The following is a 57,671-nucleotide window of genomic DNA, read 5'->3' on the forward strand; positions in this document are numbered from 1 at the left end:
CACGGGGGCCGACAAAATCAAGCTGACGATCAGTGCGGCGGGCCAGCCTTGGCGCTGTCCCTGCACAAGCGGATAGACGAGCATCAGCAAGCCGGCCGCGGCGAGCGCGGCTCCGAACCAATCCAGTCCAGCGCGGTCCGGCGAGCTGGATTCCGGAATAAACGGAATCATTATCAGGATGAGAGCCCCAAGGAGGAAGATGATCAGAAATACCGCTCTCCATTCCAGGTCCCACAGATCCATGCGCAGGAGCAGCCCGCCGATAATCTGTCCGGCCGTCGCCGCTATTCCTTGCGTAGCTCCGTACATGCCGAATATCGCGCCTCGGCGTTCCGAAGGATAATTGGCCTGAATCAAGGATAAAATTTGCGGCATAAACAGAGCGGCCCCGACGCCTTGCAAGACGCGCCAGGCAATGAGCACAGACACATGGGAAGCGATGCCGCATAACAGAGAGGCGATCGTAAATAAAGCCACGCCGATGAACAGCATTCTCCGGCGTCCGAACCGGTCGCCCAGCCGGGCGCCCATAATGAGCAGCACGGCGAAGGTGAGCGTATACCCGGTAAGCATGAATTGGATGTCCGCGAACCCGGCCCCGAGTCCCTTCTGAATGGAAGGCGTCGCCACGTTCACGATGAACACGTTCGACACGGCCATGAATACCGGCAGCAGCAGCGCCGGCAGCATCAGACGCGATCTGCGTTTTTTTCCTTCGGATGCAGGCTCGAAAGGCCGCACCGACGGGGCAGACGCGTCCAGCGCGTCCGCAAGTGTGTTAGGCATAGACAAGTTCCCCTTTCGCACAGCTCGCTTGATTGACAGAAGGCGAGAGGCGTACCTATAATGGATGAGACAGGTCTGTCTCTTCACGACGAAATGATACAGACAGATCTGTCTCATGTCAATGCATCTTTTTTGACGAATTTTAAGGAGGGGTCGCGGATGAAAAAAGAATCGGCCAGAGACCGTATTTTGCGGGTCGCCTCTGAATTATTTTACATGGAGGGCATTCGGGCGGTCGGCATCGATCGGATCATTAAGGAATCCGGCGTCGCCAAGGCAAGCTTCTATCGGAGCTTCGCGACGAAGGACGATCTGGCGGTTGCCTATCTCGACGCCAGAGACGAGCTCAAGCTGGATCGGTTGGAGAAGCTGAAGAAGCTGTACCCGGACTCCGCCCAGGAACAGCTCTATGCGCTTATACGAGATGTGAGCAAACGGATGAAATTACCGGATTACCGGGGGTGTCCGTGTTTGAACGCGGCAGTCGAATTCCCGGATCCGGATCACCCCGCCCACGTGAAATTGCTGGACATTCAGAGGCGCTTCTGGTCCCGGGTCCAGGAGATTGCGCGAGAAGGCGCGGCGCGACAGCCTGAGGAGCTGACTGCGCAGTTGAGGATGTTGTACGAAGGGTTCGTCATGAAGCGGTATGTGGATGAGTCGGAGCATGACGGCGAGTATTTCCGGAAGGCTGCCGAGCTGCTGCTGGATTTGCACTTCGCGCGGGACAGCCTTCGCGGATCATAAGCGATATGGCTCTTGCGGGTGGACATCTTGCGTGAGGATGAGGCAGACGGGCTTATGCCTGCCTCAGCATAAACGCTTTGCCGTATTCTCCGTGATCGTGCAGGATCGGGTGTTCGATCTGGATCGTCGAATGCGCGATGCCGTATTTGTTTTTCAAAATCTCGTTGATCGCCAAAATGGCGCAGAAGGGCTCGATCCCTTGCTTCACGAAAACATGCGCGGTTAGCGAATAGTGCTCCGTCGTCACCGCCCACAGATGAAGCTCGTGTACGTCCACGACGATGTCCAGGTCGTTAAGATCTTTGCGAATGGCGTCCAGATCGAACTTGTCGGGGACCGATTCCATTAGCACGAGATACGATTCGCGAATAATCTTGGACCCCCCCGCAAAAATAATCGCGCCCACGACCATGCTGATCAGCGGGTCCAACAGGAAGAAGCCGGTAAAGTGGATGACGATCGCGGATACGATAATGCCGATGGAGCTAAGCAGGTCTCCGATAAAATGCCAAAGCGCGCTTTTTACGTTCAGATTGTCTTCTTCCTTCATACTGCGGCTGAGTACGATCGTCAGAACGATGTTCACGACCAGGCCGATGGATGCGATCGTTAACATAATTGGCATATCGACAGTTTGAGGATGGACGATACGCTTGATCCCTTCCACGAAAATGCCGGCGGCAATGATGGCGAGCGCAAGACCGTTCAGAAACGAAGCAATAATCTCAAACCGGAGGAAGCCGAATGTGTACTTCCGATTGGGCTTGCGGGTGGCCATGTAGATGGCGACCATGCTGAGGCCAAGAGCCAGCACATCGGAGATCATATGCGCCGAATCGGAGAGCAGGGCGAGGGAGTTGGACACAAGTCCGCCCACGATTTCTACGATGGTGAAAAACAAAGTCAAAGTCAGCGTAATCCAAAGCGTCTTTTTGGAGGTGTTTTGCTCTTTGACGTGGTCAAGGTGATGGAAATCGTATTGGTTCATGCCCATCTTCCTTTCGTTCTACATTAGAATAATTATTATATAATAATTAATTAAAACTTATCACGATTCGTTCCCGCGCGCAAATGAACATTTTATGGATCCTACAAAAGATTTTCATTCTCAACGTAGGCGCTTCTCTTGGCCAGGCCGACAAAGTTAATTGAAGAAACGGTATCTTTTCGCGTTAAAAGCAAAGAGCCGCCCTCGGTCATTTTCATGACTTTGGACAGCTCGTTTTTTGCATTTTATGCCCGATTAACGCCATACGACAGACTTGCGTCAGGAAAGAGGTATATAGTAGGGACACCGCCTACGCCTGCGCTCTCAGGAATTACAGCGCTACATTACGGGGCCGAGAGGTCACCCGTGGCAAAGAGACGCTGTACAGTGCTACATGGCGGGGCCGAAAGGTCACGCGGGGCAAAGAGACGCTGTATAGCGCTACATGGCGGGGCCGAGAGGTCACGCGGGGCAAAGAGACGCTGTACAGCGCTACATGGCGGGGCCGGCATCCTGTTTTCGCTGCATGCGCACGCTATAAAGTATGGCCTTCCAACATAGGCTCATACAGCTTCGCCCAATTCCGCTCGATATCCGCGATCAGCTCGTCCGGATCCTCGATGCCAATATACATGCGCACGCTTGCCAGCGCGCCGCCGACTTCGGTATCTTTGGCGGGGGCTGCGCCGACGGTGACAAGACTCTCGTAGCCGCCCCAGCTGACGCCGATGCGGAAGTAGTCGAGGTCGGTCGCCCATTGCTTCATTTTCTCCACGCTGTGGCGCGTCACGAACGAGAACAGGCCGCCGTAACCGCTCAGCAGGCGGTCGGCCAGCTCTTTCTGCGGGTAGCCTGCCAGCCCCGGATGGTTGATGCGCACGACGTCCGGCTTGGATGCCAGATGCGCCGCGATCTTGAGCGCGCTGGCCTGGTGGCGCTCGAGCCGCAGGGGCAGCGTGCGAAGGCCGCGCGTAATCAGGGACGCGGTCTGCGGCGCCATCGCGGCGCCGAGATTCAGGTAACTGCGGTGGCCGATCAGGCCGATCAGCTCGCGGCTGCCGACGACGACGCCGCCGAGGCTGTCGCTATGGCCCGAGAAGTATTTGGTGAGCGAGTGCATGACCAGATCGATGCCCATGGCGAGCGGCTTCTGGAAATACGGCGTCGCCCAGGAATTGTCGATAGCCGTGATGATGCCGTGTTCCTTTGCCAGGCTGGCGAGCGCGGGGAGGTCCTGCATTTCGAACAGGCCCGACGTCGGGCTCTCCAGGTAGAACAGCTTAGTATTCGGACGGATCGCAGCCGCGAAGCCTTCCGTATCTTTGCCGTCGATGAAGGTGACTTCGACGCCGAAGCGCGCCGATAGGTCGACGAGCAGCTCGCGGGTCGGTCCGTAAGCCTGGTCGACGCAGACGATATGCTCGCCCGAACCGACCAGCGCGAAGATGACGGCGGAGATGGCGCCCATGCCCGAAGCGAAGCAGCGCGCGCTTTCTCCGCCTTCGAGCCGCGCGATTTTTTCCTCCAGGTACATGACCGTCGGGTTATTGCCTCGCGAGTAAACGGAGGCGGCCAGCACGTCCTGCATCGCCTCATCGAACTTCTGGTGCGTCTCGAATGCGAACAGACTGCTCTGGTAGACCGGCATCGTGATGGCGCCTTGGTGGCGGCTGTCTACCGAATCGTGCGATACTTGCGTATAAAAATGATTTTTGTCTCTCTCGCTTGTTGTCATATATACCTGCTCCTATCCCGCAAGAAACTTGCTCAGCCCTTCTCTGCCCCTTGCGTCAAGCCCTCGACGATATAGCGCTGGGCGAAGGCGAACATGATGATCGTAGGGATAACAGAGATGACGGTTCCGGCTGACATGGATCCCCAATCGATATCGAACTTCAGCACGAATGAATTCATCCCGACCGGCAGCGTCTTCAGCGAATTCGTATCGATGAACATGACGGCCTGGAACAATTCGTTCCAGTTCTGAACGAAGGCGAATATAAACGTTGAAGCGATCCCCGGCAGCATGACCGGGATAATGATGCGGAACAGCGACGTAATCCGCGAGCAGCCGTCGATCATCGCCGCTTCCTCGAGACTGGCCGGGATGCGCTGGAAGAAGCCTCTGAGCATAATGGTCGAGAAGGCGATGGAGCCCGTCGTGTACAGCAGGATGAGCGACATCCGCGTGTTCGTCAGCCCCATGTCCGACATCATCAGGTACAGCGGCGCCAGCGATACGAAGCCAGGCAGCATCTGCGTGAGGAAAAACGCGAGCATGATCTGCTTGTGGCCGCGGAACGAGAAGCGCGCCATGACGTAAGCGCACAAAATCGAGATGACGATGACGGCGACGGCGGACACGATCGACACGATCAAGCTGTTCATGATATACACATGAAACTTGGAAACCGTAAAAATGCGGTCGAAGTTACTGAGAGAAAAATGCGTCGGCCAATACGAGATCGGCAGCTTGAAGATGTCGCCTTTGGGCTTGAAGGCCGTGATGACGATCCAGTACAGCGGGAATACGACCACGGCCAGGTGCAGCGCCAGATAGAAGATCTTTAATCCCTTGAGGGTCGCTTTGACGGCCATCAGAAGTCACCCACTTTCTCGGACTTCGTCACGAACAGGTAGAAAATCGTGTACAGCATCAGAATCGCGAGCATGATGACGCCGATCGCGGACGCCATGCCGTAATTGCCGGCGAGCAGCTTTTCCATGAGGAGGGAGGACAGCACATGCGTGCTCCCGGCGGGACCGCCGTTGGTCATCCCGTAGATGAGCGTCGGGTCGTTGAAAATCCAGATCACGCGCAGCAGCGTCGTGGCGATGATCGTCGGCATAATATAGGGCAGGGTCACGTTAAAAAACTGGCGGAACGCGTTGGCGCCGTCGATATCGGCCGCTTCGTACAATTCGCCGGGCACGGACTGGAGGGCGGCAAGCAGCATGATGGCGAAGAAGGCGATGCCGTACCATACGTTCGCGACGATGACCGAGAACATGGCCCAATGCGGGTCCGATAAGAAGCCGATCCGCTCGTGGATGATGCCGGTCTTAAGCAGCAGGTCGTTGATGACGCCGTATTGGGAATTGAACAGCCACTTCCAGATCAGGCCGATCAGGAACCCGGACAGCGCCCAGGAGTAGAATACGAAGCCCTGATAGACGCCGCGTCCGCGGAATTGCTTCTTGAGCATAAGCGCGAGCGCAAGTCCGATAAAGAACTGAAAGACGAGCGAGAAGAAGACCCAATATACGCTGTTCTGAAGCGCGGTGAGAAACTTGCTGTCGCGGAAAGCCGTCTCGAAATTCTGGAGTCCGACGAAATCGACGTTGTTGAGGTTGAACAATTCGTAATTCTGAAAGGCCATGATCACGCCGCGCAGGAACGGATAAAACGTGAAGACGGCGAGCAGCAGAAATGCGGGAAATAGGCTGAGCCAAATAAAAGTACGCTGTTTCATTCGAAGTCACCGCCTTATAATGCAGGGAATATGGCACGCAGCGCAAGCGCCCGCCATATTCCCTTTGTGGTTAACAGTCGCTCTGCAGCTTATTTCGCGCCAAGTTCCGCTTTCGCATCGACCCAGAACTTGTCCCACTTGGCCAGCGTTTCTTCTACGGTCGCCTTGCCGAGCAGCATTTGTTGACCGGTCTCCATGGACACCGTGCCGAACTTGCTGTTCGCCGGGTAGTTGAACGGAGGCTTGTAGTTGACGAACGTCTTGGGATCGGCCGTCATATCCAGCAGCGTCTTGTAAGGACCGTCATTGAAGTAGGCGTCTTCGGTCGCGGTGCTGTGAATCGGAATCGTGCCGTAGCTCTTGGACCATTCGACGTTCTGCTCGTTGGAGCTCAGGAATTCGATCAGCTTCCAAGCCGCTTCCTTCTTGGTGGAGAAGGACGTAATGCCCCATCCTGCGCCGCCGGCGCTGATCAGCGCGACGCCGCTCGGGCCGGTCGGCATCGGCGCGGTCGCCCAGGTTCCTTCTTCCATGCCTTCCTTCAGCGTGTTGATGACGTCGGGATCCTGAAGCAGGAAGGCCGTCACGCCGGAAGTGAACGCTTGTACTTGCTCGGAGAAGCCCCAGCCGACGGAGTCTGCAGGCGAGCCTTCCTTGAAGAGCTTCACGTACAGGTCGAGCGCTTGCTTCGCTTCGGGGGAAGAATAGATCGACTTGCCGTCGTTCAGGAACATCGCGTCGCTCGTGTTGACGTTAGCGCCGTTGTAAGCCAGAACCATCGTGTCCGGCACGGAGTTCGCGCCAGGGCCGCCGCGGAACGAGAAGCCGTAACGGTTCTTGGACTTGTCGGTCAGCTTGATCGAGGCATCGACCAGCTCCTGGTAGGTCTTCGGTACGGCGATTCCCGCATCTTTCAGCCAATCGGCGCGGTAGAACATTTGACGCTGATAGAGGCCGTTGGAGATGAAGTACAGCTTGTCGCCGATGCTGCCGACGTCAAGAGCCGTTTTCGTTACCGTGGAGAACTCGCTCCAGTTTTTCGTATATTCGTTAAGCGGTTCAAGATATCCGTTGTTGACGAATTCCGCTACGTTGAGGTCACGGGCTTCGACGATATCGATATCTTCCTTGGCGGAGAGCATCGTACGGATCTTGTTGTCTGCTTGGTCGAAAGGAGGCGAGATCAATTCAACATCGATATTGGAATTGGCTTTCTTAAAAGCGTCGATCATCTTTTGGAGCTCGGCAGTCCGGGTGTCGGAAGTCAAGCTTTCGATCATGCGGAGTTTAACTTTCTCTCCGCCGGCAGAATTGCCCGCAGAGGCGCCAGCCGAAGCGCCCGACGAATTCTTGTTGTCATTGCCGCCGCATGCGGACAGGACGAGAGCCAACGCTACAGAAGATACCGCCAATTTTGAAATCGTTTTCATTCCACTTTGTGTGAACATTCGATTCCCCTCCTCTATGGATATCATACCGGCAGACTGTCTAACTATCAACCTGTATGATAGGTATAATCGTAATCTCTGGCCCTATTTTTTGTCAACAGTTTTGTTACCTGGGTGTTAATATTTCTTACAAGAAAATTACTTGCATCGTAAACGCTTATTTTACGCGATTAAATTTCATAGGTTTTAATGATTTCTTCGAGGGAGTTCATCAACTTGTCGAACTCGGACAGCGCCGCCCGCACATCGTGTGCCGCGATCGCTTCGAACATCGTGAAATGGAAAGGGTAGGTCGCATCGAATAATCCCGCGTTGCCTAGCGGCTTGTCGAAAAACTTGTTATAAAGGACGGAAAATGAATCTAAAACGCTTTCTAAAATGGGATTAGCGGCCGCCTTGTTGACGAGTTGATGAAAGGTAAAATCGATCCTGGACGTGCTTTGGCCGTTTTCCTTGAGCCTGCGGTATTCGTTCAGGCACGCTTGGATTTCTTTGATTTGCTTGGGGGTTATTCGCTGCGCGGCCAATTCGATCGCCTTGCCTTCAAGCGCGCGGCGGACGTCGAGGGTCGCGAGGAGCGAGCTGCGCTCAACCTCGATCTTCACCTTGCCGGAGAAGCGGAAGGTGTCCATGTCTCTCACGAAAACGCCTTTGCCGTTTTCGATACGGACCACTTCGTTGGCTTCCAGGTAACGCAGCGCTTCGCGAAGCGAAGAGCGGCCGACGCCGAACATTTCCGTCAATCGATCGACCGAAGGGAGCTTGTCGCCTTCCTTCAGTTCTTTCTCCTGAATATAGTTCTGAAGCTCCTCGGAAACCTGCTCATAGAGATGAATTTTCTGTATCTTCTTCATGAACCTTTCCTTCTTCCCTATTCACCTATCAGACAGGTCAATCATAGTGAAAATGCCCATTAATGTCAATGGAAAATTGGACTACGAACCTCCGGATCGTATCGATAGAGTCGGGCGCAGATTCGGCGGACAGGCGATCCTTTATCTTTATAAAATCGCATGTTTTCGCCGTTCCGCGGACACAGCTTCCGCTATTCATCGCTTCAGGTAACCCGTAGATCCTTTTTTTCAAAAATAGCGGCTTCTCGGTCCGGAACCTCGGCTTCAAGCACGCAAACCCCTCAAATAGCGGCCGCTGAGTACGTCGCTGTATGGGGCGATAGTTGTTAAAAGGCAGTTATTTCGACGGTTAATCGCGGTATAGAGTCGATAGTAGTTAAAAGGCAGTTATTTCGGTGAATTTCTTGCGCGCGGAGTCTTTTTTCCAGAATTAACTGCCTTTTGACCCTTATGTGGAAATTTTAATCATGGATTAAAGAAATAAATGTCTTTTAACACTTATTTGAAATGTTGCCGACTGCGGATACTTGAAAAGCTCCTAGGCCCCCTAATCGAATTGGAGTCCCCCCCTACAATGATTTAAACTAGGGATAAGGGAGATGAGCGGGATGGGAAAAAGGTTAAAGGAAGAAACACGGCTTAGAATTGTTAAGGAAGCATTGGCTGGGGTTAAGGTGGGGGTGCTTGCTCGCATGTACGACATTCACCCCGAAACCATTCGTTTGTGGATACGCGAGCATCGTGACTTTATTCCACCGGAGGACATTCCCTCGGCAGACGAGCATTTGCAAGAAATCCAGCGGTTGCAGGAAGTCGAGCAGCGGTATGACAGAGCGGTTAAAGCGCTTGGTGAAAAAGAACTCGAAATTGAAATTCTGCGTGAACTGCTAAAAAAAACAACCCCCGTTTATCCGAAAAATTCGAAGTAGCAGAACCATTTATTAAACGGGGGGAGCCTGTAGCACGGGTTCTGCGCATTCTCGAGTTGAATGAGTCCACCTATTATGAGCGGCGTAAGCGTGCCGCTCAGCCTGACGCAGAACGCGTCGAGCCGGTCCGCAGGGGACGCCCTGTGCCCGGATACGCCTACAACGAATCGGGCGAGAAAGTCTGCGACGAGCAAATCCAGGAATGGCTGTTGCTACTGCTGGAGGGCGAAGAGCACGTCTATGGCTATAAGCTGTTAGCGCGCTGTATTCGCAAGCAGTACGGGGTGAAGCTGAACAAGAAAAAGGCTTATCGCATGTGCAAGGCACTCGGCATTCTTCAAAAAAAGCGGCAACGCCTACAGACGCATCCTCGGCGATTGCCGAGAAATCACACCATCACCGCATCGAATCAACTTTGGCAAATGGATATCAAATATGGCTATGCCTTGGGTCAGGAGCGTTTCTTTTTCGTACTCAGCATCATCGACGTGTTCGACCGCGTCGTCGTAGGGCAATACCGCGGCCCTGTTTGCGAGGCCAAGCACGCGGTGCAGACCCTGGGGATCGCGCTGCAGCAGCGCCTTCAGCCGGGTGAAGCACTGCCTATCATCCGCACGGACAACGGCCCCCAGTTCGTCAGCAAGCTGTTTCAAGACATGTGCGAGTGCTGGGACATGGTCCATGAACGGATTCCGCCGCGGACACCGAATATGAATGCCTACATCGAGTCTTTCCACAGCATCCTTGAGCGTTGTTTGTTTAGCAATCGTACATTCATGACGCTGGAGGAAGCTTATGAAGCGCTCGACCAATTCATGGATTTTTATAACAACCGTAAGATGCACGGCAGCCTAAAAAACATGGCTCCAACAGCGTTCGCAGCGTGGGTTAAGACATTGGACGATGCTTCAGCCTTTTACAGATCGGTGTAATCGCTTGAAATAACGAGCTGCGCTATGAAATTGGAATCATTGTAGGGTATGACTCCAGTTTTAGGGGGCCTAGCCGAAAGGACCGCGATCTGCGGGGTTACTTGGCCACTTGAGGTCACTCGAGGTCACTCGAGGTCACTCGAGGTCACTCGAGGTCACTCGGAGTAACGCGGCTTTACTCGGTCGTTGTACGCACCGGATTCCCGCAGTGCAGTCAATGAACGCAGGGGGCCACGACCGGCCGACCGATATCAAAATCATAAAAATGCCCTTATTAATCCTATAAAATGTACCTTTGACGAAACGGAAAGGGTCTTGTATATTGGCGTGTAAACGCATTCAAGCTAGTGTGCTTGAACTTGCAAGATTAAAGGGATGATTGAAGGGATGATTGAAGGATGAGAAGCATCGGTTGGATAAGCGGCGTTGCCTCCATAATAAAAAACATGAAGCTGCAGAACAAATTAATGGCAAGCTTCCTGCTCGCCTGCGTCGTTCCGCTGATTGTCGTCAGCGTCCTAATTTTTCGCCAGTCGGCTGCGGGGCTTGAAGAATCTTCGGAGGAATTCGCAGCCTTATATACGTCTCAAATCAGGACCTCGCTTAACGAATTCCTCAAGGAATACGACAAGGTGACGAAGTCGGTTTTGGTGGACAACGAGCTGATCTACAGCCTCGGTGACAAGCAAAACAAGTCCATCGACGAGCAGATCATCCAGAGCGTTGCGGTGCAGCGGCTGCTGATGCGGGTTGCCTTGCTGAAGCCGGAGATCGGCGCCGCGATGCTGATCAGCAGGGACAACGCCGTGTATCAATATACGAACACGACAAGCAAGGTGAACGAAAAATTGCTTTTATCCCAAGCCTGGTTTAAAAAGCTAAGCAACTCGGAGGACACCTTTTTTATTACCGGGCTGCATGACCGCGCTTACTATGAGGATAAAGGAGCCGGCGCCATCGTCACGGTAGGGAGACTGCTGTACCGCTCCGACGGGGCTTATGCGGGCATCCTCCTGATCGATCTGGATCCCTTTTCGCTGCTGCCGCTCGATAACGACTTCGTGCAAGCCCGAAAAAAGTACGGGATGAGCGTCATTATCAGCAATCGGAAGCAGCAGATCGTCTATCATTCCGATGCGGCCAGCGGCCGGTTGTCCTGGGAGCAGGTGCTGGCGTCCGGCGCTGACGAAGTCGGGGGCAACGGGACCAAGGACCGGATCGTCTTGACGGGAAGCACCGCGCAAGGCGAGCTGTCGATCAAGACCGAGATTCCACGCGACAAGTTGCTGCAGAAGATCAACCGGATCAAGGGGACGACCCTGATCCTCATTCTGGCGAGCTGCCTGATCGTCACCTTGATCTCGCTGGGCCTAAGCTATACGATCACGAAGCCGGTCAAGGCGCTGCGCCGAAGCATGAAGCAGGCCGAGGTCGGACAGTACATGCCGATCGAGAAAAAGCAGGCGAACGACGAGATCGGCAGTCTCGTGAACAGCTACAACAAAATGATCGTCACGATTCGCACGCTCATCGAGGACGTGTACATGGCGGAGATCAAGCAGCGCCAAGCCAAATTCCTCGCGCTGCAGAATCAGATCAACCCGCATATGCTCTACAACACGCTCGAGTCCATTCGCATGAAGGCGCTCATGAAGGACGACGACGAGACCGCCGACATGATCAAGATTCTGGCCCGCATGTTCCGGATCGCGCTGGGCAAGGAGGGGCATTCGCATTCGATTCGGACCGAGCTCGAGTATACGGTCTATTATTTGCAGCTGCAAAATATCCGGTTCGACAACATGTTCAAGCTCGACATCGACATCCCGGACGACATGCTGGACAGCCGCCTGATCCCGCTCATTTTCCAGCCGATCGTCGAGAACAGCATCAATCACGGCTTCGAAGGCTACAGCCGGACGATCCATATCGGGATTCGAGGAAGCTGGACGGCGAATGGCGATATTCGGATCCGCATCGCGGACGACGGGAGCGGCATGACGCCGGACAAGCTGGCGGAGCTGCGGGCGCTCGTTGAAGGCGCTGGAACGGAAAAACCGAGGCTTGAATCCACGGACGAGCCGTCGAGCAAAGGGCTCGGCCTGAAAAATATCGCGGAGCGGATCAAGCTTCAATACGGCGAGCCTTATGGCTTGAAGCTGGATTCCGATCCCAAGAGCGGGACCTCCGTCGAGATTTTAATTCCGAAGAACTGATTGTCGGAGATGACGAAGCGAAACGAAAGGAGCGATAGCGCGTGAACATCGTGCTGGTAGACGACGAAAAGGGTATCGTGGCGGGACTAAAGAAAATGATCGGCCGACATATTCCGGAATGCGAAGTGATCGATGTCGCCTACAACGGCATGGAAGGCTACGAGCTTATTCATCGGCTGCGCCCGGATATCGCGATTACGGACATTCGCATGCCGCAGTCCGACGGACTGGATATGATTAAAAGGCTGATCGATGCGGGCAGTCCGACCAAGTTCATCCTGCTGAGCGGCTATGCCGACTTTGAATATGCGCGCCAGGCGATGCAGCTGGGCGTGCGATTTTATATCAACAAGCCCGTCGAGGAGGAGGAGCTGCGGGATTGCGTACGTCAGGTCCTGGCGTCGATTCGCGCGGACCGGGACAAGCTGCTGGAAGTGGACGCGCTCAAGCAGGAGGTGCACAATCGCAATCAGGAAAGCGCATTGAGGGACATTTTCGAGATAGGCGCCGACCACGGAGAGCTCGCGGAGGAGCTCCTTCGCCTCGCCGGGCTGCCCGCGGACCACTCCCGGTTCGTATGCGTCCTCATGGAGTTCGACGGAAGTGTCGAGCGCGTGAAGGAAACCGGGCTGGAGCCCGTTTACCGGCACATCGAGCAGGCCTTGGCGAAGTATAAAGGCTTGTATCGCTTCCGCTATTCGGGCGCGCAGTTCGCAGTTCTGGCGGCCCACGACCAGGATATCGGTTATGACGATTTGGTCGGATCCGTCCGGCAGCTGAAGGAAGCGCTCGGTCGCGAATTGAAGCTGAATTTTGCCGCCGGCATCGGCACGGTGCACCGACGCGCGTCGGGCATCAGCGAGTCCTTCGAGGAGGCACGGCATGCCCTGGGCTACAAGGTAATCAAAGGGACGGATGCCGTCATTCCGTACCCCGATATCCGTATGGACGAAAAGCGTCTGCCAATCGGCGCAGAACGAATGGCGGAGCTGGAAGCTGGCATCGAAAACTTGGACGAAGCGGGATGCGCGGATGTGATCCGCGGGATATTCAGCGAGATGGAGACCGCGCCCGGCATGAGTCCGGCAGATCTAAGGCTGCAGTGCGTCAATATCCTGCTGTCGAGCGCGCGGACGATGTCGGTCGAACAGCTCCGGCAATCCGATTTTTTGGGACGGCATCTTTTGTCGCTGGAGGCGGTCTCGAAGTTCAAGACGATCGCATGCTTCGAGGAATGGACGGTCCAGGCGATCGGGGCGCTTATCGCGTTCAAGCGGGAGCATCAAATGCCGAAGAAAAAGGACCTGATCGCCGAGATCAAGGCTTACGTGACGGAGAACTTCGATCAGCCGATCAGCCTTGCCGACCTTTCTTCGCGTTTCTACATCAGCCCGATCTATTTGAGCCAGATTTTTAAGCAGAAAACAGGGGAGACCTACGTGAGCTTTCTGGCGAAGGTCCGGATCGGCAAGGCGAAGGAGCTACTGGAGCGGACCGATCTGAAGGTGTATGAAATATGCCAGCGCGTCGGATATTCGGACACCCAATATTTTGCGCGGCTGTTCGAGAAATGGACCGGCCTCAAGCCCACGGAGTACCGCAAGCGGCAGCCTAATATGTGATCTTATCTACCACGCCAACCACGCCATTCGGGGTGGTTTTCTTTAGCCTGCCGGCCCGCCGCGCCAATCTAGCTCTATCTGGAGCTACATGGCTCATGCCCCCGGCTCGCCGCGCCGATGTAGCTCTATCTGGAGCTACATCACGCATCCGGTCCGCCCGCCGCGCCAATCTAGCTCTATCTGGAGCTACATGGCCCATGCCCCCGGCTCGCCGCGCCGATGTAGCTCTATCCGGAGCTACATCGCCCGCATCGCCCATTTTTTAATCCTAAAAATGCCCCTGCTTAACCTTGATTCTGTCCGATTGAGGCAAATCGACGCCGCGGATATCATTGAGTTGTAAGCGAATTCAAGTCAGGAGCAAGGAGGGGCAAGGTTGAGAACAGCTGCACTGCATCGGATGAAAGTGTATTGGCCGTTGTACGCGATGGCGATACCCGGAATCGTTTTTCTGATCCTATTCAAATACATTCCGCTGGCCGGCGCTGTAATCGCATTCAAGGATTACTCCGTTTTCAAAGGATTCGTCGACAGTCCCTGGGTGGGCTTCAAGCATTTCGAAACGCTGATCCACCATCCCGACTTCGCCCGCGTCTTCGGCAACACGTTAATGCTGGGACTGCTCAAAATCGTACTCGTGTTCCCGGTGCCGGTGCTGCTCGCGCTGATGATCAACGAGATCCGCAAGTCGGCGCTGAAAAAGGGCGTGCAAACCGCGCTCTACATTCCGCACTTTCTGTCCTGGGTCATCGTATCCGGCATTGTCTTCGATTTCTTCTCGCTCAGCGGATTGTTCAACGTCGTCCTCGGCTGGTTCGGGCATGAGCCCGTGCTGGCGATGCAAGAGAGCGGGTACTTCCGGATCATCTACGTCATTACCTCCATCTGGCGGGACGCGGGTTGGGGAACGGTCGTCTACATGGCCGCGATCAGCGCGATCGACCCCCAGCTGTACGAATCCGCGATGATCGACGGCGCCTCCAAGGTGCGGCAGATTCGCCACATTACGTTTCCGCTCCTCCTGCCGACCGTCCTGGTGCTGTTTCTCCTCGAGATCGGCAACTTCCTGGACCTGGGCTTCGATCAGGTGTTCAACCTGCTCACGCCGATGACCTACAGCGCCGGCGACATTTTGGACACGTACGTATTCCGGACGGGCATCCAGCAGGCGCAGTACAGCTTCGCCACCGCCGTCGGCTTGTTCCAGTCGGTGGTCGGATTTATCCTCGTGTTCGTCTTTAACCGGTTGTCGAGAAAAGTATCTGATGGGGGGCTCTGGTAGACGTGTCTGAAACGAGAAGCGAAAAAGTATTCGTATCCGCCGTCACCGTGCTGCTCATCCTGTTGTCGGCGCTCGCGCTCATCCCGCTCCTGTCCGTCGTCGCCACGTCGCTAAGCTCCAAAAGCGTCGTCGACATGAACCTGGTTACCATCTGGCCCAAGCAACTGACGCTGGATTCCTGGCGCTACATCATCGATCGGCCGGACCTGTGGCGGTCGTTCGCCCTGACGCTCGGCTCGACGTTAATCGGCACCGTGCTGGCGCTGCTGATGACGGCGCTGCTCGCCTACCCGCTGTCGAAGCCGGAGTTCCGCTGGGGAGGCGTCGTGATGATCGGCGTCGTCGTCGCGATGATTTTCAAGGCGCCGATCGTCCCGTATTTTCTCACCTTGCGTGGGCTCGGCCTCTACAACAACCCGCTGGTGCTGATCGTCCCGCATGTGCTGAATCCGTTTAACCTCATTATCATGCGAACGTTTTTCAAGCAGTTTTCCAAGGAACTGGAGGAAGCGGCTTTCCTGGAGGGCTGCGGGTACTTCCGGATGCTGTTCCAATTCGTGCTTCCGCTGTCCAAGGCCGTACTCGCAACGCTCGCGCTATTTTACGGCGTCGTGCTGTGGAATCAGTTCCAGCATCCGCTCCTGTTCCTGCAAAATCCGGATTGGTTCCCGCTTCAGATCAAGATCCGGCAGTTCATCACCGACGATAACGTCATCATGTCGGGGGCGGTGTCGTCGGCCGATCTGAACTATAATGAACGGACGCTAAGGGCCGTCACCGTCATTTTCGCCATCATCCCGATCGTCGCGGCGTATCCGTTTTTGCAGAAGTACTTTGTCAAAGGGGCCATGATCGGCTCGGTAAAAGGGTAAAATATGCCTTCAGGTTTAGCGGCTAATCGCCTAAACATATTATTTCCGCATCCATTTTAAGGGGGAGCAACGCATGAAGATGAAAAAGATGGGGCTGCTGTCGGCGGCCGCGCTGCTGGCGGTCGTCACTGCAACCGGTTGCAGCGGAAGCTCGAATTCCGCCGAGGGAACTTCTTCTCCAGCCGCGCAGAGTCAAGCCGGCAGCGACGCGGAGATCGTCGATATCGAAGTATGGGGGACGAACATCGGCTACAAGCCGGTCGACAAAGGCAGCAAGCTGTACGAGCTGTATAAGGAGAAGCTTGGCGTAGGCGTCATCAACCCGTATGTGGAATGGAACGGCGGCACCAACTACCTGAACCAGCTGAACCTGAAGATCGCCGCGAACGAGATGCCGGACCTGTTCACGCCGCAGCAGGGCATCGAAGACAGCCTGGCAAAAAACGGCGCGATCGCCGATCTGACCGACCTGCTGCCGAAGTACGCGCCGAACGTCCTCGCGGTCATCCCGGAGGAAATGTGGGATATCGTCAAGGCGAACGATCCGACCGGCCAGGGACGGATCTACTACATTCCCGGCTCGGTCGATTACGGCAGGTACGCCGGCATGATCCGCCAGGATTGGCTCGACAAGGTGGGCCTCGCGATGCCGACGACCCAGGACGAATACGTGAAGGTGCTCGAGGCGTTCAGGGACAAGGACCCGAACGGCAACGGGCAGAAGGACGAGCTGCCGACGGGCGGCCGTCAGGAAGCGCGGTGGATGGACCATCTGTTCGCGATGTACGGCGTCGCGATGTTCGAAGGCTATCCGGACTGGGATCTGTACGACGGCCAGCTGACGTACGCCGCGGTGACGCCGAACATGAAGGCCGCGCTGGCGTTCATCGCCAAGCTGTACAAGGACGGCCTGATGGATCCGGAAACGCTGCTGAACGACAAAGCCAAGTGGGACGGCAAGATTACGTCGAACAAGGCCGGTAACTACTTCCACTGGGTCGAGCAGTTGAATCTCAACCTGGAAAATCTGCAGAAGAACACGGGCGTGAAGGCGCAATTTTCCGTACTCCCAGTTCCTAAGGTTGAAGGCTACGACGGCTTCTACACGTGGAAGCGCGTCGGTCCGCCGCAATGGGTCGTCAAAAACAACAAAGACGAGAAGAAGCTGATGGCGACCTTGAAGCTGCTGAACAACATGTACGACAAGAACAACTGGAAGGACCTGTACCTCGGCGTGGAAGGCATGCATTATTCGATGAAGGACGGCAAAGCCGTCAAGCTGCCGGACGACAAGAGCACCCAGGAAAATCAAATCCTGAACCCGTACTCCAGCTCGGCTACGCTTGCGTTCACGACCGATCTGTTCAACAGCACCGCGTCCGCAGACAGCAAGTGGATCGCCGATCAGGTAACGGCAAACATGCAGGAAGCGCAAAAATACGCCAAGGTCATCGCCGGAGACGGCATGCCGGCCAGCGTCTACGAGGGCTACGCGGATATCAACAACCGCACGCTGTTCATCGAATACGCCAGCAAGATCATTCTCGGCAAATACCCGATCGACAAGTTCGACGAGTTCGTGGAAAAGTGGAACAAGTCGGGCGGCGAAGAAGTGACGAAGCGCGCCAGGGCTTGGTACGAGAAAGTGAAAAAGTAATCGAAGAAGGAATTCGTTTGCAGGTGATGCAGATCCTGATCCGCCCGGCTCGAAGACGGGCGGATTTTTTAATGAGGCGAAGCAGGGGGTTACAAAATGAATGATCGACTTCAGGAAGTGCTTGAAGGCAAAGGGCAAAATTACATTCTTCCGTTTCTGTGGCAGCACGGGGAGGAGGAGCGGGCGATCCGGGAAGAGCTGGCCCGCGTGCATGAAGCCGGCATCGGGGCGGTCTGCATCGAGTCGCGTCCGCATCCCGATTTTCTCGGTCCGAAGTGGTGGGCGGACATGGACATCGTGATGGACGAAGCCCGCAAGCGCGGCATGAAGGTATGGCTGCTCGACGACGATCACTTTCCGACGGGCCATGCGGTGGGGAAGGTCAAGGCCGCACCGGAAGCGCTGCATCGCGTATTCTTGGGCGAGCGCCATATCGATGTCGTCGGCCCAGCCCGCGGCGCGTCCTTGCTGCTGGATACGCTGCTGCTGAGCGGGCTCCGGCCGACCGTCTCGACGCCGGGGAGCGCGAGCGGTAAAAACAAGCTGATCTCCGTCGTCGCGGTACGCCGGGATTCGTCGGGAGGCTCTTTGCTCGCCGACTGCGTTGACATCACGGACCTGGTGCAAGACGGGGTCCTGTACTGGGACATTCCCGAGGGCTACTGGCGCGTTTTTATCGTATCGGAAAACAAGGACGGCGGCAGCCAAGCGCAGGCGGATTATATAAACCCGCTGCATCCGGATTCCGTGCGGGTACTGATCGATACGGTATACGAGGCGGTTTATTCTCGATACAAAGCGGATTTCGGGAAGACGTTCGCCGGATTTTTCTCGGACGAGCCTGGATTCTACAACGACAAGACGACATTCGACTTCGACTCGAAGCCCGGCAAGCAAGGGATCGTACTCCCCTGGAGCGCCGAGCTGCCGGCGCTGCTGGCGCAGGCGCTGGGCGACGACTACCGCGAGCGGCTGCATCTCCTCTGGCATGATGCGGGAGAACGATCGCATGCCGTGCGGTACGCCTATATGAACATCGTCAGCAAGCTTTACGGGGAAAACTTCTGCAATCAGATCGGCGCGTGGTGCAGCGAACGCGGCGTCGAATATATCGGGCATGTGCTGGAGGACAACAACGTGCACGCGAGGCTGGGCTCCGGGGCCGGACACTTTTTCCGCGCGCTCGCGGGACAGCATATGTCGGGCATCGACGTCGTGCTATGGCAAATCGTTCCAGGCTTCGACGAAGTGCCTTTCCGCTGGCCGGCGGGGGAGACCGACAGCGAGTTTTTCCACTATGGCCTGGCCAAGCTCGGCGTCTCGCTCGCGCATATCGATCCGAAAAAACAGGGGCGGACAATGTGCGAAGTGTTCGGCGCCTACGGCTGGGCGGAAGGGCTCAAACTGATGAAGTGGCTCACGGACCACATGCTCGTGCGCGGCGTGAACTACTTTGTGCCCCATGCCTTTTCCCAAAAGGCGTTCCCGGATCCGGACTGCCCGCCGCATCTGTACGCGGACGGGAAAAATCCGCAGTACCGCTACTACAAAATTTTAAACGACTATACCAACCGCATCAGCCATCTCCTGTCCGGCGGCAGGCATGCGGCAACCGCGGCAGTCCTGTACCATGCCGAAGCCGAGTGGTCGGGGCCGGCGATGTATTTTCACAAGCCCGTAAAAGTGCTGATGCAGCGGCAAATCGATTGTGATGTCATTCCGGCCGATGTGCTACTTAAGGGTTCGAGCGTACGCGAAGGCAGACTGCGCGTGCATCTGGAGGATTACGCATGCCTGATCGTACCGTATGCGGAGGCGCTGCCGGCGGCCTTGATCCGGCGTGTCGTTCAACTAGCCGGGCAGGGCGTAGCCGTTCGTTTCGTCGAAGGGCTGCCGGCCCGGTCCAGCGAGGGCGATGAGGTGAGTGCCGAGCTGTCGCTGCTTGCCGGACATCCGAACGTGAGTGTAGTCGCTCTGGACAAGCTGGCGCCGGGGTTAATCGAAGACGGACATTACGATATCCGCGCCGACGCCTACGAGCCGTATCTTCGGAGCTATCGTTATGTGCATGACGGATTGGAGACGTTCATGTTTTTTAACGAGCATCCGAACCGGACTGTTCGCACCAAGGTTGCGCTGCCCGTCGAAGGCGACGTGTATGCCTACGATGCATTCATAAACCGGTTAACCAGATTAAACGTCGAAGACATTAACATTAACGGCGTTAACGCGTGGAAAGGGACTTCGATCTCGCTTGTTCTCGAGCCGTACGAATCCGTTATCGTGCTTCAGGGTTCCGGTCTTACGGCGTATTCGGCAATTCCGCGACCTTCCGCAGGTGAGGCAAGTTCGGCAAGTTCAGCAAATTCTTCGGCAGGTTCGGTAGGCTCGACGATCCAGCTGCGCGGCGAATGGACCGTATCCATCGCAGATGCCGAGCGATACCCTCAGTTTACGGCATGGGGCAAGCTGACCGGGCTGACGGATATGAGCGGGCCGGAAGCGTTGCCGCGATTCTCGGGAACGATCCGTTACGAGGTCGATTTCGAGTGGGACGAAGACCGATCCGAGCGGGGCGAGTTCGAGTTGGACGAATCCGGCGCCGGCGAGGTTTTGCTCGATTTGGGCGAGGCGTACGAGACGGCGGAGGCGTGGCTCAACGGCGAGCGAGCGGGCGTACGAATCTGTCCCCCGTACCGGATGGAGGCAACAGGCCTGCTCAGGAAAGGCAAAAACCGTCTGGTCGTGGAAGTCACGAATACGCTGGCGAAGGAGCAGCGGGACTTCCTGTCCGCCTATGCGCAGCAGGAGCCGAGCGGGCTGCTCGGGCCCGTTCGGCTCATAAAGATGCGGAAGGGGTGACCGGCGGCGCGCAGCAAGACCGTTAATCGGCACCGGTCAGATGCAGATTCCGAAACTGGAGCGGGGTCATGCCCTCCGTACGCCGGAAGCACGAGCTGAAATAACTCGCCTGCGAGAAGCCGGTCTCCAGCGCGATTTGCTTGACGGACAGCTGCGTGGAGGCCAGCAGGCGCTTCGCGTGGATTAGCCTGGATTCCAAAAGGAAGTCCGGAAACGATTTTCCGAACGTCGCGCTGAACTTGCGGCTGAAATGGTGCGCGCTGTAGCCGGCCAGCGCCGCCGCCTGTTCAATCGTAAACGGCTCGCGGCTGCGGGCGCGCACGTAATTGGCTGCCGTACGGATCCGGTCTGCGGCGGAGCTGGCGGGAACGTTCAATCGCGACGACGTTTCCTGCAATCTGGCCAGCAGCTCATAAAGCGTCCCGGCCAGGCTGTATTCGTCGTCGATCTGGTAGTACCGTCCCAGCCCCAGCAATCGATCGAGCAGCGCTTCGACAGGGGGCAGGTCCGACAGGGCGAACAGCCACGGTCCGTCGAGCCCCTTCCCGTCGAGCAGCTCCTCGAGGCGTTCGCCGAAGAAATGCACCCACCTGATATGCCACGGTTCGCCGGCATCGGAGCGGTACACCTGCCTGAGGCCGGGGCCGTACAGGAACCCTTGTCCCCGCGTCAACTCGTAGCGCTGTCCGTCCGTCTCAAGATATCCTTTCCCGTCCAGCACGATATGCAAATTGTATAGGCGGTCCATACGGCTCTCCTTGGTCCGGTATTCGCGGCTCACGGCATGCTCCGGAAAATGGCTGTAGCCTCCGATAAAATCCGGAAAGCAAACATGCCTGGGAAACAAGGGCTTCGGCAGGAAGATATGCTCGCGCATGGCACGCACCTCAATCCACGGAATTTTAAAGGGTGAAGGTAAGATTGCGGCAACATCGGTCAGTTGTCGTTGTCCCGATAACAACATTTTAATAGAAGTCGCACGTATTTGTCATTTAAACGCGGCAGTGACTCCTCTAAAATGTAGGTATCGATAAGCGAGGGGAGCCGAACAAAGCGATGGCAAAATCGATCCGAATGGATGAACTGCGGCTGGGCGTCTGCTACTACCCGGAGCATTGGCCGGAGGATCTGTGGGAAGACGACTTCCGCCGCATGCGGGAGATGAACATTACGGTCGTGCGCATGGCGGAGTTCGCCTGGGCGATGCTGGAGCCGGAGGAGGGACGCTTCGACTTCTCCTTCTTCGTTCGGGCCTTGGACCTGGCGCACGCGAATGGCATCCAGGTTATTCTGGGCACGCCGACCGCGACGCCGCCCGCCTGGCTGACGCACAAGTATCCCGAGGTGCTGAACGCAAGCGTGGACGGCGTTATATATCGGCATGGCATGCGGCGCCACTACAACTATAGCAGCCCGCTCTACCGGCAATTTTGCGAGCGCATCGTACGCAATATGGTGGAGGCGTACAAGGATCATCCGGCGGTCATCGGCTGGCAGATCGACAATGAGCTGAACTGCGAAACGAACGTTTTCTACGCAGAAGCCGATCATGTCGCGTTCCGCGAGTGGCTGAAGGAGCGTTACGCCTCGCTCTCCGCCTTGAACAAAGCGTGGGGCACCGTCTTTTGGAGCCAGACTTATACCGATTGGGAGCAGGTCCATCTCACGCGGCCGATGGTCAATCCATCGCCGAATCCGCATCTGGCGCTGGACGAAAAGCGGTTCATCTCCGACAATACGATCTCGTTCGCGAAGCTGCAGGCCGACATCATCCGCGAGCTTGCGCCGCAGCACTGGGTGACGACGAACGGCACGTTCGGCCATCTGGACAATCATGAACTGACGGACCGGCTGCTCGATTTCTTTTCGTACGATTCGTATCCGCAATTCTCGACGATCTTCCCGGGGGACGACGACAATCCGCTTCGGGACCGCGGCTGGAGCATGAGCCTGTCCAATGTCCGATCGATGTCGCCCAACTTCTGCGTCATGGAGCAGCAATCCGGGCCGGGCGGCTGGGTGAACCGAATCGGCATGAGCGCGCCCCGGCCGGGTCAGATCCGGCTGTGGTCGTATCAGTCCGTTCTGCACGGCACCGACCTGCTCGTCTACTTCCGCTGGCGGACGGCCACGTTCGGCACCGAGATCTATTGGCACGGGATCAACGACTACCATAACCAGCCCAATCGCAGAGTGCGCGAGGTTGCGCAGGTCGGCGACGAGTTCCGGAAAATAGGCGCAGCGGTGGCCGGAACGGTGTACCAGGCAGACGTCGCGATTATGCAGGATTACGACAACCTATGGGACGGAGAGTTTGACGAGTGGCACGGACCGCTGCGCTGGCGGAGCATGGGGGCGTGGTACAAGCAGCTGCAATACCGTCATATTCCCGCGGACGTGATCACGCTGCGCCCGGCGACGACGCTTGCGGATCTGGCCAAGTACAAGGCGATCGTATATCCGCATCCGGCGATCATGAGCGACGAGACCGCGAAGCTGCTTACGCAGTACGTCGATCAAGGCGGACAGCTCTTTTTCGGCGCGCGCACCGGGTACAAAAATCTCGACGGCCACTGTTACATGCGGCCCCTTCCCGGCCCGGTGGCCGAGCTTTGCGGGATTAACGTAGAAGACTTCACGTTAATTAAGGGCACGGTATCGGCTGCGCAAGTGCAATGGAAGGACGGCCGCTTGCCAGCCGGCACGAAGGCGGAAGGCTTCAATGAAGTGCTGCGTGTCGAAGATCCGGACACCGAGGTTGTAGCAGAGTACGCGAGCGAATACTACGCAGGAGCGCCTGCGCTGACGAAGCGCGCGGCGGGCAAGGGGCAAGCCTGGTATTACGGGGCTGCTTACAGCGAACCGGTCGTCGATGCGCTGATCGATGCGCTGGGGCTCGCGTCTCCGGCTTCCGATCTGCTGGATGCGCCGGCCGAGGTCGAGCTTGGCATTCGGTCTGATGGGGCGCGGAGCTACCTCTTCCTGCTGAACTACGCCGACCGGCCCGCGGCGATCCGCTTCAAGCAGGCCGCGCGCGAGCTGCTGACGGATGAGCTGATGGCGGGCGAGCGGGAGCTGCCGGCGTATGGCGTCATGGTACTGGAGCTTGAGGCTTGATCTGTGGTAAGGATTGAACATAATTGAACGTAAAAAGATCGCCGATTCACCTAAGCCTATGGCTTGGGGAACGGCGGTCTTTTTAGGGCTAGCGATTGGGAATGGTAAGCGCGCTTTCCGCGTGTCGAAGCTGTTCGGACGTTTGCCGGGTCGAATTAACTGCATTTGTACATGTATTTTCTGCCGGCCAATGGTACCTGATGAAATGCGCAAATGTGCAGGTAAATTACAGGCTGAAGTCGGAAATGGGGCGGATGGAGGGAAATACATGCACTTTGCAGCTATCCTGCTCAAAAGGATCGAGAACATCGAAATTAGATGTATATTTGCAGGCGTTGCGGCGAAGGAGCGACGCGCCGGCGATAGGCGGGGACCCATCTGACGGCTGGCGTGACGACTGGTGTGTCGGCTGTCGGATGAGCCATCGATAAGCGTACCCCGCAAAACAAATTAAGATTGACGGATGAGGTCGGCTATTCGGCTTACGAATGACGAATCCGTCGTCTCGCGAGGAATTGCTTGTATTGAAAGTAAACCGTGCAGCCGATGCAGTACCCGAGCAGGGCAGCCCCGGCGGCGGCCAGCAGCATGACGGCGAACGCATACCCGGCGACGGTCCAGCCCAGCGAGAAGCTGAGGACGGCCAAGCTCAGGAAGATGACCGCGAGCGAATTGTTGAAGCGGGCCAGCTCCAGCGCTTGCGTTTCTTTGCCTGCCGTCTTCAGCCAAGGCTTCGCGATTCTTACAAATAAGTTGTACTTGCCGCCCGTCGCGAGGCCGACGACTTCGATCAGCCACAGAACGGCCAGTATCCACAGCGGGGCGAAGAAAAAAGACAAAACGGCGAACAAAACGATGCCGGTCTGGTTGGACTTGATATAAGGCATAGGGACTTCCTTCATCGGAGCGCCTCCCGTGTGTCATATTAATTCCAAGTTAGACTATCGGAAAGGATAAGTCAATGCGGGCTTTTACAAGGAGATGAGTAGCTGCGCAAGCGCCTGGCGTTCCCTCGGTTGTCGGGCACCCTGGGTCGCATTCCTCGTTCGATCGTTTCTTGGAATCATGGAGCCAAATACAACTGGGCGGTTGAGGCCTTCTGTCCGATCCCGAGCTCATCGCAAGTCGGAGCTGTGAAGATTGGTTTCTGGAATGACGCCCTCTAACGGAAGGCGTGAAGCTGGCGATAGGCTGCCGGCGTCACGCCTTCTTTTTCCCTAAATCGTTTGATGAAATAGCTAATGCTCGGATAGCCGCACAAGCTCGCGATCTCGCCGACCGGACGCTCCAGGTCGTCCATCAGCTGCTGCTTGGCATGTCGTATGCGGCATTGCGTGACGAAGTCCATCGGCGACATCTGGGTGAATTTGCGAAACAGCTTGCAGAAGTAATGGGGAGTAACGCCGGCTTTGGCCGCCCACGACTCCAGCGAAAACGGCTCGCAAGCGGCGTCCTGCATGGCGGGAAGCAAATCCCTGATGAGCCCCTGCGCGTCTCGGCTTCTACGGAAACGATAGGGCACCGCCTGTACCGTAAATTCGGCGAGCACGCCGTAGGCTGCCGTAGAGAGGGCCGAAGGGTGGAGCAGCTTGGGGTTGTCGACCTCGCGGATGAGATGCGCCAATTGCGCTTCGAGCGCGTCTCCTTGGCGCGTGGACCAGATGACGGATCTTCGAAAGCCCTGTTCCGTCAGAATCTCGGGCAGGCGATCGCCGTAAAAATGCATCCAAAAAACGTCCCAAGGATGCTCCTCGCCGGTTCGGTACCTTTGGGGCTGATTGGGAAAATAGAGAAATGCATCGCCGGGATAAACGGGTTGCCAGCGCCCGTCCGTTTCCACGAACCCTTCGCCCGCTTTGACGTAGTGCAGGTTGAAATAGGGGAACGAATCGGCCGGGCGCTCCGCCCGGTGATCCGGTTCGTTCAGGTATCGTCCCGCGGATTCAGGGAATATGAGAAACGGATTGGGATCCATCAGCGGGAGCGTCAAGTGGGTTCTCATCGAAATCCTCCGGAGCAATATCGTTATATCGCATACAAAATAATGTCATATACAGTGCTTGGTAGCGATCCTATAATGACAATATTACAGCATTAGTAAAGAGGTGGCTAGCTATGAAAAGGAAGCTGCGCTGGGGAATCGCCGGGTGCGCGGGAATTGCGGTCAACGCCGTGATGCCGGCCATTCAGTCTTCAGAAACGGGCGTAATTGCGGCCGTCGCCAGCCGGGACATAAGCAAAGCGAAGGCCGCGGCGGACAAATTTGGAATCGACCGGGCATACGGCAGTTACGAGGAGCTGATGGAGGATCCGGATATCGATGCCGTCTACATACCGCTGCCGAATCATCTTCACCGGGAGTGGACGATCCGCGCCGCGGAAGCGGGCAAGCACGTGCTATGCGAGAAGCCGCTGGCATTGACGGCACGGGAAGCGGCAGAGATGGCCGAGGCCTGCGCACGATCGGGCGTCCATCTGGCGGAGGCGTTCATGTACCGTCATCATCCGCGAATCGGACAGATCCGGCATATCGTCGGCTCGGGGGAAATCGGGTCGCTGCGCGCCCTGAACGGAGCGTTCACGTTCAACAATGCGAGCGACGCGGCGAACATTCGTTATCGCAGCGATTGGGGCGGAGGATCGCTGTACGACGTAGGCTGCTATCCGCTCAGCGCCGCGCGGCTAATCGTCGGCAGGGAGCCGGAGGCGGTCACCGTCCACGCGATGTTTTCCCCGGAGCACGACAACGTCGACATGATGGCCTCGGGTCTGGTCGAATTTTCGGACGGCATCGCGCTGACGTTCGACTGCGGCATGTGGGCGGCATTTCGCCAGACGCTCGAAATCGTCGGCACGGACGGGCGTATATTCGTGCCGCACGCGTTCTTGACCGGGGCGGATAATGCCGGCTTCGAGGTCCATGGAACCGGCGGCTCCCGCATCGTTCAAGCGGACGGCGTCAACGCTTATCGGCTCGAAGTCGACGACTTCGCAAGCGTCGTCGCCGGCGAGAAGGAGCCGGCGTTCCCTGCCGATGATGCGCTCCGCAATATGCGCCTGCTCGAAGCCTGCCTGCAGTCGGCCCGGAGACGCGAAAGGATAACGCTCGTATAAACGGCGCGCCGTCGCAGGCCGCCGAAGGAGAAGGGGAACAGGCAGATGACAACGAAAAAAATGGAAGCGATCTCCATCGCGGGATTGGATAAACCCGTCTCGAAGCTGATCCTCGGCTCGATGCTGCTGAACGACGAGCGGATGGACGTATCCGCCGAGCTGCTCGACGCCTATGCCGCGATCGGCGGCAATGCGATGGATACCGCGCAAGTGTATGGACCGCGCGGCATGGGCGCGATCGGAAAATGGTCGGCGGAGAGGGGCAATCGTTCCGGGCTCGTGCTGATCGTGAAGGGCGCGCATCACGACGAAAAAGGGCCGCGGGTGACCCGTGCCGCCGTCGAAGCGGATTTGGCTTATTCGCTCGGCTTGTTGAAGACGGATTACGCCGATATTTTCATGCTGCACCGGGACGATCCGGACAAGCCGGTCGGCGAGATCGTCGAGATGCTGCAGGAGCCGCTTCAAGCGGGACTTTGCAAAGCGCTGGGCGCCTCCAATTGGACGACGGCGCGGCTGGATGCGGCCAACGCCTATGCCGAGGCGCACGGGCTGACCGGATTCGCCTGCAACAGCCCCAACCTGAGCCTGGCCAGGGCCAACGAACCGAGATGGCCGGGATGCGTGAGCACGGACGCGGACGACCTCGCTTGGCACGAACGCACGCAGCTGCCGTTGCTGTCCTGGTCGTCGCAGGCGGCAGGCTTTTTCACCGGACGATATGCGCCGGAGCGGCGGGACAACGAGGAGATCGTACGCGTTTATTACAGCGACGACAACTGGGAGCGCTATCGAAGGGCGACTTTGCTGGGCGAAGCGAAGGGCGCGGACGCCAACCAAATCGCGCTCGCTTATGTGCTGCACCAGTCGTTTCCGACTTGTGCGCTGATCGGGCCGGCCAACGCGGAGGAGCTGCGCTCCAGCGCCAAAGCGCTGGACGTGGCACTAACGCCTGAGGAGATTCGCTGGTTGGATCTGAAGGACGATTCGTTAAAGCGCTGAACGTTAAGGGGCTGTCCCAAAAAAAAACGGTCGCGCCAAATGGGATGAAGCAGGGGGGCCTGCCTCATCCCGTTTGGCGCCTTGGTCCATGGCGGTTCGCTTGCCGCTATAGATGGCTGGTGCACAAAATAGGTGCACCATGGCGCAGATTGGGCAGAGCGCCGCCGCTCTTGCCGCGTTGGTGCACCAAATAGGTGCACCATGGCGTAGATTGAGCAGAGCGGCAGCGCTCTTGCCGCGCTGGTGCACAAAATAGGTGCACCATGGCGCAGATTGGGCAGTGCGGCAGCGCTCTTGCCGCGCTGGTGCACAAAATAGGTGCACCATAGCGTATATGGGGCAGAGCGCCGCCGCTCTTGCCGCGCTGGTGCACAAAATAGGTGCACCATGGCGCAGATGGGACAGAGCGCTCGCGCTCTTGCCGCGCTGGTGCACAAAATAGGCACTAGCCTTGCATAAACCCTGACATCCAACCAGCTCAAGTTGTAAAATGTATGAAAAATACGAATGATGTATATTTTTACATTCGCGATTTTGCTCGACAATGCGAAAAGATTGAGCTCTACTTAGATGTAGACGTGAGTATCCATTTTCAGGAATTTATGTCTTCTTTCGCGGCTTCCGTTTTCTTGGATTCGAATTTCTTTCTTTAATCCATCCAACGCGGCTTTCAGGGGGCGAGTCGCGCGTAGTTGGTTTGCTCGCTCGCTGTCGTCCCCGAGAATGACGGCTTGCTTCACGGTTCATCTCTTCACATAGCTCAGTCCATGCCCGCATCAAGTATGCGTTTACAGCCTGCAGCACTTTCCAAGTTCGCTGACGCCAACCTTGCTCTTCTTGAAGCTTTAGGAGGAGCAAGCTGCAGATCAAGGCGAGAAACAACTGGTTCCAAATCCCCTGCGCCTTGGTGCTGTACAGCTTCGTCAACTTCAGATGTTGCTTCATCCATTTGAAGTACAACTCGATCCACCAGCGACGGCGGTAAATATCCGCGATCTCCTCGGCCGTCAGATCGAAACGCGTGGTGGCCAGACGATAACGGCGCGCTTTGTCGTCGAGAAACTCAACCACCCGCAAAGCACCTTTCATACGCTTGGACCCGCGGCCGAGCCGAACGATGGCGTCTAGAAGGATCGGTGATGCATGAGGCACTTCCCTTTGTTCCAGCAGGGTTATGCTCATGTTATGGTTGATGCGCATCACGAAACGTACGTTGTCATGGACCCATTGGTCCATCGTCTCATACTTCACGTAGCCACGATCCATGACGTAGGTGAGATCGGGATCGGTGACCATCGATACGGCCACTTCCCGGTCGTCATAATTGCGCGTCGATGGAATCATATGATCCGGATAGACCTCGTCGGGCGAAGCCGCTACGATTCGCAGGTGCATTTTTACACTGCTGTCGAACACGGAAAGCTTGGCGAAATCGTGTACCGAGTAAGGAACGTGAATCGACGTCGAATCAATGATGCCGAGCTTCCCAATCTTCTTGGAAATACCGCTTTTAGGCTCGACCGGACACTGGCGCTCCACGACCAACTGCGCGAAAAGTGTCTGAAAGAATTCCGTCGGAATCTCATTAAACTTACGACTGAGTTGAGAAGCGCTAATTTGCTTTAAATCCAGCGCCTGCTGCAAATAAGGGTTGGCACGCACTTGCATGGAAATCGCGTCGTAAGAGGGCCATTTGGCCATAACCGCAATCGCGAGCAGCCCCATCGTCTTAGCGACAGTAAGCTTTTTAGCACCGTGGTCGAAAAAGGAACACTTATGATCCATATCAAATGGAAGCAAAGAAAACAATTGCGATATGACGGTATTTTGAGTTATGATATCCACGCTGGTCTCCTAAGCTAAAGGGATGTGTGGATACACGTCGACCCCTTTAGATTAGGAGATTTTTCTATGTTTGTCCTTGAAGATAAGTAGAATACTTCAAAATATAGTAAGTTTAGTAGAGCAAATTATACATGTGAGGTTTAATGCAAGGCTAGTGCAAAATAGGTGCACCATGACGCAGATGGGGCAGAGCGGCAGCGCTCTTGCCGCGCTGGTGCACCAAATAGGTGCACCATGACGCAGATGGGGCAGAGCGGCAGCGCTCTTGCCGCGCTGGTGCACCAAATAGGTGCACCATGGCGTAGATGGGGCAGAGCGGCAGCGCTCTTGCCGCGCTGGTGCACAAAATAGGTGCACCATGGCGTAGATGGGGCAGAGCGGCAGCGCTCTTGCCGCGCTGGTGGCAAAATAGGTGCAACATGGCGTAGATGGGGCAGAGCGCCGCCGCTCTTGCCGCGTTGGTGCACAAAATAGGTGCACGATGGCGCAGATTGGGCAGAGCGCCGCCGCTCTTGCCGCGATTTCGATCGGCCTGCCGGTGTCATTGCCGTCTCGCGCTAAAAGATCATCTCAAACAAACTTTGACGGTGGGACGTGATAGTGTTTTCTGAACGCCTTGGAGAAGGTGAAAGGATCGGGATAACCTAGAAATCCGGCGATTTGCTGAACGGTGTATTTCCTTTGATAGATATAGTCTCTGGCTCTGTTCATCTTCACTTGAAATAGATATTGCCCCGGCGTGATGCCAAGCGATTTTTTGAAATAGGAGATAAAATATTTCTCGGAGATGCCGGCCAGCGCCGCAAGCTCGGACATCTTGATCGGCTGGTGGAGATGGTCGTCTATATATTGGAAGATCGGCTGCAGCGTGTCCAGATTGCGTTCGGACCTGCGCGGCGCGCTCCCGCTCAGGAAAGCGCCGGTATACCGGTCCTGACCGTGAAGCTCGATGATTCTGGCGATAGCCGCGGTCAAGCTTGCCTTCAGATACAACCTGCCGCCGGGAACGCCGCCGGTCGCCCGTCCGAAGGACGCGGCGAATAAGAGCGCTTCGTCCCGGATGAGCGCATGCGGGATAATGCCCGATAGCGGAAAGTCGTTCAGAATGGCTTGCTGCGCGCCGATGCCATACTCGAAATGGATGTAGATAAAACGGCAGCCATCCGCCGGTGCGGCGGCCCGATAAGGAATCCGCGGGTAAAAGAACACGACGTCGCCCGCGCGCGCCGTATACTCGGTTCCTTCGATTCGTATTTGCGCCTGTCCGGATTGAACGAACCAAAGGTCGTAGTCGTTGTGCGTCTTGTGCTCAACCCAATCCCGTCCGTGATCCTCCTCCTTGAAGGAGCTGATCCGAATCGCGATCATCTCGGCCAGCTCGTTGAAGATGGTCATGTCCCCCATATCGATTGCCCCCTATTAGACATGGATTGCTGAATCCCATTATATCACTGACTGTATTCGCGTCTTGTTATCTTACTAATTAACATGAATATCAAACCATCGCATATTCTCCTTTTTCCCCGTTCTTTTATAATGAAACCGTAACCAAATGGCGTGATCACCAAATGGGAGGGCTTGGTCTTGAGCGATTCAATCTTACGGCATCCGAAGGTCGTCGTTATCGGCGCGGGCAGTTTGTTTTTCGGACGTCAATCGATATGGCAAATGGTTCATTCTCCTTATTTGAACGGCGGGACGCTTGCCTTGGTGGATACGAACGAAGAGCGGCTGTCCAAGATGGTCCGGCTAGCCCGGATGGTGGCGCAGGAGAACGGCGTGCCATTAAAGGTGGAGGGATCGACGGACCGTCGGGAGGTATTGGAGGGGGCGGACTTCGTCGTTCTCAGTTTTGCGGAAGACACGGTGAAGTACCGCGGCATCGACTGCGAGGTATCGCTAAAGTACGGGATTCGGATGTGCTCGGGGGATACGATCGGGCCGGGCGGTATTTTTCGGGCGATGCGAGAGCTGCCCGTCATTATGGCCTGCGCCAAGGACATCGAAGAGCTGTGTCCTGATGCTTGGGTGATCAACTACATTAACCCGTCCACCGTGCACGGCATCGCGCTCAGCCGTTACGCTCCGAAGCTAAAGAGCTTCGCGCTGTGCGACAGCCATCATATGCCGCACAAAAAAGCATATTACGCGGTTCGGGCGGGGATCATTCGGGACCCCGGCGAATTCACCGACGAGATCGACAGGCAGTTCGACTTCCGCGTGGCCGGGGTCAATCACTTCACCTGGCTGCTAAAGGCGGAATACGAGGGTAAGGACGTCATGGCACCGATCGCCGAGTCGCTCCGGGCGTCTGCCGGCACGGAGAACGATGGCGGGGACAAGGGCGCCAAGGCGCTTTTTAACGACGCCATTACTTACGAGCTTTACGATATTTTCGGCTCTATCCCGACATGTACGGCCCATACCAAAGAGTACGTCCGGTTCTGGCAAGGGCTCGGCAAAACGAAGGACGCGATCCCGCCGCTATCGATCTGGGAGACGGAGGACCGGTATTTGCGTCATGAAGAGATGTGGCTGCAGGTGGACGGCTTCCTGTCCGGCCGCTTGCCGATCGCCGACTACATGAAGTCGTTCGGACCCGACCATGCCACGGATATCATCGAAAACATGGTGGGGAATTTGGGCAAGCGCTTTTTCCTGAATACGTTGAACCGCGGAGCCGTCAGCAACATGAACGACGATGCTTTTCTGGAGCTGCTCTGCGAAGTCGGTCCGGACGGGATCAAGCCGCTCCCGGTAGGCGAGATGCCCCGAGGAATCCGCGGCTTGCAGGAGCAGGTGCTCGACACGCACGAGCTGACCGCTGAAGCCGTCGTCGAACGCAGCTACGCGAAGTTGCGCCGGGCGATGATGACCGACCCGCTGGTCAGCTCGATTCACGACGCGGATATGATCATCAGCGAGCTGTTGGAGCGGGAGCGGGAGATGATCCCGAAGGAATGGTACGAGTGACAGAATGTTGAGCGGACGAAGGCAAAACAGCCCGCGGTCATGAAAATGACTGCGGGCTGCACGTTTATTGGTCAGTTGTTAAGCTTTTCTACCTCTTCGGTGAAAGCTTCGCTGTACTGTTTGTACAAGCCGGTATCAAATGAATAACTAGCGTCGTTGGCAGCGGGCGCTTTTTCCTTCAATTGATTGTACAAGCGGTCGATCTCCGGAGACAGCTTCAGCCAAGTCTGCTTCGCTGCGGCGTATTTGCTGTCGTCGAGGCCTTGCACATACGAGTCGTACGCAGCCTTTTTGGACACGGCCTGGCCGAGTCGCTCAATCGTAAAATCGATGTCCATCGTGTCGCCTGTGCTGCTGGTACCGCTGCTGATATACCAGCTTACATCGACGAATCCATCATTCCATAATTCCGAGGTTAAGTAAGAATCGATCTCGTTTAGTTTGCCCTCGGGCGTGTTGGCCATCGCGCTGGCCGAGGCCTCGGCTGCTGCAAACGCGGAGCTAAACCCTTCCGCGATCGCTTTTCGAGCTTGTTCTTCTTTGCTTTCTCCGCAACCGGCCAGCACTGCTGCTGACAATAAGCCAACCCCGAGCAAGTTCCATTTCCTATACTTCATTTTCAAACCCCTCTCTGTTGGTCCAGATTAAGGTATTTATTCCAATTGTACAAGGTGTTTTGTTGCTACTTTTTGTAACTCAGCAAGGCTGCGGAAATAAAAAGAGCCGACCTCCTATGGTCGGCACGTCTTGTAGTCTCGGGCTTTTCGAGGCGATGGAGAAGGATGCTCTCATTGTTTCGGCGCTGCGAAAACGGAATAATATTTAAAGCTTCCCGGTCAGGAGGATTTATTCCGGTAATCCTGCGGCGTCAGCCCGTAATGCTCCTTGAACAGCTTGATGAAATACTGCGGTTTGTGGTAGCCGATCGCCGCTGCGACGTCGCTGACCTTGCGCTCGGGCTGTTCGAGCAGCAGCTCGCGTGCCCGCTGCATGCGCGCGCGGTACAGATAATCGCTTATGTTTTCGCTCATCTTGCTCTTGAACAGCGACGACAGATACGCCGGATGCAGGCCGACATGATCCGCCGCCGATTGGAGCGTGGCATCGGCGAGCCGTTCCGCGACGAAATGCTGCACCTTGCGGATGAGCGCGGCCTGCTCGTTGTTCCATTCGCTTTTGGTCATCTCCTGCAGCTGCTCGAGCGTATGCGCGACCCAGTCCTGGAGCTGGCGCATCTGACGGAAGCGGCTGGCGTCGCCCGGCTTGTCGGGCTCGGACGGGAAGACGTCGTGGAGACTGAGTCCGTTTTTGTGGGCGAAAAAGCTGAAGGCGCCCATGGCGTGATAATAAAGCTCGAGCAGCGTCTCCCGCGATTCCATCCCCTTGTCGGCGACTTCCTGGAAGACGGTATCCCACTTCGAGCGGATCGCTTCCCACTGGCCGATCTCGGACAGCTGAATGAACGTCGGCGACTCGTACAGGCTGTGAATGCGGTAGGGCATCTCGGGCGAGGCGGCATCCTGCAGGCGGATGAGCAGATCGGTCCCGCCGCCAAGCTGACGGGCGAAGACGGCCAGCGAATCCCGGTACATGCCGCGGAGGCCTTGCGACATGATCTGCCAATCGCTCAGAACGACCGAGATGCTGCTCTTCAGAAATTGCCTGACATGCTGCTGCAGCCGCGACGCCAAATGCTCGAACGATTGCTGCCGGGCGCGTTCGGGCTCGGGGTCCTCCGCCAGCCAAGTCTCTTCACGGACCTTGAGAATGAACACCTCGTAATCATAGGCATCGCGGCCGTGCCAGACGTGGAACAGGTCCGAGAACGTCTCCTCAGCGATGTTGGCGACGGCGGAGGCGAGCAAGGACTGGTCCCGCCAGTTCAGCTCCTCCGCGGACGACTCGATGCGCAGCAGGCACATCGCCGTCCGATCTCCCGGGAGGAAGGGAAGCTGGTAGTAGGCCAGCTTCTCCTCGAGCAGTTCCGGCGGCAGCTTCCGCCCCTGCAGCAGATCCGTCAGCAGCTTCTCCCTGAACAGCGGCATATGCTCGCGAACCATATCCATGGCCTTCTGCTGCCTGCCGCGTTCGTCCCACTCGAGACGCAGCGCCTCCGTCAGCCGGCGCACCGTGCCGGCCAGCTCCTCGTGATCCACCGGCTTCAGCAGGTAGCCGTCAACCTGCTGCCGGATCGCCTCCTGCGCATAATCCCATTCCCCGTAGCCGGACAGCAGGATGCTTTTAAAATGCTTGTCGTATTTTTTAAGCTGCTGGATCAGCTCCAGGCCGGAGATGCCGGGCATGCGAATATCGGTGAGGACGATGTCGACGGGGCAAGTCTTGCAAAATTCGAGCGCCTCTTCGCCGGAAAACGCCTTGTGCACCTTGCCGATCCCCAGCTCCTGCCAAGACATATTGCGTTCGAGACTGTCCACGAGGTGAGCGTGGTCGTCGACGATTAGCAGCTCATACATGCGTTCTCCCCCTGGTTCGATTCCTAGCATTCCTTGTGATTCCTTGCGAATTATTGCAATGGCCTATTGTTTACGATACCACGGCAGCCGCGAGAGCGGCGCCTCAACCTCAAGCGCTGCGGGGCCTTCGACGAGGCTGCCGTCATCGCCCGACCAACGGCCTTCCGGAAAATGAACGACTCTGGACGTCTGCCCCTTGACGACGACCGGCGCGACGAGCAGGTCCGAGCCGAGCAGGAACTGATCCTGCACAAGCTCGTAGCCTTGGCCCGGGTACTCGAACGCCAGGCTGCGCAGGATCGGGAGACCGTCGACTGCCGCTTGGCGGGCGAGCGCCAGCAGTTCCTCTCCGAGCTCGGTGCGCAGCCGCACGGCGTCCAGGCACCAGGTCAGCTCGTCGCCGCTCAACACGCGCCAGGGCGCCATGGAAAACTGCATGACCGGGAACAGCGCGGCGCACTGCGCATACCGGACGAACAGCTCGCTGTCGAAGCGGAAATCGGGGGCGTTGATATCCCCGTCCATGCCGCCGCCGATCATGTCGGGACAGTTGAACGCGTAGCCGAGCAGCCCCTGCGCGATAGCGTTCGGGATCAGGCCGCCGAGCCCGCCTGCGTCCCAGGTATGCGTCTTGTCCCGCTGACGCTGGATAAGCGCCTGACCGCCGAGCTTCCAGCACATGCGCAGCTCGACGAGCGAGTAGCCGACGCCGAGGGACGCGTAGGCCTCGCAATCCTCGAGCAGGCGCAGCGGACGCGACCAGGCGACGGGCTGCGTCACGTCAGGCGCGTCCGGCAGGATCGGCTCGCCGGCGTCAAGCTTGAAGCCGTCGACGCCGTAGTCCGCGATCAGCCGGTCCATCTGCCGCCTGAACCAGGCCGCGCCTTCCGCCTTCGTATAGTCGACGACGGCGCTGTAGCCGTTCCACCACTGACGAAGCACGGGCGCTCCGTCCTTGCCCGTCATAAGCAGCCCGCCGCTCCGGAGCTCCTTGAAGATCGTGCTGTCCGCGCTCACATAGGGGCACATCCACAACATCACCTTGAAGCCCAGGCGGTGCAGCTCTGCGACCATGGCAGCCGGATCGGGGAACCGATGCTTGTCGAAGTCCCACATCCCATAGTCCTTCATCCAGTTGTCGTCGACGATAAGGATGCCTGGAGGCAGCCCGTTCGCCAGAATCGATTCCGCGTAGCGGAGGATCTTGTCCTGCGTGGGCGCATAGAACATCTCGATCCAGGTGCAGTATTGCGGCGCGGTAAAGGCGAGCGCGTCGGGGATCCGGCCGGACGGCGGGAAATGCGCGCGGCTGGCATGCATAAAGGCGCCTTTAAGCGAACCATGTCCTTCTTCCAGGATAACCTCGCCGGCGCCGGGCGAGACGGACAGCCCTTCCTTGTCCGCGCGGAAGGCGAACGGCTCCTCGCTCCAGAGGTAACGGCCTTGGCTGGATATAAGCAGGGGGGAGGCCTGATTGTCGTCGGTCATGCGCAGATCTCTCGTATGTTCCGTATGTCCGAAGGGCATCGCGCTGCCTTCGTTGATAACGCCGCCCCACCAATATTCGCCGGGCAGTCTGGCGATCGATATGTCGGTCATGAGTCCATTCTCCTTGTCTGTAACGGACGGATGCGGGCGGATGCCAGCTGCTTTTGCGTCCTTGATCAGCTGAATTTTTGCTTCAGTTTTAATTATGCAGTCAACGCAAACGGCTGGAAAGCGGATCTAAAGAATGTGGTTTCAATCTTAAAATCGGGGCATATCAACGCGCAAATCCCGTGCTTTATGATGAGAGCGTCAAGAGCGCACGACGATCATCAGCCAAATACGAGGGGGATATCACGATGAACGCAACAAAGAAATCGAAAGCGGCTTCGGCGGCCGGCGTACTGCTCGTCGCTTCGCTGGCACTTGCTGCCTGCGGCGGCAATTCGAACAACGGAGGCAACGCGGCAAGCAGCGCGCCGGCTTCGGCAGGAGGCGCTTCGAGTCCCGCGGCCAGCAAACCGGCAGGCGGCGACGGCGGCAAAGCCGTCACGATCTCCTATACGATCTGGGACAAGAACCAGCAGCCGGCCATGGAAGCGATCGCCAAGGCATTTACCGATCAGAATCCGAGCATCAAGGTCAAGGTCGACGTCATTCCCTGGGGCGACTACTGGACCAAGATGTCCGCGGCCGCGCCGGCAGGCACGCTGCCCGACGTCTTCTGGATGCACGGCGGCCAGTTCATCAAGTACGCGACGGGGCAGTTCCTCGAGCCGATCACCGACAAGGTGCAGGCGGGCGAGATCGACTTGAACAACTACGCCGCGAACCTCGGCTCGATTTACACGCTCGACGGGCAGAACTACGGCATTCCGAAGGACTTCGATACGATCGGCCTCGCTTACAACAAGGAGCTGTTCGATCAGGCGAGCATTCCGTACCCGGACGATACGTGGACCTACGAGAAGCTTGCCGAAGTCGCCAAAAAGCTCAGCCAGCCGGATAAGGGCATCTACGGCTTCGGCGCCAAGCTGGATACGCAAGCCGGCTACTGGAACGATATTCTCGCCAACGGCGGCCACATCCTGAACGACGACATGACCAAATCCGGCTATGACGAGCCGGCTACCATCGAGGCGCTCAATGCCCGCTACCAGCTGATCCTCGACAAGGCTTCGCCGACGCACCAGCAGATGACCGACACGGACGCGGTCGAGATGTTCAAGTCCGGCAAGCTCGCGATGATTTTCGACGGCTCGTGGGATAACGGCAACCTGGCCAGCAGCGACGTCATCAAGGGCAAGTACGACTGGGCGAAGCTGCCGAGCGGCAAGGTCAAGCGCGGCAACATCATCAACGGCCTCGGCAACGTGATGTCCGCGAAGGGCAAGCACAAGGAAGAGTCCTGGCAGTTCCTGAAGTTCCTCGGCTCGAAGGAAGCGGCGGACATCACGGCGCAAATGGGCGCGGCGATCCCGGCGTTCAACGGCACGCAGGACGCATGGGTGAAGTCCAAGCCGGACCTGAACCTCCAGGTGTTCATCGATCAGACCGCGGACGCGGTGCCTTATCCGAGCGGCTCCAAGTCGTATCCGGTCTGGTTCGCGAAGGAGAGCGAGATCATGTCCCAGGCATGGGGCGGCGCGATCTCGGTCGAAGAAGGCGCCAAGAAGGTCGCCGAAATGATGAATCAGGCGATCGCGGACGCGAAGTAAGTTTCGTCTCAAGAGGTAATATCGTCGAAGGCGATCCCGCTATCGGGACGCCTTCGGCCATGACGGGGTGAAGGAAATGCATTCGAGAAGCAGATACGCATGGGCGTATATCATGATCGCCCCTACCTTGATCGGGACGCTGGTGTTCTGGCTGTGGCCGGCGATCTACTCGGTTTATCTGGGCTTCCTGAAGTCCGAAAATTTCGGCATGGACAATCACTGGGTGGGTCTCGCCAACTATGAGCGGTTGTTCAAGGACGACGAGTTCTGGCAAAACCTTCGCAACACGATGCTGTACGTCGTGCTGTTCGTGCCGCTGACGATCGTGCTGTCTACGTTTTTCGCCGTTCTGATGAACGCGAAGATCAAGGGCAGGTCCGTTTACCGGGTCATCTATTTTCTGCCGCAGGTCACGATGGCCGCCGCGGCTGCTATGGTGTGGGTCATTATTTTCGCGCAGGACTACGGCCTGCTGAACTCCGTGATCGGCACGCACATCGCCTGGATCTCGGACAAACGATTCGCCATGTACGCGCTCGTCATGGTCGGCGTATGGGGGGCGATCGGCTTCAACATGCTGCTGATCCTGGCAGGATTGCAGGGCATCCCGCGTCCGTTGTACGAAGCGGCCGAGCTCGACGGCGCCGTGGGCTTCCGCAAGTTCCGCTACATTACGCTCCCGCTGCTGACGCCAACGCTGTTTTTTACGTCCATCGTGCTCGTCATCGGCGCCACGCAAATTTTCGACAGCATCTACCTGATCATCGGCAAGACGAACGTCGCGCTGCCTTCCGTGCGCTCGCTCGTGTACGCCTATTACCAGAATTCGTTTATCTACTACGATCAGAACTACGGGGCTGCGATCGTCAACATTCTGCTGCTGATCAACCTGATCCTGACCGGCTTCCAGTTCCTGATGCAAAAAAAATGGGTGGTTTACGACTGAGGAGGTACGAATATGAGCGGCGTCGCCTCTGCCAAGCGTAGAAGCAATATCGTCATTCACTTGATACTCATCGCGGGAGCCGTCATCATGGTGCTTCCGTTCCTCTGGATGGTCCTCACGTCGCTCAAGACGACGACGGAGGCGACCCAGATTCCGATTCGACTGTTCCCTGCCGAGCCCAGCCTTCGCGGCTATAAGGATGCGCTCGCGCAGTCTCCTTTTCTGCATTACTACGCGAATACGCTGATGGCGGCGTTCATGAAGACGCTGTTTCCCGTCATTTTCAGCGCCATGGCGGCCTTCGCGTTCGCGCGCATTCGCTTCCCGGGCAGCGCGCTGTGCTTCTTCCTGATCATCTCGGTCATGATGGTGCCCAACCCGGTCTTTTACACGCCGCAATACATGATGATGAGCAAGCTCGGACTCGTCAATACGGTGACCGCGCTCTGGATCGCCTCGCTCGTGAGTCCGTTCGCCACGTTCTTGCTGCGGCAATTTTTCCTCGGCATCTCCAAGGAGCTGGAGGAGGCGGCTGTGCTCGACGGCTGCAATCCGTTCCAGATCTTCCGCCACATCATGCTGCCGCTCGTGAAGTCGGCGCTCGTCGCGATCGTCATCATCCAGCTGCTCTGGTCGTGGAACGATCTGCAATGGCCGCTTATCATCAACAGCTCGCCCGAAAAGCTGACGCTGTCGGCAGGGCTTGCGACGCTCGTGTCGATGTTCGGCACGGACTATCCGGTGCTCACGGCCGGCGCGTTCATGGCCGTCATTCCGATGCTCGTCCTGTTCTTTATCTTTCAGCGACGGTTCATCGAAGGCGTCGCGTTTAGCGCTAGTAAAGGCTGAGGCGGCTCGAGGGAGAAGCGTCATCATTCGAACCTGGCAGCGCCGAGACGCCGCCGGGTTCGCAGGGTGGCAGTGAGGTCAATGGGTGGGCAAAAATTTTTCTTTAATTTTTTGTGATAACGCTATCATTGGTAAAATCATTCGAGGAGGTTTCCGATGCATCCCTTATCGGCCCATCAGATTCGAAAATCGTCATTCAGCGTTTTCCTGGCGATGTGTTTGCTCTTGAGCACGGTGCTGGCAAATACGGCGGCGCCGAGCCGAGCCAATGCCGCTAGCCCGGACCCGACGCGCGTACCGGTCAATCCTTATCCGAGCCCGGTGGCGGACAGCGCGCTGGCCAAGCACGATCTGACCGCCGCGACCAGCCCGCTGGACAATCCGCTCAAGGGCTTCGCCCCGTTTTATCCGTGGGACAACGAGACTTCGCTTCCCCACAGCCTGGAGTGGTTCTACGTTCCGCTCAAGGCGGTCATGAACGGCCCAAATTCGTTCACGTTCGACTCCGGCATCGAGCCGCAGCTGAATGCGATTGCCGCAAGAGGCAATCAGGCGGTGCTTCGCGTCTATCTGGAGTACCCAGGAGAGGCGGACGCGATCCCGCAGTTCATGCATGACGACGGCATCGCGATCCGTCACAACGACGCCTTCAATCAGGATGAGCCGGATTACGATGATCCGCGCATGGTCACCTATTTAACTAACTTCATTCATGCTTTCGGCGCCAAGTACGACGGCGATCCGCGCATCGGCTTCATCCATATGGGCCTCGTCGGCTTGTGGGGCGAGTGGCATACCTGGCCTTACGACACGGATACGAGCAGTGACAATTATCCGGATCACATGCCGAATGCGACGACGATTAACGCCATTTTTAACGCCTACGATACGGCCTTTAATCACACTAAATTAGAGGTCCGCAATCCGGGCCTGCCGGGCGCGGGCGATTACGACATCGGCTATCATGACGACTCGTTCGGCTTCAAGGAAGGGGATCGGCTGCAGAGCGTGACCCAGCCGGAGAGCATGGGCGGCGCCTACTATTCGTTCATGACGCAGATGCTGGATGCCGGCTCGGAGAACAAATGGATCACGGAATCGATCGGCGGCGAGGTCCGTCCGGAGATTCAAGACCGTTTCTTCAGCGGCGGCGCCGACGTCGACGACGCGATCGACGACATCGAGCTCACGCATGCGACGTGGATGATCAACCATAAAGGCGTCGGTAGCTACAGCGCGAACGATGCCAAGGTGGCTGCGGGTATCCGCAAGATGGGCTACGATCTGAACGTAAAAAGCGCTTATTACAACAACGTGGCGCAGGGCGATCCGCTCAAGGTCGGCGTGACCATTCAGAATAACGGCGTGGCGCCGTTTTCCTACCCCTGGAAGGTGCAGCTGGGCGTCAAAAACGCGTCCGGCAAGCTGGTCAAGCAGTGGGAGACTTCATGGGATATGACGAAGGTCCAGCCTGTGCAGATCCGCACGTACCCCGAATGGAACGTAGATGGCAATCCGAAGTACGTGCCATTCGGCGAGCCGTATTATTTTGATACGACCATCGACGATCCGGCCTTAAGCGACGGTTATTATTACCTGGTCATGAAAGTCGTGAATCCGCTCGAGGCCATCAGCAGCAAAGCGAAACAGGTCGGATTCGCGAATGCGGATCAGGACAAGGAAGGCTGGCTGAATCTCGGTACGGTGCTGACGGGGGACTGCGCGTCGCCATGCACGCCTCCGCCGACAACGCCGCCGCCTCCGCCGACGAAGCTGCTCATCGATAATTACGACGGGACGCCGGCCTGGTCGGACAGCACGCAGAACGATCTGAATCAATGGACCGGCTCCAGCAACTTCGCGAACGGCAGCGGCGCCGGCGTCGTTGAAGACGGCGCGCTCATCCTTCAATATCAGAACATGTCCCGGTTAGAAACGAATATCGGCCGCAATCTGGCAGCAACGAGCAAGCTCGTCATTCGGGCGAAAGGCGCCGTCGGCGGCGAAGAAAGCCAGATTAGCCTCACGATCGGCGGCGTTACGAAAACGCTCGGCCAATTCAGCGGCAACACCCTTACGACGAGCTATAAGGATCTCGTCATCGATCTGCCTGCAAAAGGCGTGGATCTGTCGCAGACGATCTGGAGCATCGCCCTCGCGCAAGCGACCTGGAATACGACGGGTACCATTTATATCGATGAGATTTACTTCACGGACAAATACGAATCGGATACGGAAACAGGCGGCGGTAACGGTAATGGTCCGGACACGCCGACGAATCCGGGCACGGGCACGCCGGGGCTGATCGAAGACTTTGAGTCCTATGCGAACGATGCAGCTATCGGGCAAGCTTGGACGGAAGCCTGGTCCGACAAGCCGGGCTCGGTGACAAGAGCGCTCGGCCTGGCGAGCGGGAGCAAGGGCCTCCGGCTGTCCGTCGCCACCGCGGATGCGGAATGGGCGAATATCATCCACGCGATCCCTGAAGGCAAGCGGGATTGGTCCCGATACGACGGCTTAAGCTTCTGGGTCAACAACACGACGAGCGACAGCAAGGATTTTAGCTTGAACGTCGCGCTTGAGACGCCCGTCACCAAGGGAGAGTTCGGGTTAAAGGACGGCGGATCGGCCTACACGCTCGCCGCCGACGGAAGCTGGCGTGCAGCGGCGTTTAACGGCGCTTCGCTGAACGTTCCTGCCGGATTTTCCGGCGTCGTCAGAATTCCTTGGGACCAATTCGTTCAAGCCGCCTGGCAGTGCGACGGCGATCAGACGGCATGCGCGGCCGCGCTGGATCCGAGCGAGATCGACGGACTCCAGCTCGGCTTCCCGCCCAAGGGCTATACCCACAATGTCGTCACGATCGACGACATCGCGCTCTATCGGGCGGACCGCGTACTGGACAGCTTCGATACGTATGCGGACGATGCCGCGCTGCAGAACGTCTGGAAGATCGACTGGGAGGACGGGAATCCGTCCGCGCTTCGGACGATCGACAAGACCAACGTCGCAGACGGCGCGCAGGCGATGAAATTTTCCGTTGTCCCGCCGTCCGGCAAGCCCGCATCGAATTGGGTCAATATCAAACGCGCGGCGTTTACCGGGACGGACACAGATTGGACCGACTACGACGGTCTAACCTTCTGGGTGAACAACACGTCGCCGAGCAGCAAGAGCATGGACCTCAACGTCGCTCTCGTCACCGACGCTTCGAAAGGCGAGTTTTCCTTAAAAGCCGGCGGCGCCGTCAAGTTCTATCACGCTGCTGACGGCTGGAAGACGACCACCCTCGGGGGCGGATCGCTGTCGATCGCCGCTGGCTACAAGGGCATGGTCCGCATTCCTTGGGACGCCTTTTCCCAATCGTCCTGGCAGGGCTGCGGCGCTTGCGACGCCGCATTCGACAGAAGCAAGGTGCTGCAAATTCAGTTCGGCTTCGGCCCGGCCAGTCAATCGGACAATGTCCTCACGATCGATGCGCTTGGCTTGTATGCGCTGGCGGGCAGAACGAGCGGCGGCGACGGAGGTCCATCCGGACCGGAGCCGGTGGACCACCCAAGCGCACCGGACTGGGCGACGGCAGAGGGAACGCATGCGCTCACGTACAGCCAGGCGCCTGTAGACAATCCGCTGAAGGGCTTCCTTCCTTTTTACGATGCGTCCGAGGAAGCGTACTTCACGGCCGGCGACGATTGGAGGGACCGTCCGACCCAGCTGCCTTACAGCATGGAGTTTTTCTACCTGCCGCTGAGCAAGCTGATGAACAACCTGAACGACTTCGACTGGACGGAGCTCGACAAACGGCTGGAGGCGGTCGCTGCGAGAGGCAATCAGGCGGTGTTCCGCGTGTATCTGGACTATCCGAACAAGCCTTCGGGCATTCCGCAATTTCTGATCGACGAAGGATTGAAGACGTTTGCCTATGAAGGCTACGACAATGGAAAGGACGCCACGAGCCTGGCGCCCGATTACAACGACGAACGCTTGATGGGCGCTTTGGACAACTTCATCGGCGCGCTTGGCGCGCGTTATGACGGCGACCCTCGGATCGGATTTATCATGATCGGCCTGATCGGGTTCTGGGGCGAGTGGCATACGTACCCGTATGACGGCAATTTAAAGTCGCCGAACCTCATGCCGACCGACGCCAACCTCAAGCGTGTGCTGACCGATATGGACAACGCGTTCGACAGCACCCAGCTTGTGCTGCGGTATCCGATGGACAACGGTACGCTGAAAACGACGAATTTCGATGTCGGCTATCACGACGATTCGTTCGCGTTCCAGACGCTCCCGCCGAGCCTCGGCGGTCAAAGCTGGCATTTCTGGGGCCGCATCAAGGATGCGTCGGCCACGGAATTCTGGAAGAAGAACGCCATGGGCGGGGAGATGCGGCCCGAGATTCAGGTGAAAATGTGGAACAACGATCCGCCGCGCTACAATGAGCCGTCGACGCCGATCGAAGGCGCGCAGGGCGAGGATTATTACACCAGCCTGGATCTGACTCACGCCTCCTGGCTGATCGCGCAAGGCATCTTCCAGACGCCGCTGGACGCCGATGCGCTGGCAAGAGCGGCGGGAGGCTCGCGCAAAATGGGTTACGAGTACTACGTGCCGACCGCTTATCTGGATGCATCGGGCGGTAATCTGAAGGTCGGCGTTGAGTTGGAGAATAAAGGCGTAGCTCCCTTCTACTATAACTGGAAGGTCGAGCTCGCCGCGCAAACGGAAACCGGCATCGTGAAAATCTGGGAGCCGGGTTGGGATCTGAAAGACATCCTGCCAAATACGAACGGCTTCGACGGCAACAAGCTGTTCGCGTCGACGAACAATCCGGCGCTGGGCAACGGAAGCTATCGGATTCTGATGCGCTACGTGAATCCGCTCGAGCAGATCAATGCTGACGCCAAGTCGTTCCTCTTCGCGAATGCCGAGCAAAATGACGGCGGATGGCTGAATCTGGGCAGCGTCATCGTATCCGGCAGCGCGGCCGGGGCGCCGGTGAGAGTGACGGAGTTGACGGCTACCACGGCGGAACAGCTGAAGCTGGCGCCGGGCAAGAGCGCGCTGATCAGCGTCGCCGCAGCGCCCGCAGCGGCAAGCAACACGAGAGTCGTATGGTCCTCGGCAGACCCGGCAGTCGCCTACGTTTCTGACGCAGGCTTGGTTAAAGCTGTCGGCAATGGCCGGACCGTGATCACGGCCAAGACGTCGGACGGCAACTTCGCGAAGCAGTTCCAGGTGACCGTGTCCTCGGGGTCCGAACCGGAGACCAACCCGTCTTCCGGCGGCACGACCGTGACGACGGCGCCGGATAAGACAAAGGATGGCGTCAAGCTGAGCCAAGACGCCGTGAAGACGGTTCAAACCAAGAACGCGGACGGCGTCGCCGAGACGACGGCAACAATCGATGCGAAGCGTCTTAAAGAGGCATTCGACGCGCTCGCGAAGCAAGCGTCGGCGACCTTAAACGCGGTCACGATCGACGTTAAAAACGACGGTGGCAGCGTGAAGGTAGAGATACCGTCGTCCGCGCTGATCGATGCCGCCGGCAATCTGCCGGGTGCGTCCATTGTCGTGCAGACGGATTTGGGAAGCTACAAGGTGCCTGTCTCCGTTCTGGGACTGTCTTCAATGGCGGAGAAGCTTGGCGTTAGCGCCGATGCGATGACCATCCGAATCGAAATCAACAAAGTGGCAGGCGCGGCCGCAGAATCCTTGTCCGCACAAGCAGCCAAGGATGACCTGACCTTGCTTGCCCCAGCGCTGGCATACAACATTTTTGCGGAGGCGAACGGAAAATCCGTCGAGATCGCGGACTTCGGCAGCACGTACGTCGAGCGAACGGTGATCCTGTCCGGAAAGGTGGATCCATCGAAAACGACAGCCTTGCTGTACGACCCGGCTGCAGGCACCTTCCGTTTTGTTCCGGCCGTCTTCCAGGCGAGCGGCGACCGTACGGAAGCCGTGATCAAGCGGAACGGGAACAGCATCTACGCGGTGGCGTCCGGCAGCAAGACGTTCGCCGATCTGAACGGTCACTGGGCCAAGGCGGATATTGAAATGCTGACATCGAAGCTTATCATCAATGGCGTCACGCCAAGCAGCTTTTCGCCGAACAGTCCGATCACGCGCGCAGCGTTCGCGGCCCTACTCGTTCGCTCGCTCGGTTTAAATTCGCCGGCTGCGGCAGCTTCGTTCAGCGATGTCGCCCAAGCGGACTGGTATCACGATGCGGTCGAACAGGCGGTGAATGCGGGTATCATCGAGGGCTATCAGGATGGTACTTTTAAACCGAACGACCGGATTACCCGCGAGCAAATGGCGGTCATGCTGTCCAGAGCGTTGAAATACGTGGGCCAATCCGCGGTAGCGGGCGACGTCCAGGAGTCCATTCTTGAGAAGTACGCGGACAAGGGAACGATCGGCGCTTGGGCCAAACCGGCCGTCGCCGAGCTGCTTGCCGCCGACATCATTCAAGGAAGATCGGCAACAACGATCGATCCCGGCGCGAGCGCGAGCAGAGCCGAAGCGGTCGTCATGCTCAAACGGTTTTTGCAGCGCGTTCAATTTATGAAACTGAATGTTGGAGCCTCGGCAGGAATCTGCCGGGGCTTTATACAATTGAATGGTATCCATGTTCATTTTCCGGGGAGACAGGCCTAAGATGAAAACCATCCATCGAATTTTGCTGCTATTTTCGTTTGTCGCGTGGGTCGCGGTTGCCTCGGCCTGCAAAGGCGCGCCGGAGCATGGCGAGTCAACAGGCGCGGATGCGCCGCAGCCTTACGTCACGTTAAGCATGATCATGCCGGGGGACGAGTCGGCGCGCATGCGGGAGTTCGTCGACAACGAGCTGAACGCGCGCTTGAAGCAGGAGCTGAACATCAAGCTGGAATTGACGTATATCCCCTGGGCGGACTATCAATCCAAGGTCGAGCTGGCGCTGTCCACCGGAGAGAACTACGACTTGTTCTGGTACGGCACGTCGTTCGTGTCGGATTACAAGACGAAGGGCTATATCCGGCCGCTGGATACGCTGCTTCAGACGTACGGACCGGATCTGACGACGAACATCCCGGCGGACAACTTCAAGCAGTACGAGATGGACGGCAGCCTGTGGGCGATTCCTTCGCAGGCGTTTACTTCAGCGGGCAAATTCACGTCGGTGATGGTGCGCCAGGATCTGCTGGAGTCGGTCGGCATGAAGGAGATCCGGACGATCGCCGATCTAGAAGCTTTTTATACGAAAATGCATGCTCGGGATCCGAGCTACTACGGGTATTTGGAGAACGACCGCGGCCAGGACGTCCTGTGGCGGGAGCTGTCGGATCAGCCGCTTACCTTCCTGGATGAAAATCAGATGTTCGCCGTGAATGAGAATACGGGCGAGCTGGTCGATTATCTGGAATCCGATTTGTACAAGAAGGTCGCCCAGGTACGCAAACGGTGGGTGGACATCGGCGTCATCGACAAGCGCCTCGCCGGCAACAAGGCGGCCAACATCGATCAGGAGGACGCGGGCAGGCTGCTGTTCCGCGTGGGTGCCGTCTCCCGGGCGATGGAGAACCTGCAGACGGTGCAGAACGCGGACCCCGAGGCCATACTGAGAGAATACTACTTGGCGCCGGACAAACCGAAATACATCGTGGCGCCCTCCAACGAGGCCTATATGATTCCGACCAAGGCCCTCCATCCGGAGCGTGCCATGCAGTTTATGAACTGGATTTTGCAGAGCAAGGAGCACTACAATTTCATCATCTACGGCCTGGAAGGCAAGGACTATCGCATCGAAAACGATAAAATCCAGCTGCTTACGAACGATCAGTTCATGTACGAGTGGATGTGGCGCAACAAAAATTACTTCATGCCGACGACCAACGTGGACGATTCCGTCGTGGAGGATATGCTGCATAACGACGACAACGCGCGAATATCGAAAATATTCGGCTTTCATTTCAACCAGGAACCGGTCAAAAAAGAGTATGCCAAAGTGCTCGCGGTGTACAACGAAAAGTTCCTGCCGATCAATCTGGGCATCGTCGGCTATGACCAGGCGTTTCCGGGCTCGATGGAGGCGCTGAAAAAGGCCGGTTACGATAAAGTATGGGCGGAGCTTAAGCGACAATACGCAGATTTTCGGGCTGCACAGACCTCCCGCGCGGATTGGGGGGGATCGAAGTGAAATCCAGCATTTTCACCAATATGGTACTCGCCTTGCTGCTTCTGCTGACCCCGATCATCGCGCTGTACGCCTATTCGAATCATACGAGCTCCAGCGTCCTGACAAGGGAGATCGTGAAGGCGAAGCGCACGCAGGTCGAGACGTTCGTCGGGCAGCTCGGTCAAATGTTCGCCCAATACGATTCCTATCAGAAGATGCTGTACGAGAGCACGGAAGTCCGTAATCTGGCCTACCCGGACCTGCTGAACGACGATCTGCTATACTATCGCACGCTTAAGACCGTGTCCGAGGAAATCAGCAGGCTGGCGGGCTACGGAAGGTGGAAGGGCATCATCGCGGTCGTCTACCCGAAGACGGGGGTGGTGATCAAGAGCAATTCCAGTCTGGGCGCCGTGCCTGCAGAGCTGCCTGACAAAGACGGCTTCTGGAGCTATCGGTCGAGCTCGAAGGGCAATGCCTATTTTATCGAGACGATCTCCAATCCGGCCAAAAGCGCCAGAGAAGAAGAGGCGGATCTGACGGTCGTCGCCAAAGTGGACGAAGGCGAGATCAAGAGCGATCTGTCCGAGATGAAAAGCAACGGGCTGGAGGATCCCTTTTTATACAAGCCGGGCGATTCTCCGATCTACAACTATACGGCGAATCAGGCTTTAATCCGGGAGCTGCTGCCCGAGCTGGATCCGGTCGCCACGGAAGAGGGCTTCGAGCCGCTGCTCATCCGGACGAGCGGGGGCACGTACCAGGTTCATATGGACATGGTGCAGCCGCTGGGCTGGTATCTGGTAGACTACGTGCCGATCGACACGATTATGGCTCCGATCAAGCGCAGCCAGACGATGTTCTACTCGATCAGCGGCATGATGCTGTTTATGGCCTGCATCCTGAGCTTTTTGCTGTACCGGAGCATCCGCATTCCGTTCCGCAAGCTGATGCAGGGCATGAACTTCATCGAGAAGGGCATCTATACGAGCCGGATGAAGGATCCGCCCAAGGGAGAGTTCCGGTACGTCTATCAAAAGTTCAACTCGATGGCCGCAAGAATCGAAGAGCTGATCGAGGACGTGCTGAAGGAGCAGATTCGGACGAAGGAAGCGAACGTCAAGCAGCTGCAGTCGCAGATCAATCCGCATTTCCTCTACAACACGCTGGCGTATATCAAGAGCATGGTGGAGCTTGAGGAAAAAGAAGCGGCCGTTTCGATGACGATGAATTTGAGCCGGTATTACCGCTACACGACCAAGCTCAGCAGCAGCTTTGCGACCATTCAGGAAGAGCTCAATCTGATCGAAAATTACTTGGACATTCACCGCATGCTGACGGACGACTTCGAGTACGAGATCGATATCGATCCGGCGATGCTGAAGATGGAGATCCCCCGTCTGTCGCTGCAGCCGTTGATCGAGAACGTGATCGTGCATGCGTTCCGGAAGCCCGTGAAGTACGGGACCGTTCGCATCCGGGGCAGGCTGGAGGATGGCGGCCTCGCGCGCCTTACTGTCGACGACAACGGCACGGGCCTTGCGCCGGCGCAGCTGGAGGCGCTGCAGACGAAGATCCGTACGGCGCCGAGCGACCAGATCGATTCCGGCTTGCAGAACGTGCATCAGCGGCTCATGCTGCTGTTCGGCAAAAGCTCCGGGCTGTTCCTCAGCCACTCCGAGCGGGGCGGACTGTGCGCGGAGCTGATCTGGCAGGTGCAGGAGGAGGAAGCGGAGTGAAGGCGGTTGTTGAGAGGCCGGTGGGAGGGTAATTCAGAAAACTCGCCTCATTAGCCGCATTAACGAACGCTGCGTCCGCAACATCGCCGATAGCCGTGATTTTGAGTAAATAATGCATCCAGTGTCCGGCTGCGTCGGCCGCGGTGTCGGCATCGCCTCTTGTATAGGAGGCGATGGATCTTTTGCGGTCCGCGAAGTTGGAATCTCCTCTCGTATAGAAGGCGATGGGCCTTTGGCGGCCCGCGAAGTCGGTATCGCCTCTCATATAGGAGGCGATGGGCCCTTGACGGTCCGCGAAGTCGGCATCGCCTCTTGTATAGAAGGCGATGGGTCTTGTGCGGTCCGCGAGTTCAGCATCTCCTGCGCAGCAATCGCAAAGTGCTGCCGTACGGTAGCACGACAATCCAGCGCTGCCCCACATCCGCCGGAAGGCTGTCTCAAAGGTCATCATGTGACCTGGGAGACAGCCTTTGTTTTTGTTTATCGGATAACGCCTGCTCCTGAAAAGCAGATCTAAAAAAGATGGTTCCAATCTTAAAATCGGGGCCTATCAGCATGCAAAACGTGTGATTTATGATGATATCGTAAGCGCTTACGCAGGCTTGCGAGGCTTATGGGCGCGGCTCCGTTCGTTTGCGTCGGCGTTGCGATCTATCGGAACGCAGAAGCGAAGCCGTACCGGAGAGGAGGCGAGGAGCAGGGACGGCGGGCAGGCCCGCCGGTCGCTTCAGCAACATAACCTACTCGAACAGGAGTGAACGATGTAATGTCGAACGCAACACTCGCAAGGCCCGCAAAGCCGGCGCTCATTATGCTTGTTTTTGTGCTGATCGGTACAATGCTGCTTATGAATCTCCGGCTGCCGCATGCCGCCGCTTCGGGCGAATGGCAGGCACAGACGTACGACCCGAACAAGCCGGGGCTGGAGCAGAATCCGCTGAAGGGCTTTTTGCCCTTTTCCAAGCAGCCTTCCGAAAGCGTCGATCCGAACAACAGCTTCCCGCACAGCATGGAGTGGTTCTACGTTTCTTTGCGGGACCTCATGACAGGCTCCAACACATACAATTGGGCGCCGCTGGATGCCTATCTTAACGATATCGCGAGCCGGGGGAACCAAGCCGCCTTCCGGGTCTACGTCGACTATCCGGGACGCACGACCGGCATTCCGCAATTTCTGATCAACGGCGGTCTGCTGACGCGCGATTACGACCAGAACGGCAACCACGACTCGTCGACGCACAGTCTGGCGCCCGACTGGAACGACGCCAACCTGAACACGGCGCTTCGCCAGTTCGTCGCCGCGCTCGGCGCCCGTTACGACGGCGATCCGCGTATCGGCTTCGTGACGACGGGTCTGTACGGCTTCTGGGGCGAATGGCATACGTGGCCCTACAATGCCGCCCCGAACGACTGGCAGATGAACCAGACGAACATGGACGGGCTGCTCACTGCATTTAAAGACGCGTTTCACACGACGCAGGTCCTGGCCCGTTACCCCTATTCCGCCAGCACGTCGACGCTAAAAAACGCCTTCGGCTACCATGACGATTCGTTCGCCTGGGAGACGCTGACCCAGACGACCTGGGATTTCTGGAGTCTCATCACCCAGAATAACCTGCAAAACATCTGGCAGACGCATCCGATCGGGGGCGAGCTCTATCCGCCGCTCCAGCAGGACACGAACTTCTGGCAGACCTGGCCCAACCAGAACGGTCAGAACTTCCAGACCTCGGTCGAGACGACGCATGCCTCCTGGCTCATGTACGACAAGGTTTACAAGTCGACGCTCCCGAGCGCGACCGCCACGGCCAACGCGCTGCGCGCGCACAAGATGCTGGGCTACACGCTGTACAACTCCGGCGTGCAGCTGCCCGATTCGCCGGCATCCTCGCTGACGGTCAACGTCAAGCTGCAAAATAAGGGCGTGGCGCCGTTCTACTACAACTGGCCGGTCGAGTTCGGTGTGCTGAACGCCTCCGACGTCTGGGTCAAGTCGCTCGGTTCGGCGAACTGGAATCTGAAGAGCGTGCAGCCGGGCGGCGCGGATTACAGCTTTGCCTTCAGCGCGAGCCACAATCTGGCTGCCGGAGACTACAAGTTGGTCATGCGCGTCGTCAACCCGCTATCGAACGGCAAGACGGTCCGCTTCGCGAACACGCGGCAGGATGCGAACCGCAGCGGCTGGCTGACGTTGTCGGGCTTCCATGTAACCGCGAGCGCCACGACCTCCACGACGTTGGCCGATCCGCCACTGACCGGCGGGGCGACACCGACACCAACGCCGACACCGACGCCGACACCGACGCCGACACCGACGGCAACACCTACACCAACGCCGACACCAACGCCGACCCCGACGCCAACACCGACACCGACACCGACACCAACCCCGACCCCAACGCCGACCGGCACGACCTCCTATGAAGCGGAAGCTTCGGGCAACACGCTTGTCAGCCCGGCCGCCGTCTCGAGCTGCGCGACCTGCTCCGGCGGGAGCAAGGTCGGCTACGTGGGCAACGGCAGCGGCACGCTGCGGTTCAACGGCGTCACGGCGCCTGCCGCCGGCGATTATACGTTGACAATCTATTATTTGAACGGAGACGCGAGCCGCTCGGCCTCGCTCAGCGTGAACGGCGGCGCGGGCGCGTCGATCAGCTTCCCGAGCTCCGGCGGCTGGACGACGGTCGCCGCGAAGACGACGACCGTGCATCTTCAGGCGGGCGCCAATACGCTGCTGTTTTCCCAGCCGACCGGCTATGCGCCCGATATCGACCGCATCGTCGTGAGCGCCAGCGGCGGCGGAGGCGGCACGACGCCGCTTATTTTCGACAATTACGATAATGCTTCCCAGTACAACACGCAGCTGAAAAATGACATGGGGGGCGGTTATTGGGGAGACGGCAGCATCTCGAGCAACGGTTCCGAGCTGACGCTCAGCGGCGTCAGCTGGTGGGACTCCACGTTCAGCGCAGCCGAGACAAACGTCAATCTGTCCGCCTACACCTACCTCGTATACGTCGTGAAGAGCGCCACGAACGGCGCCTCGTTTAACGTGACGATGTGGGATGCAGGCGGGGCCGAGGGGACGAAGACAGTCACCGCCACGACCGCTTATCAAACGATCCGAATCCCGCTGGCCGACTTCGCGGGCTTCGACAAGGCGACGGCCATTAAGTTTAAGCATAGCGCGTTTACGGGCAACTTTACGATCGACGAGATCCGGTTCGAATAGGCCTGTTTTCAAAAAATCGGCACCCGACTCGGCGGCAGCGAATCGTGGACAGGTAAGCGAGCGTTCGGTGGATCGAAAAAACGGCATCTGTACATGTATTTTCAACCGACCCGAGACATCGGAGGAAATGCCTGCAAATATGCAGGTAAATTGAAAACGCAAGCCGGAAATCCGGCCGGTGGAGGAAAATAACTGCGTTTTTGGTTACTACTTAGGTCCGCCCTTTTAGTTTTCTGGATATAGGTGTAAAAGATTATACCTATGCGTTCAGAAACGGGGGAGCCGGATGATAGATAAGAAACTCATCAAGCAGATCAGTCATAGTGATCCTGAGACCATCGAGGCGTTCATTACATCGCTGGTCGATCAGTTTACCGCTACAATCGCGCAGTATACCGCTAAAATCGAGAAGCTTGAAAACCGAATCAAAGACCTCGAACGTCAGCTTGGCCAAAACTCCCGCAATAGCAGCAAACCGCCTTCAAGTGACGGTTTCCGCAAGCCGACCAACTCGCGGCAGCCCGGCGGAAAAAAGGGAGCGCCAAAGGGCCATGACGGACATACGTTGCTCTTCGCTGAAGTGCCGGATCACGTCGTTCATCAAACCATATCCGTCTGCGGCGCTTGTCAGGCGTCGCTCGAAGCCGTGCCGTCTTTGGACTACGAGAGACGTCAGGTTTTTGACCTGCCTGCACCACGCGTTGTGGTCACCGAGTATCGCGCAGAGAAAAAGTGTTGTCCGCATTGTCGGCGTACGCAGCGCGCCCTCTTTCCTGAGGGCGTGAATGCTGCCACACAATACGGCGACGGATTCGCAGCCTGGACCGCGTATTTGAGCGCGTTTCAAATGATTCCGCTTGCGCGTATTGGGCAACTCTTTGCCGATTTGACCCGTTACCGTCCGAGCGATGCGACGCTCTTGTCGTACCTAAAAGTCATGCATCACCGCCTAGCACCGGCTGAGCAATGCGTGCGCGAGGCGCTGCTGAAAAGCGACTATCTGCATTGCGACGAAACGGGCTTTGGTGTCCAAGATCACGAGCACTGGCTACATACCGCCTCCACTGCCGATTACACGCTATTTACCGTTCATCCCAGCCGCGGAAGTGTGGGCATGAAAGCAGGAGAAATCTTGTCTACTTACACGGGAACGGTGATGCATGACAGCTACGGCGCTTACTTTAAAGATGAATTCTCCTTCTCCCACTCGCTCTGCTGCGCCCATCTGCTTCGTGAATGCCAGGGGATAAGCGAGCATGACAAGCATACCTGGTCGACGCGGATGAAAACGTTGCTGCAGGAAAGCTGGAAGACAGCTTCGGACCACCGAAAACGAGGTGAGCCTTTGAGACAGGAACACATCCAGCAGATGCAGCAACAGTACGACGAAATTCTAAAACAAGGTGAACTTGAATGGTCCAAAGATCCTGTTCGCCCCAAAACCGGCCCGAGAGGCCGAAAAACGAAAAGCAAAGCGGCGAATTTGGGACAGCGGTTCCTGAGTTACAAGGACGCCATTCTCCGCTTTCTTTATGATGCCAAGGCGCCCTTTGACAACAACCAGGCCGAACGCGATATTCGCATGGTGAAAGTCAAAGACAAAGTTTCAGGCTGCTTTCGTACAGAGCAAGGTGCAAAAGTTTTCGCGCGCGTGCGCGCCTTCATTTCCACACTTCTCAAGCAACAACTCCCCATACTCCCCTCCCTTTCGGCGGCACTCCGCGGCACTTTTACTTTTAGTTGACCTAAGTAGTAACCGTTTTTGCATCTTTTATGTCCAAAAGGGCCGACACCGGCAGAAATGGATGTATATTTGCAGGTTTTACGGCGAAGGATCGACGCGGGCGACGATATGCGGGCACGGAGCGTGCCGACGAGCGTCGCCGTATGGGGCTCGGGGCCTCTCGACCGATTACAGACTTCTCCCCAGCAGCGTTCCGACTTGCTGCGCCATGACGCGCGGCGGATGGGGCATGCCGTTTTTAATCCACCATTCAATGATGCCGACATAGGCGGTACCGGCATACTGGAGCATGACATCGTCCGTCAGGTCCGTATTTTTGCCGCTGTCCCGGTCGATCTCGCACTTGAAGCCTTCCATAAACGAATTCAGCAGCCGGGTTCTGAACGAAGACGGGGCGCCTTTGCTGGCCAGCATCGTCGAGAAAAACAAATAATTTTTTTCAAAGTATTCAAAATAAGGGACGAGCGCGTCCTTCCATTCCAGCTCGCATGCCCAATCGTCCATCTCGCTCATTTCGTTCATGTGCGATTCAATGAGTCGGTCGAGCAGATCGAATTTGTCCTGGTAATGAAGATAAATGGTCCCGCGGTTGACGTCCGCCCGGTCCGCGATCTCCTGAATGGTGATGTCGTCGAAATTCTTTTCGGTCATCAGCTCGATGACGGCTTTTTTCAAAGCCTCCTGCGTCTTCGCGATTCTACGGTCCGTTTTCGCCATAATCTTTCACCTAGCTTTCCCCGACATACTTAACACTTTCCGCCGATGTGTTCATCTTTGAACAGATCCCAGCGGATTGACCATTGAAACCGGCGCAGTCGATTATATAATAATAGACATGAGTTGACTATTCAAATGGGTTCGACTAAGTTATGAAGGAGATCCCGATTCGGACGGAGGAGAGCAGACATGGAGATAAGAAGAGCGGGGGAGCAGCCATCCGGCAAAGGTCCTTCGGATTACTTTACCGGGACGGTACGCATCGATCCGCTGTTCGAAGCGGCCGCTCCCGCACGGGGAGCCGGCGCCAGCGTGACCTTCGAGCCGGGCGCGCGGACCGCATGGCATACGCATCCGCTCGGACAGACGCTCATCGTGACGGCAGGCAAAGGACGCGTACAGCGCTGGGGCGGCGAGATCGAGGAGATTCGTCCAGGCGACGTCGTCTGGTTCCCGCCCGGCGAGAAGCACTGGCACGGGGCTTCGCCGACGACGGCGATGACGCATATCGCCATTCAGGAACGGCTGGACGGCAAAGCTGTCGAGTGGTTGGAGCATGTGAGCGACGAGCAGTACGAGGGTTAGGGCATATCGCTACGGCATCAGAAACGAGGGTCGGCAATCAGCCGTTCCTCGTTTTTGTTACGTAACGCCTTGCGTTAAGTTATAAATAAGAGGTGGTCAAAACTTAAGGCGAACTCGTGAGAGAAGTGACAGTGTACCATTATGATGCATTTAGCCGTATTCCGAACAAAGGAAATCCGGCTGGCGTCGTACTGGACGGGGAGATGCTGACGGCCGAGCAGATGCTGGAGGCGGCACGGAAAGTCGGATTTAACGAAACGGCCTTCCCGCTTCCTTCTGATGCAGCGGATTTGAGAATCCGTTATTTTACGCAGGGACATGAGATCAATCTCTGCGGACACGCGACGATGGCGACGCTATATGCGTTAAAAACGAGAAGCATGTTGGGCGACAAGCGCAATTTGACGATCGAAACGAAAGCGGGAATTTTGCCCATCCGTTTTGATGCAACGAATGAACTCTATATTACAATGCGGCAAGCGGCTCCTCAGTTTCAGGCTTTCAAGGGTTCGCTAGAAGAACTGGCCCTATCGATGGGAATCGGCGAGCGGGACATAGAGACAGAATGGCCGACCATCTACGGAAGTACCGGGACCTGGACGCTGTTGGTTCCAATCAAGACCCTGTCCGCATTCAAACGAATGAAGCCCGACAATAAACAGTTCCCGTTCATCTTAAAGGAAATGCCGAACGCCTCCGTCCATCCCTTTTGCTTTGAAACTCACGATTCCCGCGCCGATATGCATGCCCGCCACTTTTCGTCGCCATTTTCCGGTACGGTGGAGGACCCTGTGACGGGGACGGCATCGGGCGTCATGGGCGCTTACTATGCGAAGTATATTAAGCCGGAGCCGGAACTAAACCTTCTGATCGAACAGGGCCAGGAGCTCGGAAAAGACGGAAGCGTGAGCGTCACTGTAGTTAACGGAGAGCAAATCGATATGACGGGCACTGCCGTTTATGTAAATGAATTCAAAATTAAATTGGCTGAGGTTCCTCTATTAAAAAACGAGCAATCGGAAAGAAATGACGCGCTCGGGCTTGTCGTATAATCGGGCTAGGACAAAGGAGGGACCCGATTAATGAGCCTGATCCAACTGTTAGAGGAAGAACTGCACCGGGAAGCAGCGTCTACCCGCCGTCTCATCGAGATGATTCCCGAAGCAAGCCTGGCTTGGAGGCCGCATGCCAAGTCTATGTCATTGGGACAGCTTGCACTGCATTTGGCGGGCATGCCCGAGACTGTGGCCTCGATGCTGGCTTCATCGTCCCATGAAGTGCCGACCGTTCCGCTGCCCG

The 57,671-nt window shown here is 57.2% G+C and carries 40 protein-coding genes (2 of these 40 only partly in view); 24 read left to right on the forward strand and 16 right to left on the reverse strand.

The features are described 5' to 3' along the window. Positions 1–786 carry the 5' portion of an MFS transporter gene (locus KB449_RS01205; RefSeq protein WP_282906607.1) on the reverse strand. 696 nt of this gene lie to the left of the window's left edge, so 786 of the gene's 1,482 nt are visible here — the first part of the coding sequence; the start codon lies at positions 784–786; its stop codon lies beyond the left edge, outside the window. 159 nt (positions 787–945) lie between these two features. Here KB449_RS01205 and KB449_RS01210 point away from each other — a divergent pair, with 159 nt between their 5' ends. After that, positions 946–1,533, forward strand: coding sequence for a TetR/AcrR family transcriptional regulator (locus KB449_RS01210; RefSeq protein ID WP_282906608.1), 588 nt, complete (start codon positions 946–948; stop codon positions 1,531–1,533). A gap of 52 nt (positions 1,534–1,585) precedes the next feature. Here KB449_RS01210 and KB449_RS01215 read toward each other — a convergent pair whose 3' ends face one another. The 6 genes from KB449_RS01215 to KB449_RS01240 all read right to left on the reverse strand — a co-directional run bounded on the left by KB449_RS01215 (position 1,586) and on the right by KB449_RS01240 (position 8,296). After that, positions 1,586–2,521, reverse strand: a complete 936-nt coding sequence (locus KB449_RS01215; RefSeq protein ID WP_282906609.1) for a cation diffusion facilitator family transporter — start codon at positions 2,519–2,521, stop codon at positions 1,586–1,588. 535 nt (positions 2,522–3,056) lie between these two features. Further along, on the reverse strand, positions 3,057–4,256 hold the full coding sequence (locus KB449_RS01220; protein ID WP_282906610.1) for a trans-sulfuration enzyme family protein: 1,200 nt from the start codon (positions 4,254–4,256) through the stop codon (positions 3,057–3,059). A 32-nt stretch (positions 4,257–4,288) separates the two neighbouring features. Then, entirely contained in the window at positions 4,289–5,119 is an 831-nt protein-coding gene (locus KB449_RS01225) for a carbohydrate ABC transporter permease (RefSeq protein WP_282906611.1), read from the reverse strand. Then, entirely contained in the window at positions 5,119–5,994 is an 876-nt protein-coding gene (locus KB449_RS01230; protein WP_282906612.1) for a carbohydrate ABC transporter permease, read from the reverse strand. Before KB449_RS01230 ends, KB449_RS01225 begins: the two co-directional genes overlap by 1 nt. An 89-nt stretch (positions 5,995–6,083) precedes the next feature. Beyond that, on the reverse strand, positions 6,084–7,442 hold the full coding sequence (locus tag KB449_RS01235; protein ID WP_282906613.1) for an ABC transporter substrate-binding protein: 1,359 nt from the start codon (positions 7,440–7,442) through the stop codon (positions 6,084–6,086). 170 nt (positions 7,443–7,612) lie between these two features. Beyond that, positions 7,613–8,296: a FadR/GntR family transcriptional regulator gene (locus KB449_RS01240; RefSeq protein WP_282906614.1), complete on the reverse strand. Its 684-nt coding sequence runs from the start codon at positions 8,294–8,296 to the stop codon at positions 7,613–7,615. Positions 8,297–8,904: 608 nt separating this feature from the next. Here KB449_RS01240 and KB449_RS01245 point away from each other — a divergent pair. From KB449_RS01245 to KB449_RS01280, 8 genes are all read left to right on the forward strand, one after another. Then, the gene (locus tag KB449_RS01245; protein WP_282906615.1) at positions 8,905–9,225 is read left to right on the forward strand and encodes a transposase; all 321 of its coding nucleotides are present in this window, start codon (positions 8,905–8,907) and stop codon (positions 9,223–9,225) included. An 11-nt stretch (positions 9,226–9,236) separates the two neighbouring features. Beyond that, entirely contained in the window at positions 9,237–10,157 is a 921-nt protein-coding gene (locus KB449_RS01250) for an IS3 family transposase (RefSeq protein ID WP_282912706.1), read from the forward strand. 398 nt (positions 10,158–10,555) lie between these two features. Next, positions 10,556–12,373 (forward strand): sensor histidine kinase, encoded by a 1,818-nt coding sequence (locus KB449_RS01255; protein ID WP_282906616.1) that lies wholly within the window; start codon positions 10,556–10,558, stop codon positions 12,371–12,373. A gap of 41 nt (positions 12,374–12,414) precedes the next feature. Continuing rightward, on the forward strand, positions 12,415–13,995 hold the full coding sequence (locus KB449_RS01260) for a response regulator (protein WP_282906617.1): 1,581 nt from the start codon (positions 12,415–12,417) through the stop codon (positions 13,993–13,995). 400 nt (positions 13,996–14,395) lie between these two features. After that, positions 14,396–15,277: an ABC transporter permease gene (locus tag KB449_RS01265; RefSeq protein WP_434082544.1), complete on the forward strand. Its 882-nt coding sequence runs from the start codon at positions 14,396–14,398 to the stop codon at positions 15,275–15,277. A 2-nt stretch (positions 15,278–15,279) separates the two neighbouring features. Further along, entirely contained in the window at positions 15,280–16,149 is an 870-nt protein-coding gene (locus KB449_RS01270; protein WP_282906619.1) for a carbohydrate ABC transporter permease, read from the forward strand. Positions 16,150–16,222: 73 nt separating this feature from the next. Continuing rightward, complete coding sequence (locus tag KB449_RS01275) at positions 16,223–17,806, forward strand: type 2 periplasmic-binding domain-containing protein (protein ID WP_282906620.1); 1,584 nt, start codon at positions 16,223–16,225, stop codon at positions 17,804–17,806. Positions 17,807–17,902: 96 nt separating this feature from the next. Then, positions 17,903–20,668 (forward strand): glycosylhydrolase-like jelly roll fold domain-containing protein, encoded by a 2,766-nt coding sequence (locus tag KB449_RS01280; protein WP_282906621.1) that lies wholly within the window; start codon positions 17,903–17,905, stop codon positions 20,666–20,668. Positions 20,669–20,690: 22 nt separating this feature from the next. Here KB449_RS01280 and KB449_RS01285 read toward each other — a convergent pair whose 3' ends face one another. Beyond that, complete coding sequence (locus tag KB449_RS01285; RefSeq protein ID WP_282906622.1) at positions 20,691–21,545, reverse strand: helix-turn-helix transcriptional regulator; 855 nt, start codon at positions 21,543–21,545, stop codon at positions 20,691–20,693. Between the two features lie 179 nt (positions 21,546–21,724). On the opposite strand from KB449_RS01285, the gene KB449_RS01290 reads away from it, so the two are divergent. Further along, complete coding sequence (locus KB449_RS01290) at positions 21,725–23,785, forward strand: beta-galactosidase (RefSeq protein WP_282906623.1); 2,061 nt, start codon at positions 21,725–21,727, stop codon at positions 23,783–23,785. 482 nt (positions 23,786–24,267) lie between these two features. Here KB449_RS01290 and KB449_RS01295 read toward each other — a convergent pair whose 3' ends face one another. Next, a complete protein-coding gene (locus KB449_RS01295) occupies positions 24,268–24,687 on the reverse strand; it encodes a DUF4395 domain-containing protein (protein ID WP_282906624.1) in 420 nt (139 codons plus the stop codon). A 260-nt stretch (positions 24,688–24,947) separates the two neighbouring features. Next, the gene (locus tag KB449_RS01300) at positions 24,948–25,787 is read right to left on the reverse strand and encodes a helix-turn-helix transcriptional regulator (RefSeq protein ID WP_282906625.1); all 840 of its coding nucleotides are present in this window, start codon (positions 25,785–25,787) and stop codon (positions 24,948–24,950) included. A gap of 113 nt (positions 25,788–25,900) precedes the next feature. On the opposite strand from KB449_RS01300, the gene KB449_RS01305 reads away from it, so the two are divergent. Both KB449_RS01305 and KB449_RS01310 read left to right on the forward strand, forming a co-directional pair. Then, positions 25,901–26,899, forward strand: coding sequence for a Gfo/Idh/MocA family protein (locus KB449_RS01305; RefSeq protein WP_282906626.1), 999 nt, complete (start codon positions 25,901–25,903; stop codon positions 26,897–26,899). A 60-nt stretch (positions 26,900–26,959) separates the two neighbouring features. Beyond that, positions 26,960–27,901: an aldo/keto reductase gene (locus tag KB449_RS01310; RefSeq protein ID WP_434082545.1), complete on the forward strand. Its 942-nt coding sequence runs from the start codon at positions 26,960–26,962 to the stop codon at positions 27,899–27,901. 600 nt (positions 27,902–28,501) lie between these two features. On the opposite strand, the gene KB449_RS01315 is transcribed toward KB449_RS01310, so the two are convergent. Both KB449_RS01315 and KB449_RS01320 read right to left on the reverse strand, forming a co-directional pair. Further along, entirely contained in the window at positions 28,502–29,746 is a 1,245-nt protein-coding gene (locus KB449_RS01315; protein ID WP_282906628.1) for an IS4 family transposase, read from the reverse strand. A gap of 570 nt (positions 29,747–30,316) precedes the next feature. Next, positions 30,317–31,150 (reverse strand): AraC family transcriptional regulator, encoded by an 834-nt coding sequence (locus KB449_RS01320; RefSeq protein WP_282906629.1) that lies wholly within the window; start codon positions 31,148–31,150, stop codon positions 30,317–30,319. Between the two features lie 180 nt (positions 31,151–31,330). Between KB449_RS01320 and KB449_RS01325 the strand changes: the two genes are divergently transcribed. Next, positions 31,331–32,719, forward strand: a complete 1,389-nt coding sequence (locus KB449_RS01325; RefSeq protein ID WP_282906630.1) for a family 4 glycosyl hydrolase — start codon at positions 31,331–31,333, stop codon at positions 32,717–32,719. 71 nt (positions 32,720–32,790) lie between these two features. Here the strand turns inward: KB449_RS01325 and KB449_RS01330 are convergent, their stop codons facing one another. The 3 genes from KB449_RS01330 to KB449_RS01340 form a co-directional block, all read right to left on the reverse strand. Next, positions 32,791–33,336, reverse strand: coding sequence for a hypothetical protein (locus KB449_RS01330; RefSeq protein ID WP_282912707.1), 546 nt, complete (start codon positions 33,334–33,336; stop codon positions 32,791–32,793). Between the two features lie 219 nt (positions 33,337–33,555). Then, positions 33,556–35,193, reverse strand: a complete 1,638-nt coding sequence (locus KB449_RS01335; RefSeq protein ID WP_282906631.1) for a response regulator — start codon at positions 35,191–35,193, stop codon at positions 33,556–33,558. Positions 35,194–35,256: 63 nt separating this feature from the next. Next, positions 35,257–36,792: a glycoside hydrolase family 31 protein gene (locus KB449_RS01340; RefSeq protein ID WP_282906632.1), complete on the reverse strand. Its 1,536-nt coding sequence runs from the start codon at positions 36,790–36,792 to the stop codon at positions 35,257–35,259. A gap of 245 nt (positions 36,793–37,037) precedes the next feature. Here KB449_RS01340 and KB449_RS01345 point away from each other — a divergent pair, with 245 nt between their 5' ends. From KB449_RS01345 to tnpC, 8 genes are all read left to right on the forward strand, one after another. Beyond that, positions 37,038–38,396 carry an ABC transporter substrate-binding protein gene (locus tag KB449_RS01345; protein ID WP_282906633.1) on the forward strand — a complete coding sequence of 453 codons (1,359 nt, stop codon included), beginning with the start codon at positions 37,038–37,040 and terminating at the stop codon, positions 38,394–38,396. Between the two features lie 76 nt (positions 38,397–38,472). Then, positions 38,473–39,342 (forward strand): carbohydrate ABC transporter permease, encoded by an 870-nt coding sequence (locus KB449_RS01350; RefSeq protein ID WP_282906634.1) that lies wholly within the window; start codon positions 38,473–38,475, stop codon positions 39,340–39,342. 12 nt (positions 39,343–39,354) lie between these two features. Beyond that, complete coding sequence (locus KB449_RS01355) at positions 39,355–40,191, forward strand: carbohydrate ABC transporter permease (protein ID WP_282906635.1); 837 nt, start codon at positions 39,355–39,357, stop codon at positions 40,189–40,191. 156 nt (positions 40,192–40,347) lie between these two features. Continuing rightward, a complete protein-coding gene (locus KB449_RS01360) occupies positions 40,348–46,857 on the forward strand; it encodes an S-layer homology domain-containing protein (protein WP_282906636.1) in 6,510 nt (2,169 codons plus the stop codon). Position 46,858: 1 nt separating this feature from the next. Continuing rightward, positions 46,859–48,376, forward strand: coding sequence for an ABC transporter substrate-binding protein (locus tag KB449_RS01365; RefSeq protein WP_282906637.1), 1,518 nt, complete (start codon positions 46,859–46,861; stop codon positions 48,374–48,376). Next, complete coding sequence (locus KB449_RS36390) at positions 48,373–50,094, forward strand: sensor histidine kinase (protein ID WP_282906638.1); 1,722 nt, start codon at positions 48,373–48,375, stop codon at positions 50,092–50,094. Before KB449_RS01365 ends, KB449_RS36390 begins: the two co-directional genes overlap by 4 nt. Positions 50,095–50,860: 766 nt before the next feature. Beyond that, entirely contained in the window at positions 50,861–53,326 is a 2,466-nt protein-coding gene (locus tag KB449_RS01375) for a DUF4832 domain-containing protein (RefSeq protein WP_282906639.1), read from the forward strand. Between the two features lie 286 nt (positions 53,327–53,612). Then, positions 53,613–55,070: an IS66 family transposase gene (tnpC, locus tag KB449_RS01380; RefSeq protein WP_282906640.1), complete on the forward strand. Its 1,458-nt coding sequence runs from the start codon at positions 53,613–53,615 to the stop codon at positions 55,068–55,070. Positions 55,071–55,238: 168 nt separating this feature from the next. Here the strand turns inward: tnpC and KB449_RS01385 are convergent, their stop codons facing one another. Then, positions 55,239–55,787 carry a TetR/AcrR family transcriptional regulator gene (locus KB449_RS01385; RefSeq protein ID WP_282906641.1) on the reverse strand — a complete coding sequence of 183 codons (549 nt, stop codon included), beginning with the start codon at positions 55,785–55,787 and terminating at the stop codon, positions 55,239–55,241. A gap of 189 nt (positions 55,788–55,976) precedes the next feature. On the opposite strand from KB449_RS01385, the gene KB449_RS01390 reads away from it, so the two are divergent. The 3 genes from KB449_RS01390 to KB449_RS01400 all read left to right on the forward strand — a co-directional run. After that, positions 55,977–56,372, forward strand: a complete 396-nt coding sequence (locus tag KB449_RS01390; protein ID WP_282906642.1) for a (R)-mandelonitrile lyase — start codon at positions 55,977–55,979, stop codon at positions 56,370–56,372. A 116-nt stretch (positions 56,373–56,488) separates the two neighbouring features. After that, positions 56,489–57,424: a PhzF family phenazine biosynthesis isomerase gene (locus KB449_RS01395; RefSeq protein WP_282906643.1), complete on the forward strand. Its 936-nt coding sequence runs from the start codon at positions 56,489–56,491 to the stop codon at positions 57,422–57,424. A gap of 30 nt (positions 57,425–57,454) precedes the next feature. Beyond that, positions 57,455–57,671, forward strand: partial view of a DinB family protein gene (locus KB449_RS01400; RefSeq protein WP_282906644.1) — the start only. Its footprint extends 272 nt past the window's final position; the window shows 217 of its 489 coding nt (coding positions 1–217); the start codon lies at positions 57,455–57,457; its stop codon lies beyond the right edge, outside the window.

It is taken from the genome of Cohnella hashimotonis, from assembly GCF_030014955.1.
Taxonomy (GTDB): Bacteria; Bacillota; Bacilli; order Paenibacillales; family Paenibacillaceae; genus Cohnella; species Cohnella hashimotonis.

Bases quoted from the DNA above. Each gene is read 5' to 3' on its own strand.
- KB449_RS01330 (WP_282912707.1), bottom strand. From the start codon at position 33,336: ATGAAGTATAGGAAATGGAACTTGCTCGGGGTTGGCTTATTGTCAGCA.
- KB449_RS01340 (WP_282906632.1), bottom strand. From the start codon at position 36,792: ATGACCGACATATCGATCGCCAGACTGCCCGGCGAATATTGGTGGGGC.
- tnpC (WP_282906640.1), top strand. From the start codon at position 53,613: ATGATAGATAAGAAACTCATCAAGCAGATCAGTCATAGTGATCCTGAG.
- KB449_RS01230 (WP_282906612.1), bottom strand. From the start codon at position 5,994: ATGAAACAGCGTACTTTTATTTGGCTCAGCCTATTTCCCGCATTTCTG.
- KB449_RS01355 (WP_282906635.1), top strand. From the start codon at position 39,355: ATGAGCGGCGTCGCCTCTGCCAAGCGTAGAAGCAATATCGTCATTCAC.
- KB449_RS01320 (WP_282906629.1), bottom strand. From the start codon at position 31,150: ATGGGGGACATGACCATCTTCAACGAGCTGGCCGAGATGATCGCGATT.
- KB449_RS01360 (WP_282906636.1), top strand. From the start codon at position 40,348: ATGCATCCCTTATCGGCCCATCAGATTCGAAAATCGTCATTCAGCGTT.
- KB449_RS01375 (WP_282906639.1), top strand. From the start codon at position 50,861: ATGTCGAACGCAACACTCGCAAGGCCCGCAAAGCCGGCGCTCATTATG.
- KB449_RS01210 (WP_282906608.1), top strand. From the start codon at position 946: ATGAAAAAAGAATCGGCCAGAGACCGTATTTTGCGGGTCGCCTCTGAA.
- KB449_RS01265 (WP_434082544.1), top strand. From the start codon at position 14,396: ATGAAAGTGTATTGGCCGTTGTACGCGATGGCGATACCCGGAATCGTT.
- KB449_RS01335 (WP_282906631.1), bottom strand. From the start codon at position 35,193: ATGTATGAGCTGCTAATCGTCGACGACCACGCTCACCTCGTGGACAGT.
- KB449_RS01235 (WP_282906613.1), bottom strand. From the start codon at position 7,442: ATGTTCACACAAAGTGGAATGAAAACGATTTCAAAATTGGCGGTATCT.
- KB449_RS01295 (WP_282906624.1), bottom strand. From the start codon at position 24,687: ATGAAGGAAGTCCCTATGCCTTATATCAAGTCCAACCAGACCGGCATC.
- KB449_RS01240 (WP_282906614.1), bottom strand. From the start codon at position 8,296: ATGAAGAAGATACAGAAAATTCATCTCTATGAGCAGGTTTCCGAGGAG.
- KB449_RS01275 (WP_282906620.1), top strand. From the start codon at position 16,223: ATGAAGATGAAAAAGATGGGGCTGCTGTCGGCGGCCGCGCTGCTGGCG.
- KB449_RS01255 (WP_282906616.1), top strand. From the start codon at position 10,556: ATGAGAAGCATCGGTTGGATAAGCGGCGTTGCCTCCATAATAAAAAAC.
- KB449_RS01350 (WP_282906634.1), top strand. From the start codon at position 38,473: ATGCATTCGAGAAGCAGATACGCATGGGCGTATATCATGATCGCCCCT.
- KB449_RS01310 (WP_434082545.1), top strand. From the start codon at position 26,960: ATGGAAGCGATCTCCATCGCGGGATTGGATAAACCCGTCTCGAAGCTG.
- KB449_RS01285 (WP_282906622.1), bottom strand. From the start codon at position 21,545: ATGCGCGAGCATATCTTCCTGCCGAAGCCCTTGTTTCCCAGGCATGTT.
- KB449_RS01345 (WP_282906633.1), top strand. From the start codon at position 37,038: ATGAACGCAACAAAGAAATCGAAAGCGGCTTCGGCGGCCGGCGTACTG.
- KB449_RS01290 (WP_282906623.1), top strand. From the start codon at position 21,725: ATGGCAAAATCGATCCGAATGGATGAACTGCGGCTGGGCGTCTGCTAC.
- KB449_RS01300 (WP_282906625.1), bottom strand. From the start codon at position 25,787: ATGAGAACCCACTTGACGCTCCCGCTGATGGATCCCAATCCGTTTCTC.
- KB449_RS01280 (WP_282906621.1), top strand. From the start codon at position 17,903: ATGAATGATCGACTTCAGGAAGTGCTTGAAGGCAAAGGGCAAAATTAC.
- KB449_RS01225 (WP_282906611.1), bottom strand. From the start codon at position 5,119: ATGGCCGTCAAAGCGACCCTCAAGGGATTAAAGATCTTCTATCTGGCG.
- KB449_RS01365 (WP_282906637.1), top strand. From the start codon at position 46,859: ATGAAAACCATCCATCGAATTTTGCTGCTATTTTCGTTTGTCGCGTGG.
- KB449_RS01220 (WP_282906610.1), bottom strand. From the start codon at position 4,256: ATGACAACAAGCGAGAGAGACAAAAATCATTTTTATACGCAAGTATCG.
- KB449_RS01390 (WP_282906642.1), top strand. From the start codon at position 55,977: ATGGAGATAAGAAGAGCGGGGGAGCAGCCATCCGGCAAAGGTCCTTCG.
- KB449_RS01305 (WP_282906626.1), top strand. From the start codon at position 25,901: ATGAAAAGGAAGCTGCGCTGGGGAATCGCCGGGTGCGCGGGAATTGCG.
- KB449_RS01245 (WP_282906615.1), top strand. From the start codon at position 8,905: ATGGGAAAAAGGTTAAAGGAAGAAACACGGCTTAGAATTGTTAAGGAA.
- KB449_RS01385 (WP_282906641.1), bottom strand. From the start codon at position 55,787: ATGGCGAAAACGGACCGTAGAATCGCGAAGACGCAGGAGGCTTTGAAA.
- KB449_RS01215 (WP_282906609.1), bottom strand. From the start codon at position 2,521: ATGAACCAATACGATTTCCATCACCTTGACCACGTCAAAGAGCAAAAC.